Annotated in this window: 56 protein-coding genes (1 of these 56 cut by a window edge); 3 read left to right on the forward strand and 53 right to left on the reverse strand. The window is 74.7% G+C overall.

Going from position 1 to position 56,636, the window contains the following annotated elements:
- From argB to rpe, 20 genes are all read right to left on the reverse strand, one after another.
- A partial coding sequence (gene argB / locus ACGF5G_RS17350; protein WP_393263742.1) for an acetylglutamate kinase occupies window positions 1-885 on the reverse strand: 885 nt, incomplete at its 3' end.
- On the reverse strand, window positions 882-2,054 hold the full coding sequence (gene argJ, locus ACGF5G_RS17355; protein ID WP_357457720.1) for a bifunctional glutamate N-acetyltransferase/amino-acid acetyltransferase ArgJ: 1,173 nt from the start codon (window positions 2,052-2,054) through the stop codon (window positions 882-884). The genes argJ and argB, both read right to left, overlap by 4 nt.
- Entirely contained in the window at window positions 2,051-3,052 is a 1,002-nt protein-coding gene (gene argC / locus ACGF5G_RS17360) for an N-acetyl-gamma-glutamyl-phosphate reductase (RefSeq protein ID WP_357457717.1), read from the reverse strand. The genes argJ and argC overlap by 4 nt, the downstream gene beginning before the upstream one ends.
- A 181-nt stretch (window positions 3,053-3,233) precedes the next feature.
- The gene (pheT, locus tag ACGF5G_RS17365; protein ID WP_393263744.1) at window positions 3,234-5,780 is read right to left on the reverse strand and encodes a phenylalanine--tRNA ligase subunit beta; all 2,547 of its coding nucleotides are present in this window, start codon (window positions 5,778-5,780) and stop codon (window positions 3,234-3,236) included.
- A 39-nt stretch (window positions 5,781-5,819) separates the two neighbouring features.
- On the reverse strand, window positions 5,820-6,920 hold the full coding sequence (gene pheS, locus ACGF5G_RS17370; RefSeq protein WP_393263746.1) for a phenylalanine--tRNA ligase subunit alpha: 1,101 nt from the start codon (window positions 6,918-6,920) through the stop codon (window positions 5,820-5,822).
- A 219-nt stretch (window positions 6,921-7,139) separates the two neighbouring features.
- Window positions 7,140-7,979, reverse strand: coding sequence for a TrmH family RNA methyltransferase (locus tag ACGF5G_RS17375; protein ID WP_393263748.1), 840 nt, complete (start codon window positions 7,977-7,979; stop codon window positions 7,140-7,142).
- A gap of 32 nt (window positions 7,980-8,011) precedes the next feature.
- The gene (gene rplT, locus ACGF5G_RS17380) at window positions 8,012-8,404 is read right to left on the reverse strand and encodes a 50S ribosomal protein L20 (RefSeq protein WP_184184750.1); all 393 of its coding nucleotides are present in this window, start codon (window positions 8,402-8,404) and stop codon (window positions 8,012-8,014) included.
- Window positions 8,405-8,435: 31 nt separating this feature from the next.
- Window positions 8,436-8,630 carry a 50S ribosomal protein L35 gene (gene rpmI / locus ACGF5G_RS17385; RefSeq protein ID WP_007458415.1) on the reverse strand — a complete coding sequence of 65 codons (195 nt, stop codon included), beginning with the start codon at window positions 8,628-8,630 and terminating at the stop codon, window positions 8,436-8,438.
- A 19-nt stretch (window positions 8,631-8,649) separates the two neighbouring features.
- Entirely contained in the window at window positions 8,650-9,276 is a 627-nt protein-coding gene (gene infC / locus ACGF5G_RS17390; RefSeq protein WP_357457708.1) for a translation initiation factor IF-3, read from the reverse strand.
- A 368-nt stretch (window positions 9,277-9,644) separates the two neighbouring features.
- Window positions 9,645-10,118, reverse strand: a complete 474-nt coding sequence (locus ACGF5G_RS17395; protein WP_393263749.1) for a PH domain-containing protein — start codon at window positions 10,116-10,118, stop codon at window positions 9,645-9,647.
- Window positions 10,115-11,149, reverse strand: a complete 1,035-nt coding sequence (locus ACGF5G_RS17400) for a DMT family transporter (RefSeq protein WP_393263750.1) — start codon at window positions 11,147-11,149, stop codon at window positions 10,115-10,117. The genes ACGF5G_RS17395 and ACGF5G_RS17400 overlap by 4 nt, the downstream gene beginning before the upstream one ends.
- Entirely contained in the window at window positions 11,146-11,991 is an 846-nt protein-coding gene (gene hisG / locus ACGF5G_RS17405; protein ID WP_393263751.1) for an ATP phosphoribosyltransferase, read from the reverse strand. The genes ACGF5G_RS17400 and hisG overlap by 4 nt, the downstream gene beginning before the upstream one ends.
- A gap of 45 nt (window positions 11,992-12,036) precedes the next feature.
- Window positions 12,037-12,300 carry a phosphoribosyl-ATP diphosphatase gene (locus ACGF5G_RS17410; protein ID WP_088947482.1) on the reverse strand — a complete coding sequence of 88 codons (264 nt, stop codon included), beginning with the start codon at window positions 12,298-12,300 and terminating at the stop codon, window positions 12,037-12,039.
- Window positions 12,301-12,438: 138 nt separating this feature from the next.
- Entirely contained in the window at window positions 12,439-12,936 is a 498-nt protein-coding gene (gene ribH / locus ACGF5G_RS17415; RefSeq protein WP_350708915.1) for a 6,7-dimethyl-8-ribityllumazine synthase, read from the reverse strand.
- Window positions 12,937-12,938: 2 nt separating this feature from the next.
- Window positions 12,939-14,204 carry a bifunctional 3,4-dihydroxy-2-butanone-4-phosphate synthase/GTP cyclohydrolase II gene (locus ACGF5G_RS17420; protein WP_393263752.1) on the reverse strand — a complete coding sequence of 422 codons (1,266 nt, stop codon included), beginning with the start codon at window positions 14,202-14,204 and terminating at the stop codon, window positions 12,939-12,941.
- Entirely contained in the window at window positions 14,201-14,899 is a 699-nt protein-coding gene (gene pnuC / locus ACGF5G_RS17425) for a nicotinamide riboside transporter PnuC (RefSeq protein ID WP_357457685.1), read from the reverse strand. Before pnuC ends, ACGF5G_RS17420 begins: the two co-directional genes overlap by 4 nt.
- Entirely contained in the window at window positions 14,899-15,597 is a 699-nt protein-coding gene (locus ACGF5G_RS17430; RefSeq protein WP_393263754.1) for a riboflavin synthase, read from the reverse strand. Before ACGF5G_RS17430 ends, pnuC begins: the two co-directional genes overlap by 1 nt.
- 1 nt (window position 15,598) lies before the next feature.
- Window positions 15,599-16,660, reverse strand: a complete 1,062-nt coding sequence (gene ribD, locus ACGF5G_RS17435; RefSeq protein ID WP_393263756.1) for a bifunctional diaminohydroxyphosphoribosylaminopyrimidine deaminase/5-amino-6-(5-phosphoribosylamino)uracil reductase RibD — start codon at window positions 16,658-16,660, stop codon at window positions 15,599-15,601.
- A gap of 413 nt (window positions 16,661-17,073) precedes the next feature.
- The gene (locus ACGF5G_RS17440; RefSeq protein ID WP_393263758.1) at window positions 17,074-18,030 is read right to left on the reverse strand and encodes a response regulator; all 957 of its coding nucleotides are present in this window, start codon (window positions 18,028-18,030) and stop codon (window positions 17,074-17,076) included.
- 1 nt (window position 18,031) lies between these two features.
- Window positions 18,032-18,712, reverse strand: coding sequence for a ribulose-phosphate 3-epimerase (rpe, locus tag ACGF5G_RS17445; protein WP_350708927.1), 681 nt, complete (start codon window positions 18,710-18,712; stop codon window positions 18,032-18,034).
- Window positions 18,713-18,974: 262 nt separating this feature from the next.
- Between rpe and ACGF5G_RS17450 the strand changes: the two genes are divergently transcribed.
- Window positions 18,975-19,865 (forward strand): septum formation family protein, encoded by an 891-nt coding sequence (locus tag ACGF5G_RS17450; RefSeq protein ID WP_393263759.1) that lies wholly within the window; start codon window positions 18,975-18,977, stop codon window positions 19,863-19,865.
- Between the two features lie 75 nt (window positions 19,866-19,940).
- Here ACGF5G_RS17450 and ACGF5G_RS17455 read toward each other — a convergent pair whose 3' ends face one another.
- The 18 genes from ACGF5G_RS17455 to pyrR form a co-directional block, all read right to left on the reverse strand.
- A complete protein-coding gene (locus ACGF5G_RS17455; protein WP_393263761.1) occupies window positions 19,941-21,458 on the reverse strand; it encodes an RsmB/NOP family class I SAM-dependent RNA methyltransferase in 1,518 nt (505 codons plus the stop codon).
- The gene (gene fmt, locus ACGF5G_RS17460) at window positions 21,455-22,381 is read right to left on the reverse strand and encodes a methionyl-tRNA formyltransferase (protein ID WP_350708931.1); all 927 of its coding nucleotides are present in this window, start codon (window positions 22,379-22,381) and stop codon (window positions 21,455-21,457) included. Before fmt ends, ACGF5G_RS17455 begins: the two co-directional genes overlap by 4 nt.
- 7 nt (window positions 22,382-22,388) lie before the next feature.
- Window positions 22,389-22,949: a peptide deformylase gene (gene def, locus ACGF5G_RS17465; RefSeq protein ID WP_393263763.1), complete on the reverse strand. Its 561-nt coding sequence runs from the start codon at window positions 22,947-22,949 to the stop codon at window positions 22,389-22,391.
- Window positions 22,950-23,145: 196 nt separating this feature from the next.
- The gene (locus tag ACGF5G_RS17470; RefSeq protein ID WP_393263765.1) at window positions 23,146-24,129 is read right to left on the reverse strand and encodes an AAA family ATPase; all 984 of its coding nucleotides are present in this window, start codon (window positions 24,127-24,129) and stop codon (window positions 23,146-23,148) included.
- A gap of 456 nt (window positions 24,130-24,585) precedes the next feature.
- The gene (locus ACGF5G_RS17475; protein WP_393263848.1) at window positions 24,586-26,706 is read right to left on the reverse strand and encodes a primosomal protein N'; all 2,121 of its coding nucleotides are present in this window, start codon (window positions 26,704-26,706) and stop codon (window positions 24,586-24,588) included.
- 65 nt (window positions 26,707-26,771) lie between these two features.
- A complete protein-coding gene (gene metK, locus ACGF5G_RS17480; protein ID WP_393263766.1) occupies window positions 26,772-27,965 on the reverse strand; it encodes a methionine adenosyltransferase in 1,194 nt (397 codons plus the stop codon).
- A 90-nt stretch (window positions 27,966-28,055) separates the two neighbouring features.
- Window positions 28,056-29,264, reverse strand: a complete 1,209-nt coding sequence (coaBC, locus tag ACGF5G_RS17485; RefSeq protein ID WP_393263768.1) for a bifunctional phosphopantothenoylcysteine decarboxylase/phosphopantothenate--cysteine ligase CoaBC — start codon at window positions 29,262-29,264, stop codon at window positions 28,056-28,058.
- A 14-nt stretch (window positions 29,265-29,278) separates the two neighbouring features.
- Entirely contained in the window at window positions 29,279-29,542 is a 264-nt protein-coding gene (gene rpoZ, locus ACGF5G_RS17490) for a DNA-directed RNA polymerase subunit omega (protein WP_101366725.1), read from the reverse strand.
- A 46-nt stretch (window positions 29,543-29,588) separates the two neighbouring features.
- Window positions 29,589-30,122, reverse strand: a complete 534-nt coding sequence (locus ACGF5G_RS17495; RefSeq protein WP_393263771.1) for a guanylate kinase — start codon at window positions 30,120-30,122, stop codon at window positions 29,589-29,591.
- Between the two features lie 25 nt (window positions 30,123-30,147).
- Window positions 30,148-30,465: an integration host factor, actinobacterial type gene (gene mihF, locus ACGF5G_RS17500; RefSeq protein WP_007458370.1), complete on the reverse strand. Its 318-nt coding sequence runs from the start codon at window positions 30,463-30,465 to the stop codon at window positions 30,148-30,150.
- 178 nt (window positions 30,466-30,643) lie between these two features.
- Window positions 30,644-31,480, reverse strand: a complete 837-nt coding sequence (gene pyrF / locus ACGF5G_RS17505; RefSeq protein WP_393263773.1) for an orotidine-5'-phosphate decarboxylase — start codon at window positions 31,478-31,480, stop codon at window positions 30,644-30,646.
- A 102-nt stretch (window positions 31,481-31,582) separates the two neighbouring features.
- Window positions 31,583-32,857: an adenosylmethionine--8-amino-7-oxononanoate transaminase gene (locus tag ACGF5G_RS17510; protein WP_393263775.1), complete on the reverse strand. Its 1,275-nt coding sequence runs from the start codon at window positions 32,855-32,857 to the stop codon at window positions 31,583-31,585.
- A gap of 106 nt (window positions 32,858-32,963) precedes the next feature.
- Complete coding sequence (locus ACGF5G_RS17515; protein ID WP_393263776.1) at window positions 32,964-33,995, reverse strand: quinone-dependent dihydroorotate dehydrogenase; 1,032 nt, start codon at window positions 33,993-33,995, stop codon at window positions 32,964-32,966.
- Window positions 33,996-34,092: 97 nt separating this feature from the next.
- Window positions 34,093-37,545, reverse strand: a complete 3,453-nt coding sequence (carB, locus tag ACGF5G_RS17520) for a carbamoyl-phosphate synthase large subunit (RefSeq protein ID WP_393263778.1) — start codon at window positions 37,543-37,545, stop codon at window positions 34,093-34,095.
- Window positions 37,538-38,704, reverse strand: coding sequence for a glutamine-hydrolyzing carbamoyl-phosphate synthase small subunit (carA, locus tag ACGF5G_RS17525; protein ID WP_393263780.1), 1,167 nt, complete (start codon window positions 38,702-38,704; stop codon window positions 37,538-37,540). Before carA ends, carB begins: the two co-directional genes overlap by 8 nt.
- The gene (locus ACGF5G_RS17530) at window positions 38,701-40,032 is read right to left on the reverse strand and encodes a dihydroorotase (protein WP_357701404.1); all 1,332 of its coding nucleotides are present in this window, start codon (window positions 40,030-40,032) and stop codon (window positions 38,701-38,703) included. The genes carA and ACGF5G_RS17530 overlap by 4 nt, the downstream gene beginning before the upstream one ends.
- A complete protein-coding gene (locus ACGF5G_RS17535; RefSeq protein WP_091095578.1) occupies window positions 40,029-40,955 on the reverse strand; it encodes an aspartate carbamoyltransferase catalytic subunit in 927 nt (308 codons plus the stop codon). The genes ACGF5G_RS17530 and ACGF5G_RS17535 overlap by 4 nt, the downstream gene beginning before the upstream one ends.
- Window positions 40,952-41,536, reverse strand: a complete 585-nt coding sequence (gene pyrR, locus ACGF5G_RS17540) for a bifunctional pyr operon transcriptional regulator/uracil phosphoribosyltransferase PyrR (RefSeq protein WP_393263781.1) — start codon at window positions 41,534-41,536, stop codon at window positions 40,952-40,954. Before pyrR ends, ACGF5G_RS17535 begins: the two co-directional genes overlap by 4 nt.
- Before the next feature lie 284 nt (window positions 41,537-41,820).
- On the opposite strand from pyrR, the gene ACGF5G_RS17545 reads away from it, so the two are divergent.
- Window positions 41,821-42,309: a transcriptional regulator gene (locus ACGF5G_RS17545; protein ID WP_013285505.1), complete on the forward strand. Its 489-nt coding sequence runs from the start codon at window positions 41,821-41,823 to the stop codon at window positions 42,307-42,309.
- Between the two features lie 111 nt (window positions 42,310-42,420).
- On the opposite strand, the gene nusB is transcribed toward ACGF5G_RS17545, so the two are convergent.
- From nusB to ACGF5G_RS17570, 5 genes are all read right to left on the reverse strand, one after another.
- Window positions 42,421-42,831, reverse strand: a complete 411-nt coding sequence (gene nusB / locus ACGF5G_RS17550) for a transcription antitermination factor NusB (protein WP_176737511.1) — start codon at window positions 42,829-42,831, stop codon at window positions 42,421-42,423.
- 23 nt (window positions 42,832-42,854) lie between these two features.
- Window positions 42,855-43,412, reverse strand: a complete 558-nt coding sequence (gene efp, locus ACGF5G_RS17555; RefSeq protein ID WP_013285503.1) for an elongation factor P — start codon at window positions 43,410-43,412, stop codon at window positions 42,855-42,857.
- A 448-nt stretch (window positions 43,413-43,860) separates the two neighbouring features.
- Window positions 43,861-44,316, reverse strand: a complete 456-nt coding sequence (aroQ, locus tag ACGF5G_RS17560; protein WP_393263782.1) for a type II 3-dehydroquinate dehydratase — start codon at window positions 44,314-44,316, stop codon at window positions 43,861-43,863.
- Complete coding sequence (gene aroB, locus ACGF5G_RS17565) at window positions 44,313-45,389, reverse strand: 3-dehydroquinate synthase (RefSeq protein WP_393263784.1); 1,077 nt, start codon at window positions 45,387-45,389, stop codon at window positions 44,313-44,315. Before aroB ends, aroQ begins: the two co-directional genes overlap by 4 nt.
- Window positions 45,390-45,523: 134 nt before the next feature.
- Complete coding sequence (locus ACGF5G_RS17570; protein WP_393263786.1) at window positions 45,524-46,489, reverse strand: helix-turn-helix transcriptional regulator; 966 nt, start codon at window positions 46,487-46,489, stop codon at window positions 45,524-45,526.
- An 81-nt stretch (window positions 46,490-46,570) separates the two neighbouring features.
- On the opposite strand from ACGF5G_RS17570, the gene ACGF5G_RS17575 reads away from it, so the two are divergent.
- The gene (locus ACGF5G_RS17575) at window positions 46,571-47,299 is read left to right on the forward strand and encodes an alpha/beta fold hydrolase (RefSeq protein WP_393263788.1); all 729 of its coding nucleotides are present in this window, start codon (window positions 46,571-46,573) and stop codon (window positions 47,297-47,299) included.
- A 133-nt stretch (window positions 47,300-47,432) separates the two neighbouring features.
- Here ACGF5G_RS17575 and ACGF5G_RS17580 read toward each other — a convergent pair whose 3' ends face one another.
- The 10 genes from ACGF5G_RS17580 to ACGF5G_RS17625 all read right to left on the reverse strand — a co-directional run.
- Window positions 47,433-47,936, reverse strand: a complete 504-nt coding sequence (locus ACGF5G_RS17580; RefSeq protein ID WP_350708966.1) for a shikimate kinase — start codon at window positions 47,934-47,936, stop codon at window positions 47,433-47,435.
- Window positions 47,937-47,982: 46 nt separating this feature from the next.
- Window positions 47,983-49,161, reverse strand: a complete 1,179-nt coding sequence (gene aroC / locus ACGF5G_RS17585; RefSeq protein ID WP_350708967.1) for a chorismate synthase — start codon at window positions 49,159-49,161, stop codon at window positions 47,983-47,985.
- A 181-nt stretch (window positions 49,162-49,342) separates the two neighbouring features.
- Window positions 49,343-50,263, reverse strand: a complete 921-nt coding sequence (locus tag ACGF5G_RS17590; RefSeq protein WP_357701421.1) for a glycosyltransferase family 2 protein — start codon at window positions 50,261-50,263, stop codon at window positions 49,343-49,345.
- Window positions 50,260-50,874: a glycosyltransferase gene (locus ACGF5G_RS17595; RefSeq protein WP_357457887.1), complete on the reverse strand. Its 615-nt coding sequence runs from the start codon at window positions 50,872-50,874 to the stop codon at window positions 50,260-50,262. The genes ACGF5G_RS17590 and ACGF5G_RS17595 overlap by 4 nt, the downstream gene beginning before the upstream one ends.
- A gap of 74 nt (window positions 50,875-50,948) precedes the next feature.
- Window positions 50,949-51,431, reverse strand: a complete 483-nt coding sequence (locus ACGF5G_RS17600) for a UDP-N-acetylglucosamine--LPS N-acetylglucosamine transferase (RefSeq protein WP_393263790.1) — start codon at window positions 51,429-51,431, stop codon at window positions 50,949-50,951.
- 70 nt (window positions 51,432-51,501) lie between these two features.
- Window positions 51,502-52,776 carry a hypothetical protein gene (locus tag ACGF5G_RS17605; RefSeq protein WP_393263792.1) on the reverse strand — a complete coding sequence of 425 codons (1,275 nt, stop codon included), beginning with the start codon at window positions 52,774-52,776 and terminating at the stop codon, window positions 51,502-51,504.
- The gene (locus ACGF5G_RS17610; protein ID WP_393263850.1) at window positions 52,773-53,675 is read right to left on the reverse strand and encodes a sulfotransferase domain-containing protein; all 903 of its coding nucleotides are present in this window, start codon (window positions 53,673-53,675) and stop codon (window positions 52,773-52,775) included. The genes ACGF5G_RS17605 and ACGF5G_RS17610 overlap by 4 nt, the downstream gene beginning before the upstream one ends.
- Before the next feature lie 8 nt (window positions 53,676-53,683).
- Window positions 53,684-55,282, reverse strand: coding sequence for a lipopolysaccharide biosynthesis protein (locus ACGF5G_RS17615; protein ID WP_393263794.1), 1,599 nt, complete (start codon window positions 55,280-55,282; stop codon window positions 53,684-53,686).
- Window positions 55,279-56,631 carry an O-antigen ligase family protein gene (locus ACGF5G_RS17620; RefSeq protein WP_393263795.1) on the reverse strand — a complete coding sequence of 451 codons (1,353 nt, stop codon included), beginning with the start codon at window positions 56,629-56,631 and terminating at the stop codon, window positions 55,279-55,281. The genes ACGF5G_RS17615 and ACGF5G_RS17620 overlap by 4 nt, the downstream gene beginning before the upstream one ends.
- 3 nt (window positions 56,632-56,634) lie before the next feature.
- Window positions 56,635-56,636, reverse strand: partial view of a lipopolysaccharide biosynthesis protein gene (locus tag ACGF5G_RS17625; protein ID WP_393263797.1) — a 2-nt sliver only. 1,609 nt of this gene lie beyond the right edge of the window; just 2 of its 1,611 coding nucleotides fall inside the window; its start codon lies beyond the right edge, outside the window; its stop codon straddles the right edge of the window (only 2 of its three bases are visible, at window positions 56,635-56,636).

The following is a 56,636-nucleotide window of genomic DNA, read 5'->3' on the forward strand; positions in this document are numbered from 1 at the left end:
CGCGCTCACGACCATGGTTCCGAACCCTTCCGAGGTGAAGACCTCCAGCAACGTGGAGTGGGCGACCCGGCCGTCGACCACGTGCGCGGCGGGCACCCCCTGCCGCACGGCCCGCAGGCAGGCCTCCATCTTTGGCACCATGCCGCTGGACAACGACGGCAACAGCTTCGCCAGGTCGTCGGTGGTGATCTCGCTGACCAGGCTGCCGGTGTCCGGCCAGTCGGCGTAGAGGCCGGGCACGTCAGTGAGGACGACCAACTTGCGGGCGTCGAGGGCGACGGCGAGCGCGGCGGCGGCGGTGTCGGCGTTCAGGTTGTGCAGCACGCCGTCGGCGTCCGGCGCGACGGTGGAGATCACCGGGATCCGCCCGGCCGCGATCAGGTCGGTGACCGCCGAGACGTCGACCGACTCGACGTCGCCGACCTGCCCGACGTCGACCGGCTCCCCGTCCACGTAGGCGGGCCGCCGCACGGCGGTGAACAGGCCCGCGTCCTCGCCGGAGAGGCCGACCGCGAACGGGCCGTGCGCGTTGATCAGCCCGACCAGCTCCCGGCCCACCTGGCCGACGAGCACCATCCGGACCACGTCCATCGCCTCCGGGGTGGTGACCCGCAGGCCGCCCCGGAACTCGCTGGCGATGCCGAGCCGGCCGAGCATGGCGGAGATCTGCGGGCCGCCGCCGTGCACCACGACCGGCTTCAGGCCGGCGTAGCGCAGGAAGACCATGTCGGCGGCGAAGGCCCGTTGCAGTTCGGGGTCGACCATGGCGTTGCCGCCGTACTTGACCACGACGGTCGAGCCGGAGAAGCGGGCCAGCCAGGGCAGGGCCTCGATCAGCGTGGCGGCCTTGGCCTGGGCGCGGGTGAGGTCGGTGGTGAGGCTCATGTCGAGTAGGCCGAGTTCTCGTGCACGTACGCGTGGGAGAGGTCGTTGGTCCAGATGGTGGCCTCGGCGTCGCCGGCGTGCAGGTCGATCCGGATGGTGACGTCCCGCCCGGTCAGGTCGACCTTCGACCGGTCCTCGGCGGCGGCGCCGGAGCGGCACACCCAGACGCCGTTGACCGCGACGTCGACCGCGTCCGGCTCGAAGGCGGCGGCGGTGGTGCCGACGGCGGCGAGGATCCGGCCCCAGTTCGGGTCGTTGCCGAACAGCGCGGTCTTGACCAGGTTGTTGCGGGCCACCGACCGCCCCACCTCGACCGCGTCGTCCTCGCTCGCCGCGCCGACCACGTCGACGGCGATCTGCTTGGTGGCGCCCTCGGCGTCGGCGACGAGCTGCTGGGCCAGGTCGTGCGCGGCGGCGGTGACCGCGGCGGTCAGCTCGGCCGGCGTCGGCGCGATGCCGCTCGCGCCGCTGGCCAGCAGCAGCACCGTGTCGTTGGTCGACATGCAGCCGTCGGAGTCGACCCGGTCGAAGGTGACCCGGCACGCCTCGCGCAGCGCGGCGTCGAGGGCCTCCGGCCCGGCCACCGCGTCGGTGGTCAGCACGCAGAGCATGGTGGCCATCGCCGGGGCTAGCATGCCGGCGCCCTTGGCCATGCCGCCGACCGTCCAGCCGCTGCCCCGCGCCACCGTGGTCTTGGGGCGAGTGTCCGTGGTCATGATGGCCTCGGCGGCCGCCGGGCCGCCGTCGCGGGACAGGCCGCGGATCGCGGCGCGTACGCCCGGGAGCAGCTTCTGCATCGGCAGCCGCTCGCCGATCAGGCCGGTCGAGCAGACCGCCACGTCGCCGGCCCCGAGCATCAACCGGGGGCTGGCCGAGGTGAGCGCGGCGGCGGCGTGCTCGGCGGTGGCGTGGGTGTCCTGGAAGCCGGCCGGACCGGTGCACGCGTTGGCCCCGCCCGAGTTGAGCACCACGGCGCGGACGACGCCGCCGCGGACCACCTGCTGGGTCCAGAGCACCGGCGCGGCCTTGACCCGGTTGGCGGTGAACACGGCGGCGACCCCGGCGTCCGGGCCGTCGTTGACGACCAGCGCGACGTCGCTCGCGCCGCTGGACTTGAGTCCGGCGGCCACCCCGGCCGCCCGGAACCCCCGCGGAGTCGTGACACTCATGGTGCGATCCCCCAGACGGACAGGCCCGTCGTCTCCGGCAGGCCGAACATGAGGTTGGCGTTCTGCACGGCCTGGCCGGCGGCGCCCTTGCCGAGGTTGTCCAGCGCGCTGAGCACAATGGTCCGGCGGGTGTCGACGTCGACGGTGGCCTGCAGGTGGCAGGAGTTGGAGCCGAGGGTGGCGGCGGTGTGCGGCCAGGTCCCCTCGGGCAGCACGTGCACGAAGGGCGCGTCCGCGTACGCCTCGGCGAGCACCGCCCGCGGGTCCACGCCCCGGGCCGGCACGGCGGTCACGGTGGCCAGGATGCCCCGGGGCATCGGCGCGAGCACCGGGGTGAGCGACAGGCCGGTCGCCCCGGTGGCCTGCTTGATCTCCGGCACGTGCTGGTGGGTGCCGACGCGGTAGGGCGACAGGTCCCCCATCACCTCGCTGCCGAGCAGGTGCGGCTTGGCCGCCTTGCCCGCGCCGGAGGTGCCGGAGGCCGCGACGACCACCACGTCGGCCGGGGCGGCGGCGCCGGCGGCGATCAGCGGGGCGAGCGCGAGGGTGATGGCGGCGGCATAGCAGCCGGTGTTGGCGACCCGGGTGGCGCCGGCGATCAGCTCCCGCTGGCCGGGCAGCTCGGGCAGGCCGTAGGTCCACTGCCCGGCGTGCGGGCCGCCGTAGTAGTTGGCCCAGGCGTAGGGGTCGGCGAGCCGGTGGTCGGCGCCGAGGTCGACGACGCGGACCTCGGGCGGGAGCTGGGCCGCCAGGGCCGCCGACTGGCCGTGCGGCAGGGCCAGGAAGACCAGGTCCGCGTCGGCCAGCGCCGTCGCGTCCGTCTCGCCGAGGACCAGGTCCAGGCCGGCGAGCTGCGGGTGTACGACGTCGAGCCGGTGCCCGGCCTGGCTGTGCGCGGTGGCGGCGACCAGGTCGAACTCCGGATGCCCGGCGACCAGGCGGATCAGCTCGCCCCCGGCGTAGCCGCTCGCCCCTGCTACCGCGACTCGGATACCCATACTCACCTCCGCATGACTATGCAGCGAAGGTTAGCAGCGATGATCGGCGGCTGCAAGTTCATACAGACTTCTGTATGCGCATGATGAGCGGCGCGTCCGGGCACGGGAGACCGGGACGGAGCCGGACACGGGGACGGCCCCCGCCCGGCGAAACCGGACGGGGGCCGTCGACGTCCAGGCGTCAGGCGCCGCGCAGGGTGGCGCCGCAGCGTTCCGCGGCCCGGGCGACCGCCGCGTCCCGCGCGGCCACCGCCTCCTCCACGGTCAGCGTCCGGTCGGGGGCCCGGAAGGTGAGCTTGTACGCCAGCGACTTCCGGCCCGCCCCGAGCTGCTCGGAGGCGTACACGTCGAACAGGCGCACCCCCTCCAGCAACTCGCCGGCGCCCTCGACCAGGGCGCGCTGCACCTGCGCCGCCGGGACCGACTCGTCGACCACCAGCGCCACGTCGATCAACGCCGGCGGGAAGCCGGAGACGACCGGCCCGGACGCCACCGGGGCCGCCGGCAGCGCGTCCAGGTCCAGCTCCAGGGCGCTGGTCCGCCGGGGCAGCTCCAGCGCCGCCACAACCGCCGGGTGCAGCTCGCCGGCGTGCCCGACCACCGTGCCGTCGACCAGCAGCTCCGCGCAGCGGCCGGGGTGCCACGGCGCGTACTCGGCGGCCCGGACCTCGACCCGGTCCCCCGGGATGTCGGCGGCGGCGAGCACGTCCCGGCCGGCCTCCACGGCGTCCGCCCAGCCGGCCGCCCGGCCCGCGCCCCACCAGCCGGCCGGCTCGATGTCGCCGGTCAGCACGACGGCGACGTGCCGGGGCTGGTCGGGCACCACGGCGTCGGCGGCGGCGAACTCCTCGTCGCTGGGTCGCCGGTCCACGCCCATCGCCGGCGGGCGGCCGGCGCCGGGACGCGGGTGGAAGACCGCGCCGATCTCGTACAGGGCGAGGTCGCGCTGGCCCCGGCCGAGATTGCGCTTCACGATGCCGAGCAGCGGGCCGAGCAGTGTGGTGCGCAGCAGCGGCTCCTCCTCCGACAGCGGGTTGGCCAGCCGTACCGCCTGCCGGCGCGGGTCGCCCTCGGGCAGGCCGAGCTGGTCGGCCAGCTCCGGGGCGACGAACGGGTGCGCCAGCACCTCCACGTACCCGCGCTCGGCGAGCGACCGGGCCACGGCCCGGCGGCGACGCTGCTGCCAGGTCAGGCCGCGGCCGGGCGGCGCCGTCGGCAGCACCGACGGCACCCGGTCGTACCCGTCGAGGCGGACGACCTCCTCGACCAGGTCCGCCGGGTCGGTCAGGTCGGGCCGCCAGGTCGGCGGGGTGACGGTGAGCGCCGCGCCGTCGCCGGCGGCGACGCCGACCTCGCCCGGGTCCTCGCCGAGCCGGTCGGCGCCCTGGGCGACGGTGCAGCCGACCTGCTCCAGCAGGGCCACCACCCGCGCCGGCGGGTAGGTCACGCCGATCCGCCGGGTCGGCAGGTCGACCGGCAGGACCACCGGGGTACGCGGCCGGACGTGGTCGATGTCGAGGATCTCGTCCCCGGCCGTGCCGCCCCCGTGCTCGGTGAGCAGCCGCACCGCCCGCGCGATGGCGACCAGCGGCAGGGCCGGGTCGACGCCCCGCTCCCACCGCTTCGCCGCCTCGCTGAACAGCCTGTGCCGGCGGGCGGTGCGCCCCACCATCACCGGGTCCCAGTGGGCGGCCTCGAAGAGCACGTTCGTCGTCCCCGCGACGACCTCGCTGGTCTCGCCGCCCATCACGGCGGCGAGCGAGATCGGGCCGGTGTCGTCGCAGATCACCATGTCCTCGGGCGCGAGAGCGCGGGTCACCCCGTCCAGCGTGGTCAGCTTCTCCCCCGCCTCGGCGCGGCGGACCACCAGCGGCCCGGCGATCCGGTCGGCGTCGAAGGCGTGCATCGGCTGGCCCAGTTCCAGCATCACGTAGTTGGTGATGTCGACCGGCAGCGAGATGCTGCGGATGCCGGCGACGGTGAGCCGCCGCTGCATCCAGCCGGGGGTGGCCGCCGTCGGGTCGACGCCGCGCACGAGGCGGGCGGCGAAGCGGTCGCAGCCGACCGTGTCCCGCACCTCGACCGGGTACGCCGGGGCCTCCGTGCCGCCGGGAGCGGGGGCCAGGCCCGGGTCGCGGAACGGCACGCCGAGGGTGTGCGACAGCTCGCGGGCGAGGCCGCGCAGGCTCATCGCGTACCCCCGGTCGGGGGTGATCTCCAGCTCGACCACGACGTCGTCGAGCCCGACGACCGGCCGCGCGTCGTCGCCCGGCTTGGCCGGGGTGTCCTCGGGCAGCACGATGATGCCCGAGTGGTCGTCGCCGAGGCCCAGTTCCTTCGCGGAGCAGATCATGCCGTTGGAGTTGCGCCCGTAGGTCTTGCGCGCGCCGATGGCGAAGCCGCCGGGCAGCACGCCGCCGGGCAGGATGACCACGACCCGGTCGCCCGGGGCGAAGTTGCGCGCCCCGCAGACGATCTCCTGCGGCTCGCCGGTGCCGTTGGCGTCCCCGACGTCGACGCGGCAGAACCGGATCGGCTTCTTGAAGCCGGTCAGCTCCTCGATCTCCCGGACCTCACCGACCACCAGCTGACCGGTGACGGTCTCCCGCAGGTCCACGACGGACTCGACCTCGATGCCGAGGTCGACCAGGGCCTGTTCCAGGTCGCCGGCGGGCAGGTCGGCGGGGAGGTCGACGTACTCCCGCAGCCAACTGACAGAAACTCGCATGACTCAGACCACCGTCTCCGTAACTCGTACCCGCATCGCCTACGCCCCGGCCCCGAACGCGCGGGTGAACCGCACGTCGCCCTCGGCCATGTCCCGCATGTCGCTGACCCCGTGCCGGAACATCACCGTCCGGTCGATGCCCATGCCGAACGCGAATCCCGAGTAGACCTCGGGGTCGATGCCGCAGGCGCGCAGCACCCGCGGGTTGACCATGCCGCAGCCGCCCCACTCGACCCAGCGCGGGCCGTCGCGGTGCTCCGGGAACCAGACGTCGAACTCCGCCGACGGCTCCGTGAACGGGAAGTAGTGCGGCCGGAAGCGGGTCTTCGCGCCCTCGCCGAACATCGCCCGGGCGAAGTGGTCCAGGGTGCCGCGCAGGTGCGCCATGGTGATGCCCTTGTCCACCACCAGGCCCTCCACCTGGTGGAAGACCGGGGCGTGGGTGGCGTCCAGCTCGTCGGTGCGGTAGACCCGCCCCGGCACGATCACGTAGATCGGCGGCTTGCGGGTCAGCATGGTGCGCGCCTGCACCGGCGAGGTGTGGGTGCGCAGGACGAGGCCGGAACCCGCCGGCTCGCCGGCCGTCCCGGCGGTGCCGTCGGCGGGTGCGATGTGGAAGGTGTCCATCAGGCCGCGGGCCGGGTGGTCGGCCGGGATGTTGAGGGCGTCGAAGTTGGTCCACTCCAGCTCGACCTCGGGCCCCTCGGCCACCTCGTAGCCCATCCCGACGAACAGGTCACTGATCTGCTCCATCAGGGTGCTGATCGGGTGCCGGGCGCCCCGGGGCCGCCGGTCGTGGGGCAGCGTCACGTCGACGCGCTCCTCCACCAGCACCCGTTCCGCCTGTTCCCGCTCCAGGACCTCCTGGCGGGCGGCGTAGGCGGCCTCGACGGCGCGGCGGGCCTCGTTGACCCGCTTGCCGGCGTCGGACTTCGCGGCCGGCGGCAGCGCGCCGATCTCCCGGCGGGCCAGCGACACCGGGGACCGGTCGCCGAGGTGCGCCGGGCGCAGCGCGGTCAGCGCGTCCGGGTCACCGGCCTCGGCGAACGCCTTCTCGGCGGCGGCGACAGCCTCGGCCAGGGCGGCCGGGTCGAGCAGGGCGACCTGCTTCGGGTCGTACGGATCGTTGCGGTAGCTCATGGCGTACGGGCACTCCCTCACGGCGGCGCCAGCCCTCACGGGGGCGGCGAAGCGAGTCTACGGACGCGCGGCTGTGCCGCAGCCCGCCGGTGGGAGTTGCGCGGAAAGCAGGTCAGGCCCGCCGCCCGCCGACACCGGCGGGCTGGCTAAACGAACGCCGTGGCGCGTTCACGGGCGGATGCTCTCCTCTGCTGGGTGCCTCGCGGGACCGGTGTCCGGTCACCGCTGCGCTCTCGCTGAAGCGTACAGGCAGACGGCGGCGGCCGCAGCCAGGTTCAGGCTCTCGGCGCGCCCGTGCAGCGGCACCCGGACGCGAGCGTCGGCGGCGCCGGTGAGCGCCTCCGGCAGGCCGTGCGCCTCGGAGCCGAACAGCCAGGCGGTGGGGGCGGCGAGCCGGCCGGCGTCGGCGAGGTCGTCGAGGTCGTCCTCGCCGTAGCCGGTGGTGGCGAGCACGGTGAGGCCGGCGGCGCGCAGCGCGGCGACCACGTCCAGCGGGTCGGGCGCGCGGACCACGTCGACGTGGAAGAGGCTGCCGGCCGAGGCCCGGACGCACTTGCCGTTGTACGGGTCGACGGCGTCGCCGGCGAAGACGACCGCGCCGGCTCCGGCGGCGTCGGCGGTGCGCAGCACGGTGCCGGCGTTGCCCGGGTCGCGGATCTCGGCGAGCACCGCGACGAGGCGGGGCCCGCCGGCCAGGGCCCGCTCCAGGGGCACGTCGAGGTGCCGGCAGACGGCGACCAGGCCCTGCGGGGCGACGGTCTCGGCGAGGGCGGCCAGGGCCTCGTCGGTCACCTCGGAGACCGGCACGTCGGCGCGGGCGGCGCCGGCGGCCAGGTCGGCGTGCCGGTCGAGGGCGGTGGGCGTACCGAAGAGTTCGGTGACCACCCCCGGGCGGGCCAGGGCCTCGCGGACCGCCTGCGGCCCCTCGGCGAGGAACCGGCCGGTGGCCTCGCGGTCCCGGCGGCGCTGGAGCCGGCGGGCGGCGACCACCCTGGGGGTACGCGGGGTGAAGGGGCCGGAGACAGCGTCGAGGCGTCTCCCGCGCGATGGTGACTGCATGGGAGACGCCTCGATCTGCTGGTGCGCGGGGATCAGGCGGCCTGGGCCGCCGCGCCGCCGGTGCCCTCGGCCGTGACCGCGGCCCGGGCCAGCTCGACGATCGCCGCGAACGCGGCGGCGTCGTTGACGGCCAGGTCGGCCAGGATCTTGCGGTCGACCTCGATGCCGGCCAGACGCAGGCCCTGGATCAGGCGGTTGTAGGTCATCCCGTTGGCGCGGGCGCCCGCGTTGATCCGCTGGATCCACAGCTGCCGGAAGTCGCCCTTGCGGTCGCGACGGTCCCGGTAGGCGTACTGCATCGAGTGCAGCACCTGCTCCTTGGCCTTGCGGTAGAGGCGGGAGCGCTGACCGCGGTAGCCGCTCGCGGTCTCCAGCAGGGTACGGCGCTTCTTCTGGGCGTTCACAGCCCGCTTGACGCGTGCCATCTCAACTCCTTCTTACGTCAGGTGGCGCGCGTCAGCGGCCGAGCAGCTTCTTGATGCGCTTGACATCGGCCTTGGCCAGCACGACGGTGCCGGTCAGCCGACGGGTCTGGGTGGAGGGCTTCTTCTCCAGGTTGTGCCGGAGGCCGGCCTGCTGGGCAACGATCTTGCCCTTGCCGGTCACCTTGACCCGCTTGCCCATCCCCGTGTGGCTCTTCATCTTCGGCATGTGGAACGTCTCTCCCCTGTTACTCGCCGCTGGTTTCGGCGACTGTGCCGGTGTCACCGGCCGCTGCGGTCTCGCCGGCCGGGGCGGCGCCCTCGGCTTCCCGCTCCCGCGGCCCGCCCCGGGCGGCCGTCGCGGCGACTGCGGCGGCCTTCGTGGCGCGGTGCGGCGCAAGCACCATGATCATGTTTCGGCCGTCCTGCTTCGGCGCGGCCTCGACGTACCCCAGCTCCGAGATCTCCGACTCGAGCCGGCGCAGGAGCCGGTAACCCAGCTCCGGGCGGCTCTGCTCGCGACCGCGGAACATGATCGTCACCTTGACCTTGTCGCCGGCCTTGAGGAACCGCACCACGTGACCCTTCTTGGTCTCGTAGTCGTGCGGGTCGATCTTCGGCCGGAGCTTCATCTCCTTGATGACGGTCTGCTGCTGGTTACGCCGCGCTTCGCGCGCCTTCAGTGCGCTCTCGTACTTGAACTTGCCGAAGTCCATGAGCTTGCACACCGGAGGGCGCGCCATCGGCGCAACCTCGACCAGGTCCAGGTCTACGTCCGCGGCCAGCTGAAGGGCGCGCTCCAGCGGGACGATGCCCACCTGCTCACCCTCGGGGCCGACCAGTCGGACCTCACGTGCCCGGATCTGCTCGTTCACGCGTGGTTCGACGCTGATGGGGCCTCCTCGAGTCAAAGTCTCCTGCGTGGCCGACCCCGCGGCTCCCGGATGGGAGCCGACCCGGAAAGCAGAAGGCCCCGGCGCATGCCAGGGCCCGCTCGACCGGTCGGCACAATCACATGATCGCGCATCCGGCGCCGGGACGTGCCCGGAACCGGTGACCGGACCCGGCCACCGTGGCGGCGACTCGGGTGGGAGCAGGCGCTCCTCTTTCATGGCTGTCTGGTCACGGGCGACTTGCTCGCACGCGGAGACAGCCTGGTCGACTCGACAACACTACACCCTCGCCCGAGCGCCCCCAAACCGGGCACCCCCGGGGGCGGGCCAGCGGCCTCGCCGGCGGCGGCTCAGCGGCCGGTCGCGCCCTCGGCGAGGCGGGCCTGGTGCGCCTGGTGCAGCCGGCGCAGCGCGCGGACCCCCTCGACGGCCAGCTCCTTGTCGGCGGCCTGCAGGGCGACCATCGGCAGCAGATCGTCGTCGTGCAGCTCCAGGCTCGCCCAGGGCGCGCCCCGGTCGAAGCGGACCCCGCGGACGACCTCCCACGGCAGCTCGTACGAGCCGAGGACGTTGCGCACGCGCACACCGCGCCCGTCCGCCTCCACCCGGGGCCGGGTGAAGAGCAGGAAGCCGAGGGCACCGAACACGCCGAGACCGACCATCGCGACCTGGTCGCCGCGTTGGAAGCTGCCGTAGCCGTTGCCGGTTGCCCCGGTCAGCGAGGTGGCCACCAGGCTGAACACCACGAGGAGCACGGCCGCCGAGGTCCAGCAGACCACCCGGATGCGGCGCGGGCGGAGGCGGATCGTCTCGGTTTCACTCACCCCACCAGTCTGCCACCCGCTCCGGGCCGCTCGTCCGCCGCCACACGGGCGGACGGCACCTCGGCGCGGGTACGCGACCGGGCGGAGCCCCAACCGGCGATCAGCGCGGCCAGCAGGGTCAGCAGCGCGCCGGCGAGCACCGGCAGCCGGACGCCCGGCCCGCCCGGCACCAGCGCGTCCAGCAGCAGGGCGCCGCCCAGTTGCCCGGCGACCAACGCCAGGCCGGTACGCAGCACCCCGATCGCGGGCACCCCGACCACCAGGCTCGCCACGATGACCACGCCGAGCAGGCCGCCGGTGTAGAGGTACCAGGCGTCCGGCCAGGTCGGGGCCGGGCCGGTCAGGACGCCGGCCAGCGCCGCGACGAGCAGCACCACCGGCGTGGCGGTGGCGAAGTTGACCGCGACCCCGGCGACGGCCGAGCCGGCGGCGGAGACCCGTGCGTTCAGCGCGGACTGGAGCGCGACGGCCACCCCGCCGGCCACGGCCAGCAGCACCAGCCCGAGGGCGAGGTCGCCGACGGGCCGGCCGAGCTGGGCCAGCGCCACGGCGGTCACGCCCAGCAGGGCGCCGGCCACCCGCGCCGGGGTGAGCGCCAGTCGCCCGACCGGCGCCAGCCCCGCCCGGTCCACGGCCAGCCCGCCGAGGCTGCCGCCGGCCACCTGCGCGATGGTGAAGACCGCCACCCCGAGCACCGGGACGATGTACGCGCCGAGCAGCACGATGGCCGCCCCGCCGAGCCCGCCCAGGTACGCCCACCAGGGCAGCCGGGCCCGGCGCAACGCGACCAGGCCGGCGCGTGCCGAGGGCAGGGCCAGCACCCCGACGCCGATCAGCAGCGTCCCGCCGAGGTTGTTGACCACCGCGCCCAGGGTGGCGTTGCCGGCCCGCTCGCCCAGCTCGGCGTTGGCCACGCCCTGCGCCGCCGAGGCGAACCCGGCGAGGGTGACCACCACCATGGCCGCCCACGGCGGCAGGACGCGCGGCACCGGCCGGGCCGGGATGCCCGCCGCCGCGGGTGGGCCGCTCACAGCCGGCAGGCGTGGATGTTGGTGACGAGGATCGCGCGGGCACCGAGCTCGTAGAGCTCGTCCATGATCCGGTGCACGTCGTCGCTGAGCACCATCGCCTGCACGGCCACCCAGCCCTCGCGGTGCAGCGGGGAGACGGTCGGCGACTCGATGCCCGGGGTCAGCGAGCTGGCCCGATCCAGCAGGCCGGCCGGCACGTCGTACGCGAGCATCACGTAGCGGCGGGCCACCAGGACGCCGTGCAGGCGGCGCAGCAGCTGCTCCGACTGCGGGTGCGCCGGCGCGCCGGTGCGGCGGACGAGCACCGCCGAGGAGCGCAGCAGCGGCTCGCCGAAGACCACCAGGCCGGCCTGGCGCAGCGTGGTGCCGGTCTCCACCACGTCGGCGACCACGTCGGCGACGCCGAGCCGGATGGCGTTCTCCACGGCCCCGTCCAGGCGGATCACGTCGGCCTTCACGCCCAGCTCGGCCAGGTGCCGCTCGACCAGCCCCGGGTACGCGGTGGCGATCCGGTGCCCGCCCAGCTCCCGTACGTCGTCGACGTCCTCGGGGCGGGCGGCGAAGCGGAAGGTGGCCCGGCCGAAGTCGAGGTCCACCACCTCCTCGGCCGGCGCGCCGGAGTCGATCAGCAGGTCGCGGCCGGTGATCCCGACGTCGAGGTCGCCGGAGCCGACGTAGGTGGCGATGTCCTTGGGCCGCAGGTAGAAGAACTCGATGTCGTTGGCCTCGTCCCGGCAGACGAGGTCCTTGGGGTCGGTGCGCTGGCGGTAGCCCGCCTCGCGCAGCATCTGGGCGGCCTTCTCGGCCAGGGCGCCCTTGTTGGGTACGGCGACACGCAGCATGACGGAGTGCTCCTTCGATCGGATCTGATCAACGTCGGGGCGCACTCACAGATGTCGGTAGACGTCCTTCAGGTCGAGGCCGCTGGCGAGCATCAGCACCTGGACCTGGTAGAGCAGCTGGGAGATCTCCTCGGCGGTCCGCTCCGGCCCCTCGTGCTCGGCGGCCATCCACGACTCGGCCGCCTCCTCGACGACCTTCTTGCCGATGAAGTGCACGCCCTTCTCGAGCGCGGCGACCGTGCCCGAGCCAGGGGTGCCGGCGGCGGCCTTGGCCTGCAGCTCGGCGAACAACTCCTCGAACGTCTTCACGCCGCGATTCTTCCAGCCGCCCGCCGAGGTCTCGTGCTCCGGGTCCGGCCGCGTCGTCTTTCCCACCGCATCCTCCCGAGGGGTGGGACGGCCCACGCCGGTCGATCGACCCGGCCGCCCCACCGCCGGCCCCGGCGCTCAGCCGCCGAAGCCGACCCGGTGGCCGCTGGTGGCGATGCCCCGGATGGCGAGGGCGGCGTCGAGCGCGGCGACCGTGGCCGCCCAGCCCTTGTCCTCCGCCGAGCCGGGCAGCCCCGCCCGGTCCCGGGCCTGCTCGATCGTGTCCACGGTGAGGACGCCGTGCGCCACCGGCTTGCCCTCGTCCAGCGCGACCCGGGTCAGCCCGTCGGTCACCGAGCGGCAGACGTAGTCGAAGTGGGCGGTGGTGCCCCGGACCACCACGCCGAGCGCGACCACCACGTCGCAGCGGCGCGCGAGGGCCTGGGCCACCACGGGCAGCTCGACCGAGCCGGCCACCCGGGCGGTCACCGCGCGGGCCCCGCACGCCTCGGCGGCGGCGACCGCCCGGTCGAGCATGTGGTCGGTCAGCTCCCCGTGCCACCGCGCGGCAACCACGCCGACCGTCATTCCGGCGGCGTCCACCGCCGTCACGCCCGGCTCCCCGAAACCTGCCATGTCTACGCTCCGATCTCGTCGCCGGGGACCGGCCGGCCCATCGGGGCCTCGGTGACCTCGTCCAGCTCGTCCAGCAGGTGCCCCATCCGGTCCCGCTTGGTGCGCAGGTAGCGCACGTTCTCCGGGTGCGGCCGTACCGGCAGCCCCTCGCGGCCGGTGACGGTCAGCCCGTAGCCCTCCAGGCCGGCCCGCTTGGCCGGGTTGTTGGTGAGCAGCCGCATCGAGCGCACCCCGATGTCGTAGAGGACCTGCGCGCCGGTGCCGTAGTCCCGGGCGTCGGCCGGCAGGCCCAGGTCGAGGTTGGCGTCCACGGTGTCCCGGCCCTGGTCCTGGAGCTGGTACGCCTGGAGCTTGTGCAGCAGGCCGATGCCGCGCCCCTCGTGGCCGCGCACGTAGAGCACCACGCCGCGCCCCTCCTCGGCGACCCGGTCCAGGGCCGCGTCGAGCTGGGGGCCGCAGTCGCAGCGCACCGAGCCGAAGACGTCGCCGGTGAGGCACTCGGAGTGCACCCGCACCAACACGTCCCGCCCGTCGCCGATCTCGCCCATGACCAGGGCGACGTGCTCGGCCGAGTCGTGCTCGCTGCGGTAGCCCAGCGCCCGGAACACCCCGTGCCGGGTCGGCATCCGGGCCTCGGCGACCAGCTCGACCTGCTTCTCGGTGCGCCGCCGGTACGCGACCAGGTCGGCGATGGTGACCAGGGTCAGCGCGTGCTCGGCGCAGAACTTCTCCAGGTCCGGCAGCCGCATCATGGTGCCGTCGTCGTTGACCAGCTCGCAGAGCACGCCGGCGGGGCGCAGCCCGGCCAGCCGGGTCAGGTCGACGGCGGCCTCGGTGTGCCCGGGCCGGCGCAGCACGCCGCCCTCCCGGGCGCGCAGCGGCACCACGTGCCCGGGGCGGGCCAGGTCGGTCGGGCCGGTGCCGGGGTCGGCGAGCAGCCGGATGGTGTGCGACCGGTCGGCGGCGGAGATGCCGGTGCTGACCCCCTCCCGGGCGTCCACGGTCACCGTGTAGGCGGTGCCCCGCCGGTCCTGGTTGGTGTGGTGCATCGGCGGAAGGTCCAGCCGGTCGCACTCGCTCTCGGTCAGCGGCACGCAGATGTAGCCGGACGTCCACCGCACCATGAACGCGAGCAGCTCCGGCGTCGCCAACTCGGCGGCGAAGATCAGGTCGCCCTCGTTCTCCCGGTCGGCGTCGTCGACCACGACGACGGGCCGGCCGGCGGCGATGTCCGCCACCGCCTGCTCGATGCTCCCAAAGGTGGTCATGCCACGGCCTCCGAGTAGGTCTGCGGGATCGGGGCGGGCGCCGGGCGGGCGACCCGCGAGGTGCGCCACCAGGCGACGACGCCCCAGGCGCAGAAGGCGCCGTAGACGAGGTACATGGCCGCCGAGGGGTAGAACCCACCGCGTAGCAGCAGCGGCACGCCGACGGCGTCGACGGCGATCCAGACCAGCCAGAAGTCCACCCAGCCGCGGGCCATGCCGTAGGTGGCCAGCAGGCTGCCGGTGAGGATCCAGGCGTCCGGCAGCGGGCCCCAGGAGCCCAGCGCGGCGAGCACCGGGTAGAACGCGGCGGTGCCGAGGACGGCGGCGGCCAGCAGGCCCAGCCGCTCCCGGCCGGTGGCCCAGCGGGGCGCCACGGCGGCCTGGTCGTCGTCGCCGCCGTGGCGGCGGTTGCGCGACCAGCGCCACCAGCCGTAGAGGCTGACCGCGAAGAAGAAGACCTGCCGGCCGGCCTGCCCGTAGAGGTCGTGCGCCTGCGGCGTGGCGAAGACCCCGCCCAGGAACACGGTGAACAGCAGCGCGTTGCCGATCATGCCGACGGGCCAGGCCCAGACCACCCGGCGCAGGCCGAACAGGGCCGAGGCCAGCCCGAAGCCGTTGCCGACGATCTCCCGGACCAGCACCGGCGAGCCGCCGATGCTCAGCTGCGCGTCGAGCAGCCACCCGAGCGGGCCCATCAGGCCGCCCCGCCCGCCGCGGCGGCGTCCGGCAGGCCGGCGACCGGGGCGCCCGTGCCCGGGAGCCCGCCGGGCGGGCCGGCCTCGGGGCGGCCGGGGTCGGCCAGCCGGGCGCCGAGCAGCCGCTCGACGTACTTGGCGAGGACGTCCACCTCGAGGTTGACCGGGTCGCCGACGCCCCGCGCGCCGAGGGTGGTCAGCTTCAGCGTGGTCGGGATCAGCCCGACGGCGAACCAGTCCGGGCCGACGTCGGCCACGGTCAACGAGACGCCGTCGACGGTGATCGAGCCCTTCTCCACCACGTACCGGGCCAGGGCGGCGGGCAGGCGGAACCGGACGGTCTCCCACTGCGCGGCCGGCTCCCGGGCGAGCACCTCGCCGACGCCGTCGACGTGGCCCTGCACCAGGTGCCCGCCGAGGCGGCTGCCGAGCGCGGCGGCCCGCTCCAGGTTGACCGGGTCGCCGGCCCGCAGCCCGCCCAGCGCGGAGCGGCGCAGCGTCTCCCCCATCACGTCCGCCGTGAAGACCCCGTCGACGGCGTCCACCACGGTCAGGCAGACGCCGTTGACCGCGATCGAGTCGCCGTGCCGGGCGTCGGAGGTGACCAGCGGGCCGCGGACCGCGACCAGCGCCGAGTCACCCGCCGTCGGAGTGATCCGGACGACCTCACCCAACTCCTCGACGATGCCGGTGAACATGTCAGCCCTCCCTCTTCCGGGGCAGCGCGGTGATCCGCAGGTCCGGTCCGACCTGCGTGACGTCGACGTACTCCAGGTCGATGGCCTCGGCGATGGTGGTCACACCGGCGTCCACCAGGGCGGTCGGGCCGGCGCCGAGCAGCCGGGGCGCGACGTAGCCGACGATCTTGTCGACCAGGCCGGCGGCGAGGAAGGCGCCGGCCAGCGTGGGGCCCCCCTCCAGCAGCGCCGCCCGGACCCCGCGCCCGTGCAGCGCGGCGAGCAGCGCCGGCAGGTCGACCCGACCGTCGGGCCCGACGCCGACCTCCGCGGCGGTGGCGACCCACGTCCGGGCCGCGCCGTCGCGGACCCGGGCGTCGACCGGCGTACGCCCCGCCGAGTCCACCACCACGCGCAGCGGCTGCCGGATGCTGAGGGTGCCGTCGCGCAGGTTGCGGGCGGTGAGCCGGGGATCGTCGGTGAGCACCGTGCCCACCCCGGCGATCACCGCGTCGACGGTGCCGCGCAGCGCGTGCACGTCCATCCGGGCCGCCTCGGAGGTGATCCACATGCTGGTGCCGTCGGCCGCCGCCGACCGGCCGTCCAGCGTGGCGGCGAACTTCCAGATCACGTACGGCCAGCCGCGGCGCATCGAGGTGAGCCAGGCGATGTTGCCGGCCTCGGCCTCCACCTCGCGTACCCCCAGGTCCACCTGGACCCCGGCGGCGCGCAGCGTGGCGGCCCCGCCGGAGGCGACCGGATTGGGGTCGGGCACGGCGATGACCACCCGGGCGACGCCGGCCTGGACCAGCGCCGTGCTGCAGGGACCGGTGCGGCCGGTGTGGTCGCAGGGTTCGAGGGTGACCACGGCGGTGCCGCCGCGGGCGCGCTCCCCCGCCTGGGCGAGCGCGACGATCTCGGCGTGCGGCCCGCCGGCGTAGGCGTGGAACCCCTCGCCGACGACCTGGCCGTCGACGTCCAGCAGCACGCAGCCGACCACGGGGTTGGGGCTGGTCGTGCCGAGACCGCGCGCGGCGAGTTCGACCGCGCGACGCATCGCCTCGTCGACGGAGACGCCCCCCATTGCCCTGCCCTCTCATTCGCCGGTCGGCGCGCGGGCGGGTCACGGGAGGCAACGGCACGGGCCGCGGGCGTGCGGCGGCGGAGGTCCGGGTACGGCGGAGCCGACCCGGGGGGCGCGCACGGCACGCTGAGGTCAGCGGCCGGGCAGGGCCCGTCCGTCCCGCGCGCTGTCTCCCATCCGGACTGTCTGGGCGCGGTTTCCCGCCCCCAACCGTCGGCCCCGGATTCTCACCAGGTCCACCGGGCGGCACGAGGCCGACCGGGTCGCGGGCTTACCACGGTCACGCCGTGGATCACCGCCGGTTCGGAATTACACCGAGTCCCGCCAGCGCGTGGTGGGTACACCGGCAGTCTTACACGCCCGACGGGGGGTGGCGCCACCGAGGCGAGCTACTTCACAGCGGGAATACGCGGTCACGTCACCCCGCGTCGCCGGTCCACCGCCACGTACGAGCCGGGCTGGCTCTTGGCCACCGTCTTCATCTCGGAGGCGACCGCGATCGCCTCGAGGGGGTCGGTGAACCGCTTGTTGGCGTCGGAGATGGAGACGCCGATGGAGAGGGTGACCAGGGCGGCGCGCCGGATGTTGCCCCGCCGGTCCTTCAGCTCCACGTAGCCGCGGGCGGCGTCGGCGGGGTCGTAGAGCGAGTCGGCGGCCTTCTCGAAGTCGGCGGACACCCGCGAGGTGAGCGGACGCACCTGCTCCGGCGTGCAGACGATGACGAAGTCGTCGCCGCCGACGTGGCCGAGGAAGGCCGGCGGCAGCCCCACCGAGACCACCGCCCGGTGCAGGCTGCGCGCCAGGGCCGAGATGAAGTCGTCGCCGCGCACGAAGCCGTACCGGTCGTTGACGCTCTTGAACCGGTCGATGTCGATGTAGCCGACGGCGTAGTCGACGCCGCTGCGGACCCGGTCGGAGATCTCCCGGCGGATCCGGCTGTTGCCGGGCAGCCCGGTCAGCGGGGAGACCTCGCGGAACTCCTTGTTGCGCCGCAGCGTCGAGCTGACCCGGGCCACCAGCTCCGCCGTGTCGAAGGGCTTGACCAGGTAGTCGTCGGCGCCGGCGCTGAGCCCGTGCACCTTGTCCACCGTCATGCCCTTGGCGGTCAGCATGATCACCGGCAGCGCCGAGGTCATCGGGTCGGCCCGCAGCCGCCGGGTCAGCTCCAGCCCGTCGATGCGCGGCATCATCAGGTCGACCACGGCCAGGTCGGGCCGCTGTCGCTCGATCACCTCGAGCGCCTCCTGCCCGTCGCCGGCGTGGATCACCTCGAAGCCGTGCAGCCGCAGGTTGAACTCGACGAAGCGCGCGATGTCCTCGTCGTCGTCGACGACGAGGATGATGTCCTTGCGGTCGCCGGCGGGCTCCACGTCAGGCCCCGGGGGCGGCGCGTTCCGCGAGTGCCCGCAGCTTCCGGACGGCCTCGGCGGGGTCGTCGGCGCCGTAGACGGCGGTGCCGGCGACGAAGGCGTCCGCGCCCGCCTCGGCCGCCTGCGCGATGGTGTCGGCGGCGATCCCCCCGTCGACCTCGATGCGCAGTTCGAGGTGGCCGCTGTCGACGTGCCGGCGGGCGGCGCGCACCTTGTCCAGCAGTTGCGGGATGAAACGCTGCCCGCCGAAGCCCGCCTTGATCGTCATGATCAGCAGCGTGTCGAAGCTCGGCAGCAGCTCCAGGTACGGCTCGATGGGCGTGTCCCGGTCGATCGCCAGCCCGGCCTTCGCGCCGGCCGAGCGGAGGTCCTTGGCCAGCGCCACCGGGTCGTCGCACGCCTCGGCGTGGAACGTGACGTTGTACGCCCCGGCGTCGGCGTAGCCGGGGGCCCACCGGCGCGGGTCCTCGATCATCAGGTGCACGTCGAAGGGCAGCTCGGTGGCGGCCCGCAGGCTCTGCACCACGGGCAGCCCGATGGTCAGGTTGGGCACGAAGTGGTTGTCCATGACGTCCACGTGCAACCAGTCCGCGGCGTTCTCGACGGCACGGACCTCTTCGGCGAGGCGGGCGAAATCGGCGGCGAGGATGCTGGGCGCGACGATCGGCGGCGGTACGGTCACGGGGCCAGTGTACGAACGCGGTGATCGGCCGCCCGCAGCGCGCCACCCACGGGCACCCGGTGACCCGGTGGTGACCACTGGTGATGATCGACCGGGGTGCGGTGTTTCCTGTGGAGCGACGACCGGAAGCCGACCCGCTCGATGCGGGGCGCCGGCCCGCAGGGACTCCCCGCGATGTGAGCGCGGTGCCGTATGCTGCCGCACCGTGACGTGTCCGGCCGCCTCGCGCCGCCCGGACCACGATCGGCGGGAGGTCGGGGCGATGCGACGGTGGTGGACGGCGGCCGCGGCCGGCGCGGTGGCGGCCCTGGTGCTCGCCGGCTGCGGCACCCCGGCCGGCACCGACGGGGACCTGACCGACGACTGGCCGGCGCCCGCGGCACCGCAGGCGTTCGTCCCCGCCACCGGCGTCTGCCACCGGGACATCCAGGACGTCGGCTACCTCACCGCCTACAACCCGGTCGACTGCGCCGAGTCGCACCGCGTGGAGACCGTGCACGTCGGCACGCTCACCGGGGCGGCGACCGAGCGCAGCACGCCCCCGCCGGCCGGCTCGGCCGGCATGCGCGCCGCCCGGGCCGAGTGCGACACGAAGGTCAACGAGGTGGTCGGCGGGGACTGGCGCTCCGGCCGGCTCGGGCTGGGCGTCGTGCTGCCGTCGCCGCAGGCGTGGGGCGGCGGCGCCCGCTGGTTCCGCTGCGACCTGAGCGAGCAGACCAGCCTCGACGAGCCGAGCGCGAAGTCCCGGACGGGAAGCCTGAAGGGCGCCCTGGCCGGCGCCGCCCCGCTCGCCCACCGCTGCTTCAACCCCAAGCTGAGCGACGACGAGGTGCGGGAGATGGTGGCGGTGGCCTGCACCAGCAAGCACCACGCCGAGTTCGTCGGCGTCTGGCGGGCCCCGGACACCAGCTACGACGCCTTCACCCGGGACAGCCTCGGGGTGCACCGGGCCTGCCGCGCGTTGATCGCGAAGTACGTCAAGGTGCCGAACAACGGCGACCTGAAGTACCGGGCGGGCTCGATCTTCTACCACCCCCTCGAGCAGGAGTGGCGCAACGGCAACCGGGGCGTGCAGTGCTTCCTCTGGGTCAGCGACCGCAACCTGACCCGCTCCGTGAAGGGCGCCGGCACGAAGGGCCTGCCGGTCACCTGAGCGCCCGGACCGGCACCGGACCGACCCGCGACGGGGCGGCCACCCGAGGGTGACCGCCCCGTCGGGCGTCCGTTGTCAGGTGCGGCGCAGCACCGCGAGGAACATCGCGTCGGTGCCGTGCCGGTGCGGCCACAGCTGCACCGTCGGCCCGTCGCCGAGGCCGGGCATCCCCGCCGGCAGCAGCGGCCGGGCGTCGACGAAGTCGACCGGCACTCCCGAGCGGCGGGCCGCCTCGGTCACCGTCACGTGCGTCTCCACGGTGTGCGGGGAGCACGTCACGTAGGCGACCAGGCCGCCCGGACGGACGGCCCGCAGCGCCGCGGCGAGCAGCTCCCGCTGCAACCGGGTCAGCGGCGGCAGGTCCGACGGCTCGCGCCGCCAGCGGGACTCCGGCCGGCGGCGCAGCGACCCCAGGCCGGTGCAGGGAGCGTCGACCAGCACCCGGTCGAAGTGCGCCTCCGGCAGTTTCGGGTCGGCGCCGACCGTGCGGCCGTCGGTGTGCAGCACGGTCACCGGCAGGCCCCGGGTGGCCTGGGCGACCAGCCGCGCCCGGTGCTCGGAGACCTCGACGGCGGTCAGCCGCGCGTCCCGCTGCGCGGCGAGGGCGCCGAGCAGGCCGGACTTGCCGCCCGGGCCGGCGCACAGGTCGAGCCAGCGCCCGTCCGGGCCGTCCAGCGGGGCCACCGCCAGGGCGTTGGCCACCAGTTGGGAGCCCTCGTCCTGCACGTGGGCCCGCCCCTCGGCCAGCGCCGGCAGGTCGCCGGGCGCCCCGCCCGAGAGATAGACGGCGTACGGGGAGAAGGCCCCCGGGGCCCCGCCGACCTCGTCGGCCAGCGCGACCGGGTCGGCCAGCCCGGGCCGGGCGCACAGGTGCACCGGCGGGCGCTCGTTGTCCTCGATGAGCAGCCGGGCGGTCTCGCCGAGGTCGCCGCCGAGCGCCTCGGCGAAGGCCCGCACGATCCACTGCGGATGGCTGTACGCCAGCGCGAGGTGCCCGATCGGGTCGGTCTCCATCGGCGGGGCGAGCTTGGCCACCCAGGCGTCCGCGTCCCGGCCGGCGACCTCGCGCAGCACCGCGTTGGCGAAGCCCGTCGCGCCGGGGCCGACCGCGCGGACCAGGTCGACGGTCGAGGAGACCGCGGCGTGCGCCGGCACCCGGGTGTGCAGGAGCTGGTACGCCCCGAGCCGCAGCGCGTCGCGTACCGGCGGGTCGATGCGCTGCACGTCCCGCCCGGCCGCGTCGGTGAGGATCGCGTCGAGGGTGCCGAGGTGGCGCAGCGTGCCGTAGGTCAGCTCGGTGGCGAAGGCCGCGTCCCGGCCGGTCAGCCCGGTGTCACGCAGCAGCGACGGGAGCACCAGGTTGGCGTACGCGTCGTCCCGGTGCACCGCCGCGACGGCCTCGTACGCGACCTGCCGCGGCAGGTCCACCGCCGGGCGGGCCGGGCGGCGGCCGCCGTCGCGCCGGTCGCCGCCGGGGCGGGCGCCCCACCGGCCGCCCCCCGCCGGCCGGTCGCCGCGCCCGGGGCCGCCGGGCCGCTCACCGCGTCGCTCCGCCGGGAAACGGTCGCCGGAGGGCCGCTCGGGGCCCGTCACGCGAGTTCCTCCCCCGCGGCCACCCGGGCGCCGCGCGCCCAGTCGGTCGCCGCCATCGCCCGCTTACCCGCGGCCCGCACCTCGCCGAGCCGCACCGGGACGGTGGCCGTGCCGGCCAGCACGCGGGACTTCTCCACCAGCAGCTCACCCGGCTTCAGCTCCGGACCGTCGGCCACCGGGGCGACCGGGCCGAGCTTGACCCGCTCGCCCCGGAACGTCGTCCACGGCCCGGGCGCCGGCGTGCAGGCCCGGATCCGCCGGTCCACCGCGAACGCCGGGTCGGACCAGCGCACCCGGGCGTCCTCCACGGTCAGCTTCGGCGCCAGCGACACCCCGTCGGCGGGCTGCGGCTCGGCCCGGGCGGTGCCGTCGGCGATCGCGTCGAGGACGGCCACCAGCAGGCCCGCGCCGGAGTGGGCGAGCCGCTCCAGCAGGTCGCCGGAGGTGTCGGCCGGGCGGATCTCGTCGGTGAGCGTGCCGTAGACCGGCCCCGTGTCGAGGCCCTCCTCCAGCTGGAAGACGCTGGCCCCGGTCAGCTCGTCGCCGTGCAGTACGGCGTGCTGGACGGGCGCGGCCCCGCGCCACGCGGGCAGCAGGGAGAAGTGCAGGTTGATCCACCCATGCCGGGGGATCTCCAGGGCGGCCGGCGGCACCAGCGCGCCGTAGGCCACCACGGGGACGCAGTCCGGGGCCAGCTCGCGCAGCCGGTCCAGGAACTCCGGCTCGCGCGGGCGGGCCGGGGTGAGCACCTCGATCCCGTGCTCGTCGGCCCACGCCCCGACGGGGGACCGGGACAGCCCGCGCCCCCGCCCGGCGGGCGCGTCGGGGCGGGTGACCACGGCGACCAGCTCGTGGCGGGAGGCCGCCACGGCGGCCAGGGCGGGTACGGCGACGGCCGGGGTGCCGGCGAAGATCACGCGCACGGGCGGCTCACCGACCCAGGCCGAAGGGGCTGCTGGCGGTGTGCGGGTTGAGCTTCACCGTCGGCGGGGCGGCCGGGTCGTACCACTCCGCCTGGCGGATCGCCTTCATCGCCTCCTTGCGGCCGGCCGGGTCCAGCCGGTCCACGAAGAGCACCCCGTCGAGGTGGTCCGTCTCGTGCTGCACGCAGCGCGCCATCAGGCCGGTGCCGACGATCTGCAGCGGGTCGCCGTAGCCGTTGAAGCCCTTGGCGATCACGTTCTGCCGGCGCTTGGTGTCGAAGTAGAGGCCCGGAATGGACAGGCAGCCCTCCGGCCCGTCCTGCTCCTCGGCGTCGGGAAACTCCAGCACCGGGTTGACCAGGTGGCCCAGCACGTCGTCGACGTCGAAGGTGAACACCCGCAGGCCCACACCGAGCTGCGGCGCGGCGAGGCCGGCGCCGTTCTGCTCGCGCATCGTGTCGGTCAGGTCCGCGATGAGCTTGCGCAGCTCGACGTCGAAGTCGACCACCGGATCGGCCGGCGTGCGCAGCACCGGATCCCCGAACAGACGGATGGGCTGGACGGTCACTCGGCGTGGCTCCTTCGGCTGGACGACGTGGTGCCGTACCAGTCTACGGAGTGCCGGGAGCCGTCCCGGGCGGCGTACCACGTTGCGCGCCGCCGGTTCCGTGTCGATGATCACCACGCAGCCGGTCGTACGTCCGGTCGGCCCGCGGGCGCCCGCGGAAAAGCCACCGGTCCTGAGGTGTGGCCGACCGGGCGGCTCAGGCGCCGGCGCCCGGCTCCCCGGCCAGCACCGTGCCCCCGCCGAGCAGGGCGTGCTCCGGCAGCGGCAGCTCGATCTTGTGGGCGGCCTCCCAGTCGTGGATCAGGGTCGGCCGGGCCTGGGCGGCGAAGTAGTCCACCGCGCTCATCCCGCCGACCACCTGCTCGTCGACCTCGGCGACGAGTTGGGCCGGCACCAGGCGGAAGCCGTTCTGCAGGGCGGCGCTGAGCCGGCGGTGCCCGTCGACCACGAAGAAGTACTCCCCCGTGTAGCCGATCCGCAGCGGCTCCAGCGCCTCGTCGCCGGCCGCGGCGACGTCGCCGACGAACTCCGAGTCCCACAGGTCGCGCAGGGCGGCGATGTCCTCGGTCGGGTAGACCCGGGCGGGGTCGAGCAGCAGCAGCGGCGGGGCGTCGCGCAGCACGTCCGCGCACAGCCGGCCCTCGTACGCGTCGACGATGTGCTCGATGACCTCGTCCGCCGAGGCGCGGGTGGTGTCGCAGATCAGGTCGTAGTTGCGCAGCCGCGCCTTGTCCACCCCGTAGCGGACGATGAACCGGCCCCGCTCGCTCTCGCTGCGCTCCCGCAGCTTGGCCGTGGCTTCCTCCAGCGACGTGTAGCTCTCGGCCGGGCCGGAGGGGCGGGCGAGCACCCGGCGGGCCGCCTCGCCCGGCTCGGTGATCATGTGCACCTTGAGCGCGTCGGTGAAGAAGTGCCAGGCCAGCCGGGAATCCATGACCAGCCGCTCGCCCGAGGCGGCGATGTCCCGCTGGAGCTGGTCGACGTAGCCGTCGACGGCCTGGTCCAGCTCGGCGTGCAGGTTGAGCTGAAGCGCGGTCATCTGCCGCTCCTGCGCCATCTGCCGGTAGAGGTCACCGACGCTGACCCGACGCAGGCCGAGCCGCTTCGCGATCTCCACCGAGACGGTGCTCTTGCCGCTGCCGAGGTCACCATTGAAGACGATCGACTGACGAACGGTCACGACTGGTCCACCCCTGATCACCGGCTGATTGACATCATCGACATCGCGCCGAACCGACGCGCTCCCGCCATCGTCGCGCGATCCTGCGACAACTCCAGCTCGGCGCGTCTGACGCCGCGCCCCGACCTGGAGCCGTCGTACGCCCCGGCATGACGGGCGATGCTATCACCCGATCGCGGGCCGCCCGCCGTACCCGGCGTGCGACGGCGGGCCGGTCGGGCGCCCGGAACGGCGGGACCGTGCGGCGGATCACGGGCGGCCCATCACGGGCGGCCCATCACGGGCGGCAGGGCCGTGGCGAGGGATCGCGGTCGTGGCGACGGATCACCGGCGGCCCGGGCAGGGCGGCGGATCACCGGCGGCCCGGCCGTGGCGACGGACCGCCGGCGGCCCGACCGTGGCGACGGACCGCCGGCGGCCCGGCCGTGGTCGCGGGCGGCGCGGGTGTCGTCCCGGTCAGAAGAGGCTGAGTGGGTCCACCTGGAGACGGACCGGGTCGACGGCCTTGCGCGCCGTGCGCACTCCGGCCGCCGAGTGCAGCGCACCGGCCAGCGCGACCGCCCGGGCCCGGGGCACCCGGACCAGCATCCGCTCCCGCTCCCCGTCGGCCGGCACCGGCCCGAGCAGCTCGGCCTCGGCCGGGAGCCGGGCCTCGGCCAGCAGGTCGGCCACCGCCGCCGGCGGGCCGGTCACGCTGGCCATCCGCACCGCCGGCGGGAAGCCCAGCTCCCGCCGCTCGGCCAGCTCCCGGGCGGCGAACCAGGCGGCGTCCCAGCGCAGCAGCGCCTGCACCGGGGCGAGGGCGCCGTCGGCGACCACCACCACCCGGCCACCGCCGGCCGCGGGGCGGGCCAGCGCGGCGGCGGCCAGCCAGCGGCGCAGCGCCTCCTCCCCCGCCCGCAGGTCGGCCCGGGTGAGCAGGGCCCAGGAGTCCAGCAGCAGCACCGCGCCGAAGCCGCCCTCGGCGACCGGCTCGGCGCCGGGGGTGGCGATGACCAGGCCGGCGCCGCCCGGCACGGTGGCGAGCACCTCCTCACGGCCGGAGGTGCGCACCGGCACGCCGGGGAAGGCCCGCCCCAGCTCCTCGGCCGTGCGCCGGGCGCCGGTGACGGAGGCGCGCAGCCGCCGCCCGCCGCACTCCGGGCAGGCGTACGCGGCGGCGACCCGCCCGCACCACCGGCAGGCCGGGGTGCCCTCGGCCGAGGGCAGCGCGAGCGGCCCGGCGCAGTGCGGGCACCGGGCCGGGGTCCGGCACTCGGCGCAGGCCACCGAGGGCAGGTAGCCGCGGCGGGGCACCTGGACCAGCACCGGCAGGTCGGCCCGGATCGCCTCGCGGGCGGTGGTCCAGGCCAGGCTGGGCAGCCGGGCGGTGGCCGCCCCGGGGTCCCGGGCCAGCTGCGGGTCGTCGCCGGTGGGCGCGATCGCCGGCATCCGGGCCCGCAGGGTGGCCCGGTCGGCCACCACCTCGCGGGCCCACCCCGTCTCCACCAGCAGCTGCGCCTCGGCCGTGCGGGCGAACCCGCCGACCAGGGCGGCGGCGTCGCCGAGCTGGGCGCGGGTGAGCAGCACCTCCCGGGCGTGCGGGTAGGGGGCCCGGGGCTCGGCGTGCAGGTCGTCGCCGTCGTCCCAGATCGCCACCAGGCCGAGGCGGGCGACCGGGGCGAACATCGCGGCGCGGGTGCCGACCACCACGGGCACGTCGCCGCGCCGGGCGGCGAGGAACGCCCGGTAGCGCCGGGCGGGGCCGAGGGCGGCGGAGAGGCAGACGTGCCGCCCCGGGCCCAGGGCGGCGTGCAGGGCGACGTCGAGGCGATCCAGGTCGCGGTTGTCGGCGACCACCACCACCGCGCCCCGGCCGCCGGCGACGGTCGCGGCGACGGCCTCGGCGTACCGGGCGGGCCAGTCCTCCCCGGGCAGCGCCGACCAGACCGCGCGGGGTGCCCGCCCGTCGGCCAGCGCCCGGAGCAGGGCCGGCCCGGCCGGGTAGTCCCGCCAGGCGTCCGGACCGGGCCCGACCACCGGCCCGGCGCCCGCCGGGGCGTCCACCGGCACCGCGACCTCGGGCACGGCGACCTCGGCGGGACCGTCGTCCGGCACGCCGGAGCCTCCGCCGGACGCCGTGCGGCCGCCCTCCGGCGCCGCGCCGTCTCCGCCGGACACGTCGGCGCCTCTGGCGGACACCGCCGCGTCCCCGGCCGGCACGGGCGCGTCCCCGGCCGGCACGGGCGCGTCCCCGGCCGGCGCGGGCGCGTCGCGGGCGCGGACGTCCTTTTCCACCCGGGCGTGCCGGGGCGGTACGGCGAGGCGGAGCACGTCGGCGAGGCTGCCGGCGTAGCGGTCGGCGACCGCCCGGGCCAGCCGGGCGACCTCCGGGGCGAGCACCGGCTCCGGCGACACGACCTTCTCCAGGTACGCCAGTCGGCCGGTGTGCCCCGAGTCGTCAGCCCGCTCCAGCAGCCAGCCGTCGACGAGCTGCCCCGCGAAGCGGACCTTCACCCGCGTGCCGGGAACGGCGTCGGCGTCCAGCTCGGCGGGGACGAGGTAGTCGAACGGGCGGTCCAGGTGGGCCAGGGGCAGGTCGACGCAGACGCGAGCGACCGGCGACCCCGCAGCGGGTCGCCGGTCGCTGCGCCTGGTGCCGGTCAGGCTCCCGCGGCCGACTTGAGGTCGGCGGCCCGGTCGGTGCTCTCCCAGGTCAGGTCCGGCAGCTCACGGCCGAAGTGGCCGTACGCGGCGGTCTGCTGGTAGATCGGGCGGAGCAGGTTGAGGTCGCGGATGATGGCGGCCGGCCGCAGGTCGAAGACCTCGGTGACGGCCTGCTCGATCGAGGCGACCGGCACGGTCTCGGTGCCGAACGTCTCGACGAAGAGGCTGACCGGGTGGGCCTTGCCGATCGCGTAGGCGACCTGCACCTCGCACCGCTCGGCCAGGCCGGCGGCGACCACGTTCTTGGCCACCCAGCGGGTCGCGTACGCCGCCGAGCGGTCGACCTTCGACGGGTCCTTGCCGGAGAACGCGCCACCGCCGTGCCGGGCGTACCCGCCGTAGGTGTCGACGATGATCTTGCGTCCGGTCAGGCCGGCGTCGCCCATCGGCCCGCCGATCTCGAACCGGCCGGTCGGGTTGACCAGCAGCCGGTAGCCCTCGGTGTCCAGGCCGAGGCTCTCCAGCTCCGGGGCGATGACGTGCTCGCGCACGTCGGGGGTGAGCAGCGATTCCAGCGAGATGTCCGCGGCGTGCTGGCTGGAGACGACCACCGTGTTGAGCCGGACCGGGCGCAGCCCCTCGTACTCGATGGTGACCTGGGTCTTGCCGTCCGGGCGCAGGTAGGGGATGGTGCCGTCCTTGCGCACCTGCGACAGCCGGCGGGCCAGCCGGTGCGCCAGCGCGATCGGCAGCGGCATCAGCTCGGGCGTCTCCGAGCAGGCGAACCCGAACATCATGCCCTGGTCGCCGGCGCCCTGGGCGTCCAGCGCGCTCTCCGAGGCCCCGGTACGCAGCTCGAAGGCGTTGTCGACGCCCTGGGCGATGTCCGCCGACTGGGCACCGATGGAGACGTTGACGCCACAGGAAGCGCCGTCGAAGCCCTTCTTCGACGAGTCGTAGCCGATGTCGAGGATGGTCCGACGGACAATGGTCGGGATGTCGGCGTACGCCTTGGTGGTCACCTCGCCGGCGATGTGCACCTGGCCGGTGGTGATCAAGGTCTCGACCGCGACCCGGCTGCGCGGGTCCTCGGCGAGCAGGGCATCGAGAATGCCGTCGCTGATCTGGTCGGCGATCTTGTCCGGGTGGCCTTCCGTGACCGATTCGGAAGTGAAGAGGCGGCGTGTCACGGCACTCCTAGCTTGTGGATAAGTCGTTCCGCGGAAGTCTAGTCATCCGCGCGCGCGCCGGGGGCCTTCGGTCATGCTCGGTTCCAGCCGTCAGGAACGGTCGGGCAACCGGGCCGCCGCGAGATCCCAGACGGCGTCGGCGAGGTCCTCCTTGGACTGTTCGGGCAGCCGGCTGACCGACCCGTCCGCGCCGATGACGGTCGCCGCGTTGGTGTCGGCGCCGAAGACCTTGTCGGTGCCGACCTCGTTGATGACGATGAGGTCCGCCCGCTTGCGGGCGAGCTTGGCCCGGCCGTTGGCCTCGGCGTCGCCGGTCTCCGCGGCGAACACCACCAGCACCTGCTCCGGACGACGGCGCTGGCCCAGCTCGGCGGCGATGTCCGGGTTGGTGACGAGCGCGATGGTGGGCGCGTCGCCGTCGTCCGACTTCTTGATTTTGCCAGGCGCGTAGGTCGCCGGGCGGAAATCGGCCGGAGCCGCCGCCATCACCACCACGTCGGCCCCGGCGGCCGCCGCGAGCGTGGCCTCGCGCAGCTCGGCGGTGGTGCCGACCCGGACCAGGTCGACGCCCGCCGGGTCGGGCAGCGAGACGTTGGCCGAGATCAGGGTGACCCGGGCCCCGCGGGCGACGGCGCAGCGGGCGAAGGCGTAGCCCTGCTTGCCGGAGGAGCGGTTGCCCAGGAAACGGACCGGGTCGAGGGGCTCGCGGGTGCCGCCGGCGGTCACCACCACGTGCCGCCCGGCCAGGTCGGCGGGGGCGGCGAGGCCTCGGGCCAGGGCCCGGCGGGCGACCGCGAAGATCTCCGCCGGGTCGGGCAGCCGACCCTTGCCGGTGTCGGCCCCGGTGAGCCGGCCGACGGCGGGCTCGACCACCCGGACGCCCCGGGAGCGCAGCGTCGCGACGTTGGCGACGGTGGCGGGGTGCTCCCACATCTCGGTGTGCATGGCCGGGGCCAGCACGACCGGGCAGCGGGCGGTGAGCAACGTGTTGGTCAGCAGGTCGTCGGCGAGGCCGTGGGCGGCCTTCGCGAGCAGGTCGGCGGTGGCCGGCGCGACCACGACGAGGTCGGCCTGCTGGCCGAGCCGGACGTGCGGCACCTCGTGCACGTCGGACCAGACGTCGTCGGCGACCGGCTGGCCGGAGAGCGCCGCCCAGGTCGGCGCCCCGACGAAGCGGAGCGCCGACGCGGTCGGCACGACCCGGACCCGGTGACCCGACTCGGTGAAGAGCCGCAGCAGCTCGCACGCCTTGTAGGCGGCGATGCCGCCGCCGACCCCGAGGACGATCCGGGGGGACATCGGCGCGGGGCGGGTTACGGCTGGTCGGTCGGCTCGGCGGTGAGCAGGCCCGCGTTGATCTCGCGCATGGCGATGGAGAGCGGCTTCTCCTGCGGGGTGGTCTCAACCAGCGGGCCGACGTACTCCAGCAGGCCCTCACCGAGCTGGCTGTAGTAGGCGTTGACCTGGCGCGCGCGCTTGGCGGCGAAGATGACCAGCGCGTACTTCGACGTCGTCTTCTCGAGGAGCTCGTCGATCGGCGGGTTGGTGATGCCTTCGGGGCTTGCGATGGATCCCACGAATTAACCTCTGCGTCTATCGCACCGCGGACAGCGGTGCTGGCGCTCAACCGCGCAGATGCGGTCGCGCCGGAGCCAGGAAAGAAGAACCGGACAAGCCTACCAGCTCCTCGACGACCCGATCGGTGAGGTCGTGCGGGACGGTGTGGTCGAACGCGGCGAGGGTGCCCGCCGGGGGGACGATGCCGGGCGGGTGCAGCAGCACCAGCCGGGCGTCGGGCAGCGCCGCCCGGACCAGCAGCGCGCCGGCGACGTCGAGGCCGAGCAGCACCGGCTGCCCGACGGCCAGCCGGGCCCGCACCGGCCCGCCCGGCGTGCCGCGCCGGTGGGGTCCGGCCCGGCTCCACTCCAGCAGCTCCCCCGCCGCGACCATGCGGTCGAACTCCGGCGGGGTCAGGAAGAGGCGGTCCACCCCGTCCAGCTCGCCCTCCCGACGGGGGCGCGTGGTGGCCGGCACCGGGACCCACACGGACGGAGAACGCGCCCGGACGCACTCGACGACACTCTCCGTGCCCGAACCCTCAGGTCCGGCCAGGACAGTGAGCCGAGCCGCCGGGCGCGCCTCGTCATCCGTGCTCACTGCTTGTTTCTACACGCTGCCAGCCTCAGTTGGCGGCGAACTCCCCAAGCAGTGCCTTGCGCTGCTGCTCGCCGAGGCCACGCAGGCGACGGCTGTCGGCGATCTTGAGCTTCTCCATGATCTGGGTGGCCCGGATCTTGCCGATACCCGGCATCGCCTGCAACACGGCGGAGACCTTGAGCTTGCCGACGACGTCGTCGGACTCGGCGCGCTCGAGGACGGCTCCGAGGGTGGTCTTGCCCTGCTTGAGCTGCTCCTTCAGCTCAGCACGGGCCTTGCGGATCTCCGCGGCCTTCTCCAGCGCGGCAGCGCGCTGTTCCGGGGTCAGTGACGGGAGCGGCACCAGTTCTCCTCAGGTCCCTATCGCGACGGGCGGGACGCCACGCCGCATCTGTGAAACGTGGTGTCGCTGTGAACCAAGGGGTCCATGGTTCCCAGCGCCGGGAAAACTAGCGGCCAACGACGGTTTCGGCAACGTGGACGCGCGATGATCATCGCAAAGTGACCGAGCCGTCAGTCAGTCAGCCGGCGGTCAGGGCAGCCCGGCAGTCGGTCAGGGCCCTGTCAGCGGCGGCCCGCAGCGCGGCCGGGTCCGGGCCCGCGTTCAGCACCTCGCGGGAGTACGAGGGCAGCACGGCGGGCAGACTGGAGCCGAAGACGACGCGCAGATCCGCCGCGGTGGCGCCCTGCGCCCCGAGGCCCGGGGCGAGCAGCGGGCCGTTGACCCGGGACAGGTCGTGGCCGGTGTCGCCGATGGTCGCGCCGACCACCAGGCCGAAGCTGCCGAGCGGCTCCGCACCCGCGTTGAGCTGCGAGATCTCGTCGATGACGGTCTGCGCCACGGTCCGCCCGTCGGCGGTGCGGGCGCGCTGCACGGCGGCGCCCTCGGGGTTGCTGGTGAGCGCCAGCACGAAGACCCCGCCGCCGTGCTCGGCAGCCAGATCGAACATCGGAGCGAGCGAGCCGACGCCGAGGTACGGGCTGACCGTCACCGCGTCGACATGGACCGGACTGGATGGGTCAAGGTACGCCGAGGCGTACGCGGCGACGGTCGAGCCGATGTCGCCGCGCTTGACGTCGAGGAGAACGAGCGAGCCGGCCTCGCGTAACTGTCGGATAGTTGACTCTAGGATCGCCACTCCGCGCGAGCCGAACCGTTCGAAAAAGGCCGACTGGGGCTTGACCACCGCGACCCGGTCACCGAGGGCTTCCGCGACCGTCCGGGCGAACCGGTCAAGCCCCCGGACGTCGTCGTCGAGCCCCCAGCGGGCCAGCAGCCCCGGGTGCGGGTCGATGCCGACGCAGAGCGGCCCACGCTCGTTGACGGCCCGGTGCAGGCGGGCGCCGAAGCTCTCCATCCGGTTCTCTCCCTCTCCTCGCCCGGGCGTCCGCCGCCCGGGGCACGCTCGTCTGCGGGCGGCGCGCCGCCCGCGTACTCTCGCCGGACCGTGACCGGCGGCTCAGCCGGCCCGCACGGCGGCGGCGACCCCGGCGGCGATCCGGGCCAGGTCGGCGTCGTCGGTGACGTACGGCGGCATGGTGTAGACCAGGTCGCGGAACGGCCGCAGCCAGACGCCCTCGGCGACTGCGGCGGCGGTGGCGGCGGCGAGGTCCACCTCGTGGTCGAGCTGCACCACGCCGATCGCGCCGAGCACCCGCACGTCGCGCACCCCCGGCGCGCCCCGCAACGGCTCCAGGCCGGCCCGCAGGCCCGCCCGCACCCTCGACACCTGCCCCGCCCAGTCCCCGGCCCGCAGCAGGCCCAGGGACGCGTTGGCGACCGCGCAGGCCAGCGGGTTGCCCATGAACGTCGGGCCGTGCGCCAGCACCCCGCCGGCGGAGATGCCCCGGGCGACCTCCGCCGTGCAGAGCGCGGCGGCCAACGTCAGGTAGCCGCCGGTGAGCGCCTTGCCCACGCACATCACGTCGGGCACCACCCCGGCGTGCTCGGCGGCGAACATGGCGCCCGTCCGGCCGAAGCCGGTGGCGATCTCGTCGAAGACCAGCAGCACCCCGTGCGCCCGGGTGACCTCGCGCAGCACCCGCAGGTAGTGCGGGTGGTGGAAGCGCATGCCCCCGGCGCCCTGGACGACCGGCTCCACGATGACCGCCGCCAGCTCGTGGGCGTGCCGCTCGACCGCCTCGACCAGGGCCGCCTCGTAGGCGGCGTCGGGCGGGGTGTCGAAGCCGCCGGGCGGGACGGGGGCGAAGACCTGGCGGGGCAGCACGTCGCCCCAGAGGTGGTGCATCCCGCCCTCGGGGTCGCAGACGCTCATCGGGTGGAACGTGTCGCCGTGGTAGCCGCCCCGCCAGGTGCCCAGCCGGCGGCGTTCCGGCCGGCCGGTGGCGCGTTGGTACTGCAGGCACATCTTCACGGCGACCTCGACGGCGACCGAGCCGGAGTCGGCCAGGAAGACGTGCTCCAGCCCGTCCGGGGCCAACTCGACGAGGGTGGCCGCCAGGCGGACCGCGGGCTCGTGGGTGAGCCCCCCGAACATCACGTGGCTCATCCGGCCGAGCTGGTCGGTGACCGCCGCGTCGAGCACGGGGTGCCGGTAGCCGTGGATCGCCGCCCACCACGACGACATCCCGTCGACCAGCTCCCGGCCGTCGGCCAGCCGCAGTCGTACGCCCTGTGCGCCCTCCACCACGTAGGGCGGGCTGGCCGGCGGCAGGGCCGCGTACGGGTGCCAGACGTGCCGGCGGTCGGCCGCCAGGATCTCCTCGGGTGTCACGCGCGCTCCTTCGTCGTCGCCCCCGCGATCTTGCACTTGTGGCCCCCTTCTCGTCCGGTATGAGGCATTGGCCGGGGCGGAAAGTGCAAGATCACGGGTACTGCGGTCACCGGGCCGGTGCCGGGGCGGCGGCCGTGGCGCGGGCGACGGCCCGGGGCAGGGCCGGGCCGCGGTAGATGAAGCCCGTGTAGAGCTGGACCAGGGCGGCGCCCGCGTCGAACATCCGGGCGGCGTCGTCGGGGTCGAGGATGCCGCCGACGCCGACCACCGGCAGCCGCCCGCCGGTCTCCCGGTGCACGAACGACACCACCTCGCGGGCCCGGTCGGCCAGCGGCCGGCCGGACAGGCCGCCCGCCTGCGCGCCGCGCTCCCGGTCGGCCGGGGCGAGGCCGTCGCGCGCCAGGGTCGTGTTGGTGGCGATCACCCCCGCCGCGCCCCGCGCCAGGCAGACCTCCAACAGCTCGGCGATCGCCGGCTCGGTGAGGTCGGGGGCGATCTTCACCAGCACCGGCTTCTCCCCCACCAGCGCGGCGAGCAGGGCGTCCAGGTGCGACCGGTCCTGCAACGCGCGCAGGCCCGGGGTGTTCGGCGAGGAGACGTTGACCGCGAAGTAGTCGCCGTGCCCGCGCAGCGCCCGGTAGGAGGCGAGGTAGTCCTCCACGGCCCCGTCCAGCGGGGTCACCTTGGACTTGCCGAGCGAGATGCCCAGCGGCACCCCGAGCGGGCGGGGCAGCGCCGCCAGCCGGGCCGCGAGGGCCTCGGCGCCGGCGTTGTTGAAGCCCATCCGGTTGACCACGGCCTCGCTGTCGGGCAGCCGGAACAGCCGGGGCCGCGGATTGCCCGGCTGCGGGTGCGCGGTGACCGTGCCGACCTCGACGAAGCCGAAGCCCAGCGCCGGCCACGCCGGCAGCGCCGCGCCGTCCTTGTCCATCCCGGCGGCGAGCCCCACCGGATTGGGGAACTCGACGCCGAACACCGTGCGCGGCGCCCGGACGGCGTACCGGGTGCGCAGGGCGGCCAGCGCCGCCGGCCGGCGGGACAGTCCCGCCAGCCGACGCAGCGTCCACTCGTGCGCCACCTCGGCGTCCCCCGCCCCGATCCGGAACAGCCCCGGCCGCACCACCCGCTCAAAGATCACCGCGCCCACCCTCCTGGCCCCCGTTGATCATGAGGTTGTTGCCCGTCGCACCGGCGTGTCACGACAACAACCTCATGATCAACCGGCTGGGGGCGGGTCACTCGGCGGCCCGCAGGGCGGCGTGCAGCTCCTGGAGGGGGCGGACCTGCATGTCGCCCCGGATGCGCGCCTCGATGCCCATCACGGCCGCCGCCGCGCCCGGCACGGTGGTGATGCACGGGATGTCCGCCGTGACGGCGGCGCTGCGGATCTCGTAGCCGTCCGAGCGGGCGCTGGCACCCGAGCCCTGCGGGGTGTTGATGACCAGGGCGACGTCGCCGCCGAGGATCAGCGACACCGCGTCCTCGCCCGCGCCGGACTCGTAGTGCTTGCGGATCTGCTCGCAGGCGATGCCGTGCCGGCGCAACACCTCGGCGGTGCCGGTGGTGGCGACGATCTCGAAGCCCAGGTCGGCCAGGCGCTTCACCGGGAAGATCATGCCGCGCTTGTCCCGGTTGGCGACCGACACGAAGATCTTCCCGGCGGTCGGCAGCGAGCCGTACGCGGCCGACTGGGACTTGGCGAAGGCGTTCCCGAAGGCCGTGTCGATGCCCATCACCTCGCCGGTCGACTTCATCTCCGGCCCGAGCAGCGAGTCCATGCCCTTGCCCGTCGGGGTGCGGAACCGCTTGAACGGCAGCACCGCCTCCTTGACCGCGATCGGGGCGCCGGCCGGCAGCGAGCCGCCGTCCCCGGTGGCCGGGAGCAGCCCCTCGGCACGCAGCTCGGCGATGGTGGCGCCGAGCGCGATCCGGGCCGCCGCCTTCGCCAGCGGCACCGCCGTGGCCTTGGAGACGAACGGGACCGTCCGGGACGCGCGGGGGTTCGCCTCCAGCACGTAGAGCACGTCGTCCTTCAGCGCGTACTGCACGTTGAGCAGGCCGCGCACGCCGATGCCCCGGGCGATCGCCTCCGTGTACCGGCGGACCTGCGCGACGTGCGAGCCGGCCAGGGTGATCGGCGGCAGCGAGCAGGACGAGTCGCCGGAGTGGATGCCCGCCTCCTCGATGTGCTCCATCACCCCGCCGAGGTAGACCTCGCCGTCGGCGTCGCAGAGCGCGTCCACGTCGATCTCGATGGCGTCGTCGAGGAACCGGTCCACGAGCACCGGGTGGTCCGGGGAGATGTCGGTGGCCCGCCCGATGTAGTCGCGCAGCGTCGCGTCGTCGTAGACGATCTCCATGCCGCGCCCGCCCAGCACGTACGACGGCCGGACCAGCACCGGGTAGCCGATCTCGTCGGCGATCGCCTTCGCCTCGTCGTACGAGGTGGCCATGCCGTGCGCCGGGGCGCGCAGCCCCGCCCGGGCCAGCACCGCCCCGAACGCGCCCCGCTCCTCGGCCAGGTGGATCGACTCCGGGGAGGTGCCGACGACCGGCACGCCCGCGTCCTTGAGCCGCTGCGCCAGGCCCAGCGGGGTCTGCCCGCCGAGCTGCACGATCACCCCGACCACGCCCGGCCCGCCGGCCGCCCTGCCGGAGGAGTCCTCCGCGTGCCAGACCTCCAGCACGTCCTCGAAGGTGAGCGGCTCGAAGTAGAGCCGGTCGGCCGTGTCGTAGTCGGTGGAGACCGTCTCCGGGTTGCAGTTGACCATCACGGTCTCGAAACCGGCGCCGGCGGCGCCCGAAGCGGACGCAGCGGCGCCCGAAGCGCCCGAAGCGCCCGCAGCGGCGCCCGCGGCGCCGGAAGCGGACGCAGCGGCTGTGCCGACCGGCGCGCTGCGCAGCGCCTGAACCGCGTGCACGCAGGAGTAGTCGAACTCGATGCCCTGCCCGATCCGGTTCGGCCCGGAGCCGAGGATCAGCACCTTCGGCCGGTCCGACCCGACGACCTCCGTCTCCGAGTCGTAGGAGGAGTAGTGGTAGGGCGTGGTCGCCTCGAACTCGGCGGCGCAGGTGTCCACGGTCTTGTAGACCGGGCGGACGCCCAGGCGGTGCCGCAGCGTGCGTACGCCGTCCTCGGCGGCCAGCTCCGGGCGCAGCGCGGCGAGCTGCCGGTCGGACAACCCGGCCCGCTTGGCCAGGCGCAACAGGTCGGCGTCGAGCACCGGCGCGGCGACGATCTCCGCGCGCAGCTCGACCAGGGCGGCGATCTGGTCCAGGAACCACGGGTCGATCCCGCCGGACGCGGCGGCCACCTCGGCGATCGAGGCGCCCAGCCGCAGCGCCCGCTCCACCGTGTAGAGCCGGCCGTCGTGCGGCATCCGCAGCGCGGCGAGGGTGTTCTCCTTCGTCGCGCCGGCCGGGTCGGGCAGCGTCCAGAAGCCGCCCGCCTTGGTCTCCAGCGAGCGCATCGCCTTGTTCAGCGCCTCGCTGAAGTTGCGGCCCAGGCTCATCGCCTCGCCGACGGACTTCATCGTGGTGGTCAGCTCCGGGTCCGCGCCGGGGAACTTCTCGAACGCGAACCGCGGGATCTTCACCACCACGTAGTCCAGGGTCGGCTCGAACGCCGCCGGGGTCTTCAGCGTGATGTCGTTGGGGATCTCGTCCAGGGTGTAGCCGATGGCCAGCTTCGCGGCGATCTTCGCGATCGGGAAGCCGGTGGCCTTGGAGGCCAGGGCCGACGACCGGGACACCCGGGGGTTCATCTCGATCACGACGATCCGGCCGTCGGCCGGGTTCACCGCGAACTGGATGTTGCAGCCGCCGGTGTCCACGCCGACCTCGCGCAGCACCGCGATGCCCAGGTCGCGCAACTGCTGGTACTCCCGGTCGGTCAGCGTCATGGCCGGGGCCACGGTGACGCTGTCGCCGGTGTGCACACCCATCGGGTCGACGTTCTCGATCGAGCAGACGACCACCACGTTGTCGTGCCGGTCGCGCATGAGTTCGAGCTCGTACTCCTTCCAGCCGAGCACGCTCTCCTCGATGAGCACCTCGTGCACCGGGCTGGCGGTGAGCCCGTCGCCGGCGATGCGGGCCAGCTCCTCCGGGGTGTGCGCCATGCCGGAGCCGAGGCCGCCCATCGTGAACGACGGCCGGATCACCACCGGCAGGCCCAGCTCGGCGACCGTGGCCTCGACCTCGGCCATCGAGTGGCAGACCCGGGACCGGGGCACCAGGCCGGACGGGTCGTCCAGGCCCAGGCGTACGCCGGCCTTGGCGACGATGTCCTTGAACAGCTGGCGGTCCTCGCCCCGGTTGATCGCCTCGATGTTGGCGCCGATCAGCTCGACGCCGTACTTGTCCAGCACGCCCGCCTCGTGCAGGGCGACCGCGGTGTTCAGCGCGGTCTGCCCGCCCAGGGTGGGCAGGATCGCGTCCGGGCGTTCCTTGGCGATGACCAGCTCGACGAACTCCGGGGTGATCGGCTCGACGTAGGTGGCGTCGGCGAACTCCGGGTCCGTCATGATCGTCGCCGGGTTGGAGTTGACCAGGCTGACCCGGATCCCCTCGCTGCGCAGCACCCGGCAGGCCTGGGTGCCGGAGTAGTCGAACTCGCAGGCCTGCCCGATCACGATCGGCCCGGAGCCGATCACCAGGATGTGCTTGAGATCGGTCCGCTTAGGCATGTGTGCGCCCCTCGTTCTGGGTCCGGCCCTCGATCAGCTCGGCGAAGCGGTCGAAGAGGTAGTCCGCGTCGTGCGGACCGGCTGCCGCCTCCGGGTGGTACTGGACGGTGAAGGCGGGCACGTCCTTGGCCCGCAGCCCCTCGACGACGTTGTCATTGAGGCAGACGTGACTGACCTGGACGCCACCGAACTCGGTCTCGATCACCTGATCGGGTACGACGGCGCCCTGCCGTGCGCCCGGGACCTCGACCGCGAAGCCGTGGTTGTGGCTGGTCACCTCGACCTTGCCGGTGACCCGGTCGAGCACCGGCTGGTTGATCCCCCGGTGGCCGTAGCCCAGCTTGTACGTGCCGAAGCCGAGCGCCCGGCCGAGGATCTGGCTGCCGAAGCAGATGCCGAACAGCGGCACCTTCCGGCGCAGCACCTCGCGGGCCAGCGCCACCGGCGCGTCCGCGGTGGCCGGGTCGCCGGGGCCGGGCGAGAAGAAGACGGCGTCCGCGCCGGTGGCGAGCAGGTCGTCGATGGTGGACGTGGCGGGCAGCACGTGGGTGGTGACGCCGCGCGCGGCCAGCCGGCGCGGCACGTTGCGCTTGATGCCCAGGTCCAGCGCGGCCACCGTGAACCGGTGCTCGCCCTCGGCCGCCACCACGTACGGCTTCGCGGTGGTCACCTCGGCCGAGAGGTCCGCGCCCACCATCTCCGGGGCCTGCCGCACCCGGGCCAGCAGCGCGCGGGGATCGGTCTCGACGCTGGAGATGCCGACCCGCATCGCGCCGCGCTCGCGCAGGTGCCGGGTCAGCGCCCGGGTGTCGACGCCGCTGATGCCGACCACGCCCTCGGCGGCCAGCCGGTCCTCCAGCCCGCCGGTGGCCCGCCAGTTCGAGCCGATCCGGGCCGGGTCGCGGACCACGTAGCCGGCGACCCAGATCCGGCCGGACTCGTCGTCCTCGCCGTTGACGCCGGTGTTGCCGATGTGCGGGGCGGTCTGCACGACCACCTGCCGGTGGTAGGAGGGGTCGGTCAGGGTCTCCTGGTAGCCGGTCATGCCGGTGTTGAAGACCGCCTCGCCGAAGGTCTCCCCGACGCTGCCGTACGCCTCGCCGTGGAACGTGCGCCCGTCCTCGAGGACGAGGATCGCGCTTCTGCGCTTGGTGCTCACTTGACAGCCTTTCCGTCCAGGACCGTCGGCTCGCCGCGCAGGAAGGTCGCCACGATGCGACCCGGCAGCGTCATGCGGGCGTACGGGGTGTTGCGGCTGCGACTGGCCAGCTCCGCCGGCTCGATGGTGCGGCGGGCGGCCGGGTCGACCAGGGTCAGGTTGGCGGGCACGCCGGGCGCCGGGTCGAGGCCGTGCCCCTCCAGGCCGGCGATCCGGGCCGGGGTGCGCGACATCCGCTCGGCGATCAGGTCCCACTCGGGGCCGAGCACGTCGAGGGCGATGGACAGCGCCGTCTCCAGGCCGAGCATGCCCGGCCGGGCGTACGCCCACTCGCACTCCTTGTCCTCCACCGCGTGCGGGGCGTGGTCGGTGGCGACGATGTCGATCACGCCCTCGACCAGGGCGGCCCGCAGCGCGGCGATGTCGGTCGCGGTGCGCAGCGGCGGGTTGACCTTGTAGACCGGGTCGTAGGCTCCGGCTGGGCTCCAGTTGTTCGCCAGTGCGGGGCTCGCAAGCTCACTCCTCCCGCTCACGACCTCGTCGGTGAGCAGCAGGTGGTGCGGGGTCACCTCGGCGGTGACCCGGATGCCCCGGGCCTTGGCCTGGCGCAGCACCTCGACGCTGCCGGCGGTGGAGACGTGGCAGACGTGCAGCCGGCTGCCGACGTGCTCGGCGAGCAGCACGTCCCGCGCGATGATCGCCTCCTCGGCGACCGCCGGCCAGCCGGTCAGCCCGAGCCGGGTCGACACCTCGCCCTCGTGCATCTGCGCGCCCTCGGTGAGCCTGGGCTCCTCGGCGTGCTGGGCGATGATCCCGTCGAACGCCTTCACGTACTCCAGGGCGCGGCGCATCAGCTTCGGGTCGGCGACGCAGTGCCCGTCGTCGGAGAAGATCCGCACCCGGGCCGCCGAGTCGGCCATCGCGCCCAGCTCGGCGAGCTGCTCGCCGGCCAGACCGACGGTGACCGCACCGATGGGCTGCACGTCGACCAGCCCGGCCTCCCGGCCGAGCCGCCAGACCTGCTCGACCACGCCGGCGGTGTCGGCGACCGGCGAGGTGTTGGCCATCGCGCAGACGGCGGTGTAGCCGCCGAGCGCCGCCGCCCGGGAACCGGACTCGACGGTCTCGGCGTCCTCCCGGCCGGGCTCGCGCAGGTGGGTGTGCAGGTCGACCAGGCCGGGCAGGGCGACCAGCCCGGTGCCGTCGACGACGGTGGCGTCCGGCGCGTCCAGCCCGGCGCCGACGGCCGCGACGACGCCGTCGCGGATCAGCAGGTCGGTCGGCGCGGCGCCGACGACGCTCACGTTGGAGATGAGGTACGAGCTCACCGGTTGTTCCCCCCGAGCAGCAGGTAGAGGACGGCCATCCGGACGGAGACGCCGTTGGCGACCTGTTCAACGATGGTGGAGCGGGGCGAGTCGGCGACCTCGGGCGTGATCTCCATGCCCCGGTTCATCGGGCCGGGGTGCATGACGATCGCGTGCTCGGGCAGCCGGCGCATCCGCGGGCCGTCCAGGCCGTAGCGGCGGGCGTACTCGCGGGCGGACGGGAAGTAGGAGTCGTTCATCCGCTCCCGCTGCACCCGCAGCATCATCACCACGTCCGACTGCGGCAGCACCGCGTCGAGGTCGTAGGAGACGTCGGTGCCGGGCGCGAGCGCCTGCGCGATGTGGACGGGGATCAGTGTCGGCGGCCCGACCAGGGTCACCTTGGCGCCGAGGGTGGACAGCAGCAGCACGTTGGAGCGGGCCACCCGGCTGTGCAGCACGTCCCCGACCACCGCGACCGACAGGCCGGCCAGCCGCCCCAGCCGGGAGCGCATCGTGTACGCGTCGAGCAGCGCCTGGGTGGGGTGCTCGTGGGTGCCGTCGCCGGCGTTGACCACCGAGCCGTCGACCCAGTCGGCGAGCCGGTGCGGGGCGCCGGAGGCGGGGTGCCGGACGACCACCGCGTCGGCGCCCATCGCCTGGAGGGTCAGCGCGGTGTCCTTCAGGCTCTCGCCCTTCGCCACGCTGGAGCCCTTGGCCGAGAAGTTGATCACGTCGGCGCTGAGCCGCTTCGCCGCCGCCTCGAACGAGATCCGGGTCCGGGTGGAGTCCTCGTAGAAGAGGTTCACCACGGTGCGACCCCGCAGGGCGGGCAGCTTCTTGACCTCCCGGCCGGCGACGGTGGCCATCTCGGCGGCGGTGTCCAGGATCTGGGTGGCCGTGGCGGCGTCGAGGTCGGCGCCGGAGAGCAGGTGCCTGATCATGAGGGGGTCCCCCCGTACAGCTTGACCTCGTCGGCGCCGTCGGTCTCCGCGAGGGTGACCTTCACGCTCTCCGCGAGGGAGGTCGGGATGTTCTTGCCGACGTAGTCGGCGCGGATCGGCAGCTCGCGGTGCCCGCGGTCGACCAGGACGGCGAGCTGGACGGACGCCGGGCGCCCCACGTCGTTGAGCGCGTCGAGCGCGGCCCGCACCGTACGGCCGGAGAAGAGCACGTCGTCGACGAGGATGACGCGCTTGCCGTCGATGCCGCCGGGCGGCACCTGGGTCGGCCCGACCGCGCGGGTGGCGTGCCGGCGCAGGTCGTCGCGGTAGAGGGTGATGTCGAGCACGCCGACCGGGACGGCCACGTCCTCGAAGGTGCTGATCCGGGCGGCGAGCCGCTTCGCCAGCGGGGCGCCCCGGGTGGGGATGCCGAGCAGGACGGTGTTCTCGGCGCCCTGGGTCTTTTCCAGGATCTGGTGGGCGATGCGGTCGACCACGCGCTGGACGTCGGCGCTGGCGAGGATCACCTTCACCGAGGGTTGTCGCGGCGGCGACGACTGGGCAGCCGGTGGGTAGGCCACGGCGGACCTCCTTCCCCGCCTCACGGGACGGGTCGTTAAAGGACGTCGGATGCCGGTGCCGGACCGCGAGCGGCCCGGACCGGGGCTTCACGCCACGTTACCAGTGGTCACCGCGCCAACCGCCGCCGGCCACTGACCCTCTAATCAGCCGACGAAACGGGACAACTCTCCCGACGGTCCCCAACGGTAGGGTCACGACCACTTGACCACGTGTCGCAATCCCCGTACCGTCACGCTCCGTAGCGATCGCTGGGAGAACCCCGAGCAGCACTGGGAGTGTCCGAATGCCCTCTGAATACGCCAAGTCTCTGGGCGCCCGCCTGCGCTCCATCCGCCAGCAGCAGGGCCTGTCCCTGCAGGGCGTGGAGGAGAAGTCGAACGGGCGGTGGAAGGCGGTGGTGGTCGGTTCGTACGAGCGCGGCGACCGCGCCGTCACGGTGTCGCGCCTGGCCGAGCTGGCCGACTTCTACCGCGTTCCCGTCTCGGAGCTGCTGCCCGACGGCAGCGGGGTGCGCCACGAGCCCACCAGCAAGATCGTCCTGGACCTGGAGCGGCTGTACGACGAGGCCTCCGAGGACCTGGCCTACGTCGCCCGCTACGCGCGCGCCATCCAGCAGCAGCGCGGTGACTACAACGGGCGCGTGCTCTCGATCCGCGCCGACGACCTGCGCGCGCTCGCGATCGTCTACGACGCCTCGCCGTCCGGCCTGATCGAGCGGCTCACCGAGCACGGTGTGCTGGTCGCCGACCCGCGGGCGTTCTTCGCCTCCTGAGCCCGACCACGAGAAGGGGCCCGTGCCGTCCGGCACGGGCCCCTTCTGTCGTACGTGTCACACGGCCGCCGGGCGAGGACGCCGTGAACGCCGGGAATGCTGCGGCGCGCCTCAGCGGGTGGCGTACTCGGCGATGCGGCCGAGGATCCCGTTGAGGAAGCGCGGGGAGTCGTCGGTCGACATCTGCCGGGCCAGCTCGACGGCCTCGCTGATCGCCACCGCGTCGTCGATCTCGTCGACGTAGAGCAGCTCGTAGACCGCGATGCGGGCCAGGTTGCGGTCGACCACGGGCATCCGGTCGAGCGTCCAGCCCTCGGCGTAGCTGGCGATCACCTCGTCGATCCGGTCGAGGTGCGCGGCCACCCCCTCGACCAGGCTCACCGCGTATCCCAGGTGCTCGGGCCGGGGCTTCTCGATCCGCTCGATGTAGCCGGCGAGCACCTCGACCGGCGGGCGGTCCCGCAGGTCGGCCTCGAAGAGCACGTCCAGCGCCCGCTTGCGTGCCTTGCGGCGCGCAGGCATCTGCTGCTTGGGACCCTCGGCCATCAGGCGCGGCCGAGGTAACGGCCGTCGCGGGTGTCGACCTTGATCTTCTCGCCGGTGGTGATGAAGAGCGGGACCTGCACGGTCGCGCCGGTCTCGACGGTGGCCGGCTTGTTGCCGCCGGTCGACCGGTCGCCCTGCAGACCCGGCTCGGTGTAGGTGACCTCCAGCACGACGCTGGTCGGCAGCTCGATGTAGAGCGGGACGCTCTCGTGGGTGGCGACGGTCGCCTCGGCCTCGGGCAGCAGGTAGTTCGCCGCCTCGCCGACGGTGCCGCCGGGGACGGTGATCTGGTCGAACGTCTCCAGATCCATGAAGACGTAGTCCTCGCCGTCGGCGTACAGATACTGCATCGTGCGCTTGTCCACGGTCGCGGTCTCGACCTTGGTGCCCGCGTTGAAGGTCTTGTCGACCACCTTGCCGGACAGCACGTTCTTCAGCGTGGTACGCACGAACGCACCACCCTTACCGGGCTTGACGTGCTGGAACTCGACGACGGCCCAGAGCTCTCCGTCGAGGTTGAGTACCAGGCCGTTCTTCAGGTCGTTGGTGGTGGCCATTTCCTGCCTTGATCATCAATTGGCGGACAGACCTGGCAAGTCTACTAGTTGCGCCGCGCGCCGCTGCCCGCCGTCTACCGGCGCCCGCCGCGTCCGCCCCCGCCCCGCCCGCACCACCGGCTGCCTCCCCCGCTCCACGCCCGTGACGCTCCGCACATGCCGCTCGCCCGTCGGACACCCACCTCGCGCGCCCTTTGCTCTGCACCCACGGACGCACCACTCACCCTGTGTGACATTCGTCGCGCAGCGGCCTCTCGCGGCCGGCCGAAGACTCCCAGCTCAGGCCGCCGGTGCGCATGTGGGTGCAGAGCAAAGCGTCCGCGAGGCGTTTCACGGACGCGAGGAAAGCAGCGACGCGGAGTGACGAGTGTCGAGCGTCACTCAGCGCGACGAGTAACCGGATTCCGACCCCCGCTGGCGGATCCCCGCTTGTTCGGCGGTCGCGCCGTCAGCGGTTTCGGTTTCCGTGGGCCAGGCGGGCCAGGTGGGCCAGGTGGTGCAGGGCCAGGCGGTAGCCGTCGACGCCGAGCCCGCAGATCACCCCGGTCGCGACCGCCGAGACCACGGAGTGGTGCCGGAACTCCTCCCGGGCGTGGATGTTGGAGATGTGCACCTCGACCAGCGGCCCGCGCAGCATCGCGCAGGCGTCCCGGACCGCGTACGAGTAGTGCGACCAGGCCGCCGGGTTGAGCACCACCGCGGCGCCCTCGTCGGCGGCGGCGTGCAGCCAGCCCAGCAGTTCGTGCTCGGCGTCGGTCTGCCGGACGGTCACGTCCAGGCCGAGCTCGCGCCCGGTCGCCTCACAGAGCGCCACGAGGTCTGCGTAGCTGGTCGCGCCGTAGACGTCCGGCTGACGGGTGCCGAGCCGGCCGAGGTTGGGGCCGTTGAGCACGTGGACCCTCACGCCGCGACCTCGCGGTAGGCCGCCTCCAGCAGGTCGTCCGCCGGGCCCTCGAGGATGGCGGGGCGGGCCAGCCCGTCCAGCACCACGAAGCGCAGTTGGCTGCCCCGGGCCTTCTTGTCCACCCGCATCGTGGCCAGCAGCCGGGGCCAGGCGTCGGCCGGGTAGCTGGTGGGCAGGCCCAACGCCGCCATCGCCGTGCGGTGCCGCTCCGCCGTGGCGGCATCCAGGCGGCCGGCGAGCCGCGCCAGCTCACCGGCGTAGACCATGCCGACGGCCACCGCGTGCCCGTGCCGCCAGCGGTAGCCCTCCTCCTTCTCGATGGCGTGGGCGAGGGTGTGACCGTAGTTGAGCACCTCCCGCACCCCCGACTCGCGCAAGTCGCCGGAGACCACGTCGGCCTTGACCCGGATCGCCCGCTCGATCAGCTCCCGCGTCACGGGGCCGGTCGGGTCGGTGGCCGCCGCCGGGTCCCGTTCCACCAGGTCGAGGATCACCGGGTCGGCGATGAACCCGCACTTGACCACCTCGGCGAGGCCGGCGGCGAGGTCGGCCGGGGGCAGGCTGTCCAGGGTCGCCAGGTCGGCGAGGACCCCGACCGGCGGGTGGAACGCACCCACCAGGTTCTTCCCGGCCGAGGTGTTGATCCCGGTCTTGCCGCCCACCGCGGCGTCGACCATGCCCAGCAGTGAGGTCGCCACCGGCACCCAGCGCACGCCGCGCAGCCAGGACGCCGCCACGAAGCCGGCCAGGTCGGTGACGGCGCCGCCGCCCACCCCGACCACCGCGTCGCTGCGGGTGAACCCGGCCTCGCCCAGCCTGTCCCAGCAGGCCGCGGCGACGTGGATGTGCTTTCCCGCCTCGGCGTCCGGCACCTCGATCGGCAGCGGCGCGACGCCGGCCGCGCGCAGCCGGTCGCCGATCGCGTCGGCCAACTCCTTGAGCGGGGGCGCGTGCAGCACCGCCACCCGGGTCGCGCCCGGCAGCAGGCCGGGCAGCGCGTCGAGCAGGTCGCGTCCCACCAGCACGTCGTACGGGCGCTCGCCGCCGACGGGGATCCGGGTCATTTCGTCCATCGCCGGCAGCCTAGTCCAGCCGTCCGGTCCCGGACCGGGACTGTCCACGTGGTGGCCACCCCGGCCCGTCGGAACCGCCGGCACGAGGCGACCGGGCCGCTGGCGCCGAGGCGACCGGGCCGCCGGCGGCCGGGTCAACCCGGCGTCCGTCCGGCCCAACCGGCGAGCCGGCGGGCGTGCTCGGTCACCGCGGTACGCAGGGCGTCCGGGCTCAGCACGGTGAACGGCCAGCCCAGCCCGGCGAGCAGTTGGGCCATCCCGTCGAGGTTCTCCGCGCGGGTGCGCAACAGCACCCCGTCGGCGCTTTCCGCCAGCTCGGCCACGCTCGGCGGGACCCGCCGTCGGGCGGTCGCCAGGTCGGTCTCGAGCAGCACCTCGACGTCGTGGGCGTAGGGCACGCCGGCCAGCGAGCGGGTCACCTCGGCCACCGGGTCGAAGCCGTCGGGCACGACGAAGGTCTCGGTCCCCGTCTCCACCTCGCCGATGCGGTCCAGGCGGAACGTGCGCACCTCCCCGCGCAGGTGGTCGTGCCCCGTCACGTACCACCGGCCGGCGTGGAAGACCAGGCCGTACGGGTCGAGCTGCCGCCGGGAGGCTGCGCCGGACCAGGAGCGGTAGTCCAACCGCACCCGGCGCCGGTGCCGGGCGGCCGCGCCGAGGGTGAGCAACGTCCCGGTCGCCGGGCGGGCCTCCGCCGTGGGGCGCCGCAGCGTGAAGCCGAGGTGCTCCTGCACCGCGGCTAGCCGGTCGCCCAGCGCGAACGGGAGCACCCGGCGGATCTTGGCCAGCGCGGTGGCGGTCGCCGGTTCCTCGGTGCCCAGCCCGAGCCGCTCGGCGGCGACCAGCCCGAGCAGCACGGCCACCGCCTCGTCGTCGGTGAGCATCAGCGGCGGCAGCTTGTAGCCGGGGCGCAGCCGGTAGCCGCCGTGGCGGCCGCGCTCGGCGGCCACCGGGATGCCCAGCTCGGCCAGCGTCGCGGCGTAGCGCCGCACGGTGCGCTCGTCCACCGACAGCCGGCGGGCCAGCTCGGCCCCGGTGAGCCGGTGGTGGCTCTGGAGCAGCTCGAGCATGCCGAGCACCCTGGCGGCGGGATGTGACACGAGCCACTCCTTCAATCAGGGCGGAAAGCGTCCGGATTCGATCGTACCGTCTCCCGGAGCGACGACAGAGGGAGAAGGCAGATGACGACGTTCGTGCTGGTTCCGGGCTTCTGGCTGGGTGGTTGGGCATGGCGGGAGGTGACCGCGGCGCTGCGCGAGCAGGGCCACGAGGTGTACCCGGTGACGCTGACCGGGTTGGCCGAGCGCGCCCACCTGGCCGGCCCCGAGGTGGGCCTGGAGACGCACACCACCGACGTCGTCCGGCTGATCGAGGTGGAGGACCTGCACGACGTGGTGCTGGTGGGGCACTCGGGTGGCGGGCTGCCGGTGACCCAGGCGGCGGAGCGCGTCCCGGACCGGATCGCCCGGGTGGTCTATGTGGAGAGCGGGCCGATGCCGGACGGCATGGCGCAGTTCGACGCCAACCCGCCGGAGGAGCAAGAGCGGCTGCGCGCCCGGATCGGCGACGGCCACCTGCTGCCCCCGCCCGCGTGGGACCCGGCCGAGGACCCGGCGAACCTGGCCGGCCTGGACGCCGCCGCGCTCGCGCTGCTGCGGCGACGCGCCACCCCCCATCCGCTGCGCGCCGCCACCGACCCGGTGCGCCGCACCGGTGGGCGCGCGGTGCCGACCGCGCTGGTGGCCAGCACCTTCCCGCTGGAGGTGGTGGAGGGCCTGATCGCGCAGGGGCACCCGTTCTTCGCGGGGCTGGCCGGTGGCCAGTTGCACGCGCTGCCCACCGGGCACTGGCCGATGCTCAGCGAGCCGAAGGGCCTGGCGGACGTGCTCGACCGGATCGCCGGGAGCTGACGACAGCCTGAGCGGCCACACCGTGACGGTGGCACCCGGCCCGGGCGGACGGCGCACCCCGCGCGGCGGCGGTCCCGCCCGCCGGATCCGATCGCGGCGCACTCCTGACGTTGCGCCGCGGCCGGCCGGCCGCTCAGTGCTTCAGTAGCGCCGCGACCTCGGCGGCGATCTCCTCCGGGGCCCGCCCGTCGGTGACCACGGTCGCGGTGGCCACCTCGGCGTAGAGCGGGCGGCGCTGGTCCAGCAGGTGCTTCAGCGTCGCCCTCGGGTTGATCGCCAGCAGCGGCCGGCCCGCCCCCAGCCCGACCCGCTTGACGGCGTCGGGCAGTTCCACGGACAGGTGCACCACGGGGTGCCCGACCAGGGCGGCGCGGTTCTCCTCCGCGAGGACCGCGCCGCCGCCGAGGGCCAGCACCCCCTCGCAGGAGGCCAGCGCCGCCGCCACCGCCGCCCGTTCGAGGGCACGGAAGTGGGCCTCGCCCTCGTCGATGAAGATCTCCGGGATCGGCTTGCCGGCGAGCCGCTCGATGTCCACGTCCGTGTCGCGGAACTCGACCCCGAGCAGCTCCGCGAGCGCCTGCCCGATTGTGGTCTTGCCGGAGCCCGGCGCCCCGACCAGCACGCAGACCGGCGCCATCAGCGGCACCGCCCGGCGCTCCCGCGCCCGGCCGACCCGCCCGCGCTCACCGGATCACCAACGCGTCGAGGTAGCCGGCCAGGTTGCGGCGGATCTCGGCGACGGAGTCGCCGCCGAACTTCTCGGTGGCGGCCTCGGCGAGCACCAACGCCACCATCGCCTCGGCGACGACCGCGGCGGCGGGCACCGCGCAGACGTCCGAGCGCTGGTTGATGGCGGTGGCCGGCTCGCCGGTGGTGACGTCCACCGTCGCCAGGGCCCGGTTCAGCGACGAGATCGGCTTCATCGCGGCCTTCACCCGCAGCGGCTCGCCGGTGGTGATGCCGCCCTCCAGCCCGCCGGCCCGGTCGGTGACCCGGCGTACGCCGGTGGCGGTGGGCACGATCTCGTCGTGCGCCTCGGAGCCGCGGGAACGCGCCTGCTGCCAGCCGTCCCCGATCTCGACGCCCTTGATCGCCTGGATGGACATCAGCGCGGTGGCGAGCCGGGCGTCGAGCTTGCGGTCCCACTGCACGTGGCTGCCCAGACCCGGCGGCACCCCGTACGCCAGCACCTCGACGACGCCGCCCAGGGTGTCGGCGGCCTTCTTCGCGGCGTCGACCTCGGCGACCATCCGGGCGCTGGCCTCGGGATCGAGGCAGCGCAGCGGGTCGGCGTCGATGCGGGCGGCGTCCTCGGGCACCGGGCGCAGCCCGGGCTTGACGGCGACCGGGCCCAGCTCGACCACGTGGGAGACGATCTCGATGCCGAGCGCCTGCCGGACCAGCGCCTTGGCGACCGTGCCGACGGCGACCCGGGCGGCGGTCTCCCGGGCGCTGGCCCGCTCCAGGATCGGCCGGGCGTCGGTGTGGCCGTACTTCTGCATGCCGGCCAGGTCGGCGTGGCCCGGCCGGGGGCGGGTGAGCGGCGCGTTGCGGGCCTGGCTGGCCAGCTCCGCCGGGTCGACCGGGTCGGCGGCCATCACGGTGCGCCACTTGGGCCACTCGGAGTTGCCGACCCGGATCGCGACCGGGCTGCCGAGGGTCACTCCGTGCCGGAGCCCGCCGATGATCTCGACCTCGTCCTGCTCGAACGACATCCGGGCGCCGCGGCCGTAGCCGAGCCGGCGCCGGGCCAGCTCACCGGCGATGTCCCCGGTGGTCACCTCGACGCCGGCGGGCACGCCCTCCAGCAACGCGACGAGGGCGGGACCGTGCGATTCCCCTGCAGTCAACCAGCGCAACACAGCGGTCAGTCTGTCACGCCCGGTGGCCGCCGCCGTACGGTGCCCGCCGCGTCCCGCCCTGCGGACGCCGCCGTCCGACGAGCGGCCGGCGCCCGAAGCCGGGACAGGGCGCTCGGGCGGGGACACCGACGCGGGACCCTGGATGACCCGGGGCGCGGGCCGGCGTCGCCGGTCCGCCGGCTCAGATGCCCCGGCCGCGCTTGTGCAGGGTCCGCAGCACCGCGTCGGCGCGGACCACCCGCCCGGCCACGGCGAGGGCGAGGTACGCCCGCGGCTCGCGCGGGTTGCGCCGGATGGTGTGCCGGGCCCACCGCATCGCGCCCCGCCGGTCGCCGGAGGCGGCCCGGGCGAAGGCGATCTGCCCGGCGACCCGCGCCTCGCCGGCCGGCTGCGTGCCGAACTCCGGGTAGCGCTCCAGCAGCCACTGCAACGCCTCGGAGATGGTGTCCCAGCGCTGCGCGAAGTAGGACCGCTTGTGCCAGCGCACCAGCACGTACGGCGTGCGCAGGTTGACCAGCGGCGCGCTGCGGGCGGCCCGGAGCAGGAACTCGTAGTCCTCCGCGTAGCTGCCCGGGATCTCCTCGTCGACCAGCCCGAACCCGTCCCGCAGCGCGGCGGCGCGGATCAGGAAGGTGGACGGGTGCAGCTCGGTCATCCGGTCGCGCAGCAGGTCGGCCAGGGTGACCGAGTCCTTCGGCAGCGCCCGGTCGACGGTGTGCCCGTCGTAGCTGACCCGGATGCCGCAGCTGACGAACTCCGCGTCGGGGGCGGCGGCGAGCGCCTCGACCTGGGCCCGCAGCTTGCCGGGCAGCCACTCGTCGTCGTCGTCGCAGAACGCGACCAGCTCCCCGGTGGCCGCCAGGATTCCCGAGTTGCGGGCACCGGCCAGGCCGGGGGTGCGCTCGTTGCGGATCACCCGCACCAGGCGGTCCGGGCGGGACAGCTCGGCCAGTGAGCCGTCCGGCTCGGACCGGTCGTACACGACCACCACCTCGACCGGGCCGGGGTGGTCCTGGTCGAGGACCGCCCGCACCGCGGCCCGGAGCAGCTCCGGCCGGTCCCGGGTCGGTACCACCACGCTGACGCTCGGGTGTCCGGTCATCGCCGTTCTCCGTTCCGGTCCGGCCGTGCCCACGGCCGCCACCTCGCCCGCTGCCGTCGTCCGGTCGACGCGGCCACCAGTTCCTCCACGATCCGCCCCACCTGCTCCACCGCGGCGCGGCGCGCCTCGGACGCGGCCGGGTCGGCCGCGACGGCGAACCGGGAGGGGTCCGCCAGCCCCGCGGTGAGCGCCGCGAACAGCGCCTCCCGGGTCTCGGCCAACGCCACCATGCCGGCCGCGCCCAAACGGCGGGCGAAGAGCTGCTGGTGGTCGTCGACGTGCTCGCCCCGCGTCGGGTCCCGGGGCACCACGATCGGCAGGTGACCGTGCCGGCGAGCCTCCAGGATGGTGGCCGGCCCGCCGTGGCAGACCACCAGGTCGGCCTCGGCCATGGCGGTCTGGAGCTCGTCGTGGCCGAGGAACGGCACCGCCCCGGGCACGCCGGGCGCCCGGGTGTGTCCGTGCTGGACGGTCAGGCCGACGTCCTCGGCGACGCCGGGATGCCACTCCTCCAGCCAGCCGACCAGCCGGCCGAACGGGTGCTTGTCGGTGCCGACGGCGACCAGCAGCCGGGCGCGGGCGACGTCGTCGTGGTCACGGGGTCGAGGCACCCGGCCCGCCTGCGACGGCCGGGGACGGCCGGGGGCGACCCGGTGCGCGGGGGCGGTTCCGGTGCTCTCGGCGGTCACAGCAGGGTCCCCACGACGGTGGCCTCCGGGTACTGGCGGCGCTGCTCGTCCCACTGCACGAGCATCGCGGACAGGAACGGGCGGCAGAGCCGGGCGGTCAGGGTCGGGGTGTCGATCCGGTCGTACACCTCGATGTAGACGGTCGGGATGCGGCGCAGCCGGGCCAGCACCACGAACGGCACGGCGACCCCGGCGCCGGTGGTCACCACGGCGGCGACCCGGCGCGACCGCAGCACCCGCCAGGCGAGGACGGCGTTGCGCAGCAGGTTCGGCACGTTGCGGGTGGTCGGGTGGTGCGCCGGGACCAGGTCCTCGCCGGCGAGCAGCGAGACCGCCTCGGGCGTGTCGAAGGTGACCCAGCAGCGGCGCCAGCGTTCGTACCACGGGCGCAGGGCGAGCAGTTGGGCCAGATGGCCGCCGCTGGAGCCCACCAGGAGCAGGACTCCGGGATCGCCGGCGTCCTCGATTGTCGTTTCCACGCGACTCCCCACAAAGTTCGCTTGGAGTTTCGGTCGGCGCTCCGCCAGCAGATCACAGGTCTTCCGCCGGTCAAATAGGACGACCGGGCGACTGTCGTTTGTCGACGACGTCCAGCAGGGCGGGATGCAGCGCGGCGTTCCAGCCCGCGCCGGCATCGGCGAGCCGCCACGTGCGCAGCCACATCTCCAGCAGGTAGCCGTCGGCCACCAGCCGGCGCGCCGCCGGCCCGAGCCCCAGCCCGCCGCCGTGGTGGTCGAGGTGCGCGTCGACGGCCCGCGCCGCCGTCGCCGCCGACTCGCCCCGCAGCACCAGGGCGCGCTGGAACGCGTCGTGCGCCAGGTCGAAACCCAGCGGCACGTCCGGCCCGCTGTGCTCCCAGTCCCAGGCGACCAGCCGGCCGGCGTGCACGCCCAGGTTCCACGGCACCCAGTCGCCGTGCCAGTGCCCGAACTCGACGGCCGTGTCCCCGTGCCGGCGGGCCAGCGCGGCCACGGCGGCGACCGCCCGGGCCCCGTCGGGCGTGCCGGCGGCGGCGCGCTGCGCCTCGGCGGCGAGCCGGGCCAGGAAGGCCGACCCGGCCAACGGGCGCGGCGAGGCCGGCGGGCGGCCCCGGCGGGCCACCGCGAGCAGCGCCGCCAGCCGCGGCGGATCGCCGGCCGGCACCCCCCGCACCTCCGGCGGCAGCGGCTCGACCAGCGCGATGACCTGCCCGGCCGCGGTCACCTCGGCCAGCAGCCGGGGCGCCGCCGGGTGGTCGGGCGTCCCGGCCACCACCGGCAGCTCGCGCAGGGCCGCCGCCTCGGCGGTCACCAACGCCCGGGTGGCGCCGTTCCAGCCGATCTTGGCGTAGCCGAGGGGCCGGCCGGCCGGGTCGAACAGTTGCAGGGTGGGCTTGTGGTTCGGGTCCGGCGGGCGGACGCCGCAGGCCGCGTACACCGACGGGCCGCCGAGCGCGCCGGCCAGCCGCCGCGCCAGCAGCACCTCGTCGGCGGCGAGCCCGTCGGGCAGCGACACGGTGAGCCGCGGGAACGGGGCCAGGTCGACCGCGCCGACCCGGGCGAACCCGCCGAGCGCGGCCCGCACCGCCCGCACCTTCGACGGGCGCAACGCGTTGTACGCCAGCAGCGAGGCGGCCGTGGCCCGGGGCGCGCCGAGCGGCAGCAGGAACCGGGCCCGGGCGACCGACGGGACGACCGCGTACCGGGCGACGGCGCGGTGGCCGGGCGGCGGGGGGCCGCCCACGGTCAGGGCGAGCCGCTCGTCGCCGAACACCGCCCGGGTGACCCAGCCCAGCCCGTCCGTCCGGGACCGGGGATCGGCCGGCGCGGCGACCCGCGCCGTCACGCGGCCCGGTCCGCCCAGTCGAGGTCCAGCCCCAGCCGCTGCCGCAACGCGTCGTTGTACGGGCGGTAGTACTCGGTCAGCTCGGCGCGCACCACCGGCTCCAGGGGCGCCGAGCGGCGGTCGTTGTAGACCTTGAAGTCGGGCAGGTCGTGCGGGGGCAGGCCGAGGAAGTCCAGCGTCCGGCGGTAGGTGGACCGGGCGTCGCGGTAGAGGTCCTCGCTGGGCAGGAAGAGGATCTGCTCCCGGTCGAACCGGTCCAGCCACGGCTCCAGGTGCTCCAGGTAGCGGCCCCGGGCGCGGTAGGTGTACCAGTCGTACGGCTCGCTGAAGTACTCCGGCTCCGCGATCAGCCGCTCCCGCTCCCCCGCCGTGCGCTCCTCCTCGGCGGCGAGCGCGGCGGCGAAGTCGAGCGGCTCGATGCCGTGCGTCCGCCGTTCCTTCCAGTGCGAGTACGCCCGCTCCACCGGGTCGCGCAGCAGCACGATCAGCCGCACCGACGGCATCAGCGCGGCGACCCGCTGGGCGGCGAGGGGGTGGAACATGTACAAGGGCGCCGCCTCGCCGACCCGGACCGGCCCGCCGTGCCGCCTCGCCAGCGCCTCCCGCTGCCGCTGCGTCGGGAAGTGCGACCGATACCAGGCCTCGCCGCGCCGCCAGTGCTCCTCGAAGTAGTGCGCGGACTTCGTGTTCCAGGCCGGGAAGAGCCGGGGCACCAGCGGATGCTGGATGAGGTAGTTCCACAGCGACGTCGTGCCGCCCCGCTTGGTGCCGATGATGAGGAAGTCCGGCAGCGGCCGCCGGTCGCTGGTGCGCACCCCGTAGTCGACGAGGGACTCCTTCACCCGGTTCGTCACCTGCGTCGGGACGAGCTGCTTCACCCGGTCACGGATGGACGGCACGACGGACCTCACCTGCCCTTCGACTCCTCCGGGGCGGGCCCGGCGGCGGCCGGGGCCGCCTCCCGCCGCCCACGGATCTGCACCATGGTCACCCGGATGCCGCGTCGCACCCGGGGCAACGTCAGCAAGCCGACGCAGCCGGCGGCCAGCACCCCCACCGCCACCGCCAGCCCGCCGATCCCCCGCCCGCCGGCCAGCACCCCGACCGTCGCCGCGAACCCGACCCCGGCGACGGTGGCCGCCCCGGCCCGCAGCATCGCCGCGTCGACCAGTGGCTGGCCGACCACGACCCGGGCGCAGCATGCCGCGGTGAGGTTCTCGGTGGCGATGCCGAGCGCCCAGGCCAGGGCCGCGCCGGTCGCGCCGTGCGCCGGGATCAGCCACAGGCCGAGGGAGACGGTGACCAGCAGCCCGGCCAGCGTGGCGGCCAGGTGCAGGCCGCTGCGACCGCCCATGAGCAGCAGGCTCTGCACGTTGCCGACCCCGGTGTTGACCAGCATGGCCAGCGCGAGCACGGTCATCGCGTGGGCGCCGGCGGTGAACTCCGGCCCGAAGAGCTGGAGGAACGCCAGGCCGAAGACGGCGAGCAGCAGGTAGACCGGCCAGGACAGCACCAGCCCCCAGGTGGTCAACTGCCGGTGCACGGCGGCCGCCGCGCCCCGCTCCCCCCGCCCGAGCAGCCGGGACAGCTGCGGCGACACCGCCACCCGCAGCCCCTGCATGGCCAGTTGACCGGCGAGGACGTAGCGGCCGACGGCGCCGAACACGCCGGCGTCGGCCGGGCCGGCCAGCACCGAGGTGAGCAGCACGCCCACCCACATGTTGCCGGCGTCGATCGCCGCGGAGGCGGCGCGGGGCAGGGCGAACCGCCAGAAGGCCGACCAGTCGGCGGGCGTCGGCCGCAGCGCGGCGCCCCGGCCGACGCCGAGTGGGCCCGCGACCAGTGTCAGGCAGGCCAGCAGGGCGAGCGTCGCCGGCACCAGCCAGCCGGTCATGCCGGCGAGCAGGCCGCCGCCGGCGAGCACCGCCGCGCCGACCAGCACCGGCCGCGCCACCGGCAGCAGGAAGAACTGCACCCCGACGTACGCCCGGATGGGGCGGACGCAGCGCAGCGCGGCGAGCAGCAGCGTCATCGCCACCACCACCGGCACCGCGGCGAAACTGACCGCCAGCAGGGCCGCACCGTCGGCGTCGGATCCGTCGAGCAGGCGCGGGGCGAGCGCGTCCGCGGCGAGCACCCCGGCCACGGCGACGAGGACCGCGGCCAGCAGCGGCGGCAACAGCGCCACCGGCAGCACCCGGGCGGCGTCGCCGCCGGCGCCGGAACGGCGGCGGGGCAGCGCCCACATCAGCCCGGTCTCGGCGCCGAGGGTGCAGACGGCGGTGGCGACGGTGACCACGCCGATCGCGGCGAAGAACGCGCCGGAGCCGACCGTGCCGTAGCCGCGGGTGATGACGACCGCGAGCAGGAAGCCGAAGAGGCCACTGGTGGCCGCGCCGACCAGCCCGGCGGCCCCGCTGCGGGCGCTGCGCCGGGTCTCCGTGTCGTCGGCCGGCGCGCCGGCGGAGGCTGCGGCGCCGGCCGGCGGGCGGGTGGCGGCGGTCATGCCGGCACCGCCTTCGGGCCGACCGGGCGGAGGTGGTGCGGTCGGGCGGACGCCTCCCGCTCGGTGAGCACCATCGCGAAGGCGACGGCGAAGAAGGCGACCGCGAGGTTCTGGTTGGCCATGCCGTAGAACGGGATCTGCACCAGGCAGATCACCGGCACCACGGACAGCCACTGCCCGGCGGCCGAGGTGGCGCGGGCACAGCTCAACGCGGCGACGACGAACCAGGCGAGAAAGCACAGCAGCGCGGGGGCGCCGTGGCTGAACAGCACCATCCACAGCTGCCCCTGGGTGCCGATGGGCGCCTGGGCCGTGACGGTGTCCACGTTGACCGGCGCGCCGTAGCCGAGCCACGGCGACTCCTTCACCCGGCGGATCACCTCGACGTAGAGCGAGAGCCGGTCGGTGTTCGTGTCGCTGGACTCGACGCGGTTGCCGATCAGCTCGGCGATCGGGATGAACAGGGTGGCGACGCCGCCGATGACCACCACGCCGACGATCGACGCGGCCACCCGGACGTTGCCGCGCAGGGCGGCCCGGACGCCGAGCACGGCGAGGCCGGCGCCGATGCTGAGGAACATCGCCCGGTTGAGCGTGAGGAAGGCCGGGACCAGCGACAGCGGCAGCGACGCCAGCAGCGCCCAGCGCAGCGCGCCGCGCCGGCGCAGCATGGTGAAGGCGACCACGCAGGGCAGGGTCATCGCGTACGCGCTGCCGAAGTTGTTCGTGTACGCGAACGGCGCGGCCGGCCGGTAGATCGGGTTCAGTGACCGCTCGCTGTACTCGGCGGTGCTCAGGTGGACCATGTCCCGGATGAACGGGTTACCGGCCACGCCGCCCGGGAGCAGCACCTCCACCGGGGTGGTCAGCGCGAACCGGGGCGCCAGCACGCCCAGCCAGCCGAGCGCGACCAGCGCGAACCAGAACGCGCAGAGCGGCACGAGCACCGGGACAAGGTCGGCGCGTTCCCGGGCGACCGCGTAGACGTAGACGCCGACCACGAGCGCGGTGACGTAGAAGGCGAGCCGCAGGCCGAAGGTCAGCACCGAGGCCGGCGACTGGAGCTGGGTGGCGCTGACCAGGACGACGGCCAGGAACAGCAGCCAGATCCCGGCGGCCGGGGGCAGCGGCACCCGCCCCCGGATCACCAGCAGCGCGAACAGCAGCGCGCCGAGCAACGGCCAGCCGAGATAGAACGCGCCGGTCAGCCACCAGAGCGGCACCAGGCCGAACATCGCCGCCAGCGGCCACAGCGGCAGCCGGGGCGGAGCCGGCGGCTGCGGCGGCGGGGCGGCGCCGTCCGGGCCGCCGGCCGGCTCGCTCGTGGCCGGCGCGCGGGTGACGGGCACGGGTC

Origin of the sequence: Micromonospora sp. NPDC047730, from assembly GCF_043204765.1 — a bacterium.
In the GTDB taxonomy this organism is placed as follows: domain Bacteria; phylum Actinomycetota; class Actinomycetes; order Mycobacteriales; family Micromonosporaceae; genus Micromonospora.

Excerpts from the sequence above, each read along its gene's own strand:
- aroB (WP_393263784.1), bottom strand. The coding sequence starts at position 45,389 with ATGGACGAAATGACCCGGATCCCCGTCGGCGGCGAGCGCCCGTACGAC.
- ACGF5G_RS17545 (WP_013285505.1), top strand. The coding sequence starts at position 41,821 with ATGCCCTCTGAATACGCCAAGTCTCTGGGCGCCCGCCTGCGCTCCATC.
- ribD (WP_393263756.1), bottom strand. The coding sequence starts at position 16,660 with ATGGGGGGCGTCTCCGTCGACGAGGCGATGCGTCGCGCGGTCGAACTC.
- pyrF (WP_393263773.1), bottom strand. The coding sequence starts at position 31,480 with ATGGAGAGCTTCGGCGCCCGCCTGCACCGGGCCGTCAACGAGCGTGGG.
- rplT (WP_184184750.1), bottom strand. The coding sequence starts at position 8,404 with ATGGCACGCGTCAAGCGGGCTGTGAACGCCCAGAAGAAGCGCCGTACC.
- pheS (WP_393263746.1), bottom strand. The coding sequence starts at position 6,920 with ATGAGCTACCGCAACGATCCGTACGACCCGAAGCAGGTCGCCCTGCTC.
- ACGF5G_RS17535 (WP_091095578.1), bottom strand. The coding sequence starts at position 40,955 with ATGATCAGGCACCTGCTCTCCGGCGCCGACCTCGACGCCGCCACGGCC.
- ACGF5G_RS17580 (WP_350708966.1), bottom strand. The coding sequence starts at position 47,936 with ATGGCGCCGGTCTGCGTGCTGGTCGGGGCGCCGGGCTCCGGCAAGACC.
- rpmI (WP_007458415.1), bottom strand. The coding sequence starts at position 8,630 with ATGCCGAAGATGAAGAGCCACACGGGGATGGGCAAGCGGGTCAAGGTG.
- hisG (WP_393263751.1), bottom strand. The coding sequence starts at position 11,991 with ATGCTGCGTGTCGCCGTACCCAACAAGGGCGCCCTGGCCGAGAAGGCC.
- argC (WP_357457717.1), bottom strand. The coding sequence starts at position 3,052 with ATGGGTATCCGAGTCGCGGTAGCAGGGGCGAGCGGCTACGCCGGGGGC.
- ACGF5G_RS17575 (WP_393263788.1), top strand. The coding sequence starts at position 46,571 with ATGACGACGTTCGTGCTGGTTCCGGGCTTCTGGCTGGGTGGTTGGGCA.
- pnuC (WP_357457685.1), bottom strand. The coding sequence starts at position 14,899 with ATGGGCCCGCTCGGGTGGCTGCTCGACGCGCAGCTGAGCATCGGCGGC.
- ACGF5G_RS17375 (WP_393263748.1), bottom strand. The coding sequence starts at position 7,979 with ATGCAGTCACCATCGCGCGGGAGACGCCTCGACGCTGTCTCCGGCCCC.
- efp (WP_013285503.1), bottom strand. The coding sequence starts at position 43,412 with ATGGCCACCACCAACGACCTGAAGAACGGCCTGGTACTCAACCTCGAC.
- ACGF5G_RS17450 (WP_393263759.1), top strand. The coding sequence starts at position 18,975 with ATGCGACGGTGGTGGACGGCGGCCGCGGCCGGCGCGGTGGCGGCCCTG.
- coaBC (WP_393263768.1), bottom strand. The coding sequence starts at position 29,264 with ATGTCCCCCCGGATCGTCCTCGGGGTCGGCGGCGGCATCGCCGCCTAC.
- argJ (WP_357457720.1), bottom strand. The coding sequence starts at position 2,054 with ATGAGTGTCACGACTCCGCGGGGGTTCCGGGCGGCCGGGGTGGCCGCC.
- ACGF5G_RS17615 (WP_393263794.1), bottom strand. The coding sequence starts at position 55,282 with ATGACCGCCGCCACCCGCCCGCCGGCCGGCGCCGCAGCCTCCGCCGGC.
- pheT (WP_393263744.1), bottom strand. The coding sequence starts at position 5,780 with ATGCGAGTTTCTGTCAGTTGGCTGCGGGAGTACGTCGACCTCCCCGCC.
- ACGF5G_RS17420 (WP_393263752.1), bottom strand. The coding sequence starts at position 14,204 with ATGACCACCTTTGGGAGCATCGAGCAGGCGGTGGCGGACATCGCCGCC.
- ACGF5G_RS17590 (WP_357701421.1), bottom strand. The coding sequence starts at position 50,263 with ATGACCGGACACCCGAGCGTCAGCGTGGTGGTACCGACCCGGGACCGG.
- carB (WP_393263778.1), bottom strand. The coding sequence starts at position 37,545 with ATGCCTAAGCGGACCGATCTCAAGCACATCCTGGTGATCGGCTCCGGG.
- nusB (WP_176737511.1), bottom strand. The coding sequence starts at position 42,831 with ATGCCTGCGCGCCGCAAGGCACGCAAGCGGGCGCTGGACGTGCTCTTC.
- ribH (WP_350708915.1), bottom strand. The coding sequence starts at position 12,936 with ATGGCAGGTTTCGGGGAGCCGGGCGTGACGGCGGTGGACGCCGCCGGA.
- ACGF5G_RS17430 (WP_393263754.1), bottom strand. The coding sequence starts at position 15,597 with ATGTTCACCGGCATCGTCGAGGAGTTGGGTGAGGTCGTCCGGATCACT.